Source organism: Formosa agariphila KMM 3901, assembly GCF_000723205.1.
Taxonomy (GTDB): Bacteria; Bacteroidota; Bacteroidia; order Flavobacteriales; family Flavobacteriaceae; genus Formosa; species Formosa agariphila.
Genome location: NZ_HG315671.1, coordinates 3,257,252 through 3,314,922, shown reverse-complemented (window position 1 = coordinate 3,314,922; position 57,671 = coordinate 3,257,252). Strand labels below are relative to the sequence as shown.

Annotated in this window: 60 protein-coding genes, 2 tRNA genes and 1 pseudogene (2 of these 63 running past the window's edge); 23 read left to right on the top strand and 40 right to left on the bottom strand. The window is 32.6% G+C overall.

What is annotated here, in order from left to right; genetic code table 11:
• Both argS and BN863_RS13875 read left to right on the top strand, forming a co-directional pair.
• Window positions 1–398 carry the end of an arginine--tRNA ligase gene (gene argS / locus BN863_RS13880; RefSeq protein WP_038531721.1) on the top strand. 1,381 nt of this gene lie to the left of the window's left edge, so the window shows 398 of its 1,779 coding nt (coding positions 1,382–1,779); its start codon lies off the left edge, out of view; its stop codon occupies window positions 396–398.
• A gap of 24 nt (window positions 399–422) precedes the next feature.
• Window positions 423–1,148, top strand: coding sequence for an ion transporter (locus BN863_RS13875; RefSeq protein ID WP_038531719.1), 726 nt, complete (start codon window positions 423–425; stop codon window positions 1,146–1,148).
• A 280-nt stretch (window positions 1,149–1,428) separates the two neighbouring features.
• Here the strand turns inward: BN863_RS13875 and BN863_RS13870 are convergent, their stop codons facing one another.
• From BN863_RS13870 to BN863_RS13815, 14 genes and pseudogenes are all read right to left on the bottom strand, one after another.
• A complete protein-coding gene (locus tag BN863_RS13870; RefSeq protein WP_051774834.1) occupies window positions 1,429–2,478 on the bottom strand; it encodes a DUF481 domain-containing protein in 1,050 nt (349 codons plus the stop codon).
• Between the two features lie 212 nt (window positions 2,479–2,690).
• Window positions 2,691–4,214 carry a carbon-nitrogen hydrolase family protein gene (locus tag BN863_RS13865; RefSeq protein WP_038531717.1) on the bottom strand — a complete coding sequence of 508 codons (1,524 nt, stop codon included), beginning with the start codon at window positions 4,212–4,214 and terminating at the stop codon, window positions 2,691–2,693.
• Window positions 4,215–4,289: 75 nt separating this feature from the next.
• On the bottom strand, window positions 4,290–4,742 hold the full coding sequence (locus BN863_RS13860; RefSeq protein WP_038531715.1) for a tRNA (cytidine(34)-2'-O)-methyltransferase: 453 nt from the start codon (window positions 4,740–4,742) through the stop codon (window positions 4,290–4,292).
• A gap of 61 nt (window positions 4,743–4,803) precedes the next feature.
• Window positions 4,804–4,947 carry a hypothetical protein gene (locus BN863_RS18620; protein WP_169740923.1) on the bottom strand — a complete coding sequence of 48 codons (144 nt, stop codon included), beginning with the start codon at window positions 4,945–4,947 and terminating at the stop codon, window positions 4,804–4,806.
• 95 nt (window positions 4,948–5,042) lie between these two features.
• Complete coding sequence (gene trpA / locus BN863_RS13855) at window positions 5,043–5,813, bottom strand: tryptophan synthase subunit alpha (RefSeq protein ID WP_038531713.1); 771 nt, start codon at window positions 5,811–5,813, stop codon at window positions 5,043–5,045.
• 53 nt (window positions 5,814–5,866) lie between these two features.
• Window positions 5,867–6,151 (bottom strand): GIY-YIG nuclease family protein, encoded by a 285-nt coding sequence (locus tag BN863_RS13850; RefSeq protein WP_038531711.1) that lies wholly within the window; start codon window positions 6,149–6,151, stop codon window positions 5,867–5,869.
• A 42-nt stretch (window positions 6,152–6,193) separates the two neighbouring features.
• The gene (gene trpB / locus BN863_RS18990) at window positions 6,194–7,375 is read right to left on the bottom strand and encodes a tryptophan synthase subunit beta (RefSeq protein WP_038533670.1); all 1,182 of its coding nucleotides are present in this window, start codon (window positions 7,373–7,375) and stop codon (window positions 6,194–6,196) included.
• Window positions 7,376–7,426: 51 nt separating this feature from the next.
• Window positions 7,427–8,002 (bottom strand): annotated as a pseudogene (locus BN863_RS18985) (phosphoribosylanthranilate isomerase); the annotation flags it as partial.
• A gap of 23 nt (window positions 8,003–8,025) precedes the next feature.
• A complete protein-coding gene (trpC, locus tag BN863_RS13840; RefSeq protein ID WP_038531709.1) occupies window positions 8,026–8,811 on the bottom strand; it encodes an indole-3-glycerol phosphate synthase TrpC in 786 nt (261 codons plus the stop codon).
• Window positions 8,812–8,815: 4 nt separating this feature from the next.
• A complete protein-coding gene (gene trpD, locus BN863_RS13835) occupies window positions 8,816–9,808 on the bottom strand; it encodes an anthranilate phosphoribosyltransferase (protein ID WP_038531707.1) in 993 nt (330 codons plus the stop codon).
• Between the two features lie 2 nt (window positions 9,809–9,810).
• On the bottom strand, window positions 9,811–10,377 hold the full coding sequence (locus BN863_RS13830) for an anthranilate synthase component II (protein ID WP_038531705.1): 567 nt from the start codon (window positions 10,375–10,377) through the stop codon (window positions 9,811–9,813).
• A gap of 11 nt (window positions 10,378–10,388) precedes the next feature.
• The gene (locus BN863_RS13825; RefSeq protein ID WP_038531703.1) at window positions 10,389–11,792 is read right to left on the bottom strand and encodes an anthranilate synthase component I family protein; all 1,404 of its coding nucleotides are present in this window, start codon (window positions 11,790–11,792) and stop codon (window positions 10,389–10,391) included.
• A 293-nt stretch (window positions 11,793–12,085) separates the two neighbouring features.
• On the bottom strand, window positions 12,086–12,652 hold the full coding sequence (locus tag BN863_RS13820; protein ID WP_038531702.1) for a YceI family protein: 567 nt from the start codon (window positions 12,650–12,652) through the stop codon (window positions 12,086–12,088).
• A gap of 110 nt (window positions 12,653–12,762) precedes the next feature.
• Window positions 12,763–13,218, bottom strand: coding sequence for a MarR family winged helix-turn-helix transcriptional regulator (locus BN863_RS13815; RefSeq protein WP_038531700.1), 456 nt, complete (start codon window positions 13,216–13,218; stop codon window positions 12,763–12,765).
• Between the two features lie 276 nt (window positions 13,219–13,494).
• Between BN863_RS13815 and BN863_RS13810 the strand changes: the two genes are divergently transcribed.
• Together BN863_RS13810 and BN863_RS13805 are read left to right on the top strand one after the other, a co-directional pair.
• Window positions 13,495–13,809 carry a rhodanese-like domain-containing protein gene (locus tag BN863_RS13810; protein WP_038531698.1) on the top strand — a complete coding sequence of 105 codons (315 nt, stop codon included), beginning with the start codon at window positions 13,495–13,497 and terminating at the stop codon, window positions 13,807–13,809.
• Window positions 13,810–13,818: 9 nt separating this feature from the next.
• On the top strand, window positions 13,819–14,208 hold the full coding sequence (locus BN863_RS13805) for a rhodanese-like domain-containing protein (RefSeq protein ID WP_038531696.1): 390 nt from the start codon (window positions 13,819–13,821) through the stop codon (window positions 14,206–14,208).
• A gap of 102 nt (window positions 14,209–14,310) precedes the next feature.
• Here BN863_RS13805 and BN863_RS13800 read toward each other — a convergent pair whose 3' ends face one another.
• From BN863_RS13800 to BN863_RS13775, 7 genes are all read right to left on the bottom strand, one after another.
• Window positions 14,311–14,802, bottom strand: coding sequence for a DUF192 domain-containing protein (locus BN863_RS13800; protein WP_038531694.1), 492 nt, complete (start codon window positions 14,800–14,802; stop codon window positions 14,311–14,313).
• A gap of 9 nt (window positions 14,803–14,811) precedes the next feature.
• Window positions 14,812–15,738: a prolipoprotein diacylglyceryl transferase gene (gene lgt, locus BN863_RS13795; RefSeq protein WP_038531692.1), complete on the bottom strand. Its 927-nt coding sequence runs from the start codon at window positions 15,736–15,738 to the stop codon at window positions 14,812–14,814.
• Between the two features lie 80 nt (window positions 15,739–15,818).
• The gene (yidD, locus tag BN863_RS18325; RefSeq protein WP_084817545.1) at window positions 15,819–16,040 is read right to left on the bottom strand and encodes a membrane protein insertion efficiency factor YidD; all 222 of its coding nucleotides are present in this window, start codon (window positions 16,038–16,040) and stop codon (window positions 15,819–15,821) included.
• A gap of 49 nt (window positions 16,041–16,089) precedes the next feature.
• Window positions 16,090–17,574, bottom strand: a complete 1,485-nt coding sequence (cysS, locus tag BN863_RS13790; RefSeq protein ID WP_038531691.1) for a cysteine--tRNA ligase — start codon at window positions 17,572–17,574, stop codon at window positions 16,090–16,092.
• 12 nt (window positions 17,575–17,586) lie between these two features.
• On the bottom strand, window positions 17,587–18,264 hold the full coding sequence (gene folE, locus BN863_RS13785) for a GTP cyclohydrolase I FolE (RefSeq protein ID WP_038531689.1): 678 nt from the start codon (window positions 18,262–18,264) through the stop codon (window positions 17,587–17,589).
• A gap of 158 nt (window positions 18,265–18,422) precedes the next feature.
• Window positions 18,423–19,946, bottom strand: coding sequence for an OmpP1/FadL family transporter (locus tag BN863_RS13780; protein WP_038531687.1), 1,524 nt, complete (start codon window positions 19,944–19,946; stop codon window positions 18,423–18,425).
• Between the two features lie 24 nt (window positions 19,947–19,970).
• Window positions 19,971–21,035, bottom strand: coding sequence for a hypothetical protein (locus tag BN863_RS13775; RefSeq protein ID WP_038531685.1), 1,065 nt, complete (start codon window positions 21,033–21,035; stop codon window positions 19,971–19,973).
• A gap of 29 nt (window positions 21,036–21,064) precedes the next feature.
• On the opposite strand from BN863_RS13775, the gene proS reads away from it, so the two are divergent.
• The 4 genes from proS to BN863_RS13755 all read left to right on the top strand — a co-directional run bounded on the left by proS (window position 21,065) and on the right by BN863_RS13755 (window position 23,804).
• The gene (gene proS / locus BN863_RS13770) at window positions 21,065–22,543 is read left to right on the top strand and encodes a proline--tRNA ligase (protein WP_038531683.1); all 1,479 of its coding nucleotides are present in this window, start codon (window positions 21,065–21,067) and stop codon (window positions 22,541–22,543) included.
• Between the two features lie 171 nt (window positions 22,544–22,714).
• Window positions 22,715–22,786 (top strand) — tRNA-Glu (locus BN863_RS13765).
• A 26-nt stretch (window positions 22,787–22,812) separates the two neighbouring features.
• Window positions 22,813–23,064: a 30S ribosomal protein S20 gene (gene rpsT, locus BN863_RS13760; RefSeq protein ID WP_038531682.1), complete on the top strand. Its 252-nt coding sequence runs from the start codon at window positions 22,813–22,815 to the stop codon at window positions 23,062–23,064.
• A gap of 176 nt (window positions 23,065–23,240) precedes the next feature.
• Window positions 23,241–23,804: a peroxiredoxin-like family protein gene (locus tag BN863_RS13755; RefSeq protein WP_051774832.1), complete on the top strand. Its 564-nt coding sequence runs from the start codon at window positions 23,241–23,243 to the stop codon at window positions 23,802–23,804.
• Between the two features lie 142 nt (window positions 23,805–23,946).
• On the opposite strand, the gene BN863_RS18495 is transcribed toward BN863_RS13755, so the two are convergent.
• Entirely contained in the window at window positions 23,947–24,084 is a 138-nt protein-coding gene (locus BN863_RS18495) for a hypothetical protein (RefSeq protein WP_158409021.1), read from the bottom strand.
• Window positions 24,085–24,678: 594 nt separating this feature from the next.
• Between BN863_RS18495 and BN863_RS13750 the strand changes: the two genes are divergently transcribed.
• Window positions 24,679–25,671, top strand: coding sequence for a T9SS type A sorting domain-containing protein (locus BN863_RS13750; protein ID WP_038531679.1), 993 nt, complete (start codon window positions 24,679–24,681; stop codon window positions 25,669–25,671).
• Between the two features lie 96 nt (window positions 25,672–25,767).
• On the opposite strand, the gene BN863_RS13745 is transcribed toward BN863_RS13750, so the two are convergent.
• Both BN863_RS13745 and BN863_RS13740 read right to left on the bottom strand, forming a co-directional pair.
• A complete protein-coding gene (locus BN863_RS13745; protein ID WP_038531677.1) occupies window positions 25,768–29,421 on the bottom strand; it encodes an AAA family ATPase in 3,654 nt (1,217 codons plus the stop codon).
• Between the two features lie 12 nt (window positions 29,422–29,433).
• Complete coding sequence (locus BN863_RS13740) at window positions 29,434–30,636, bottom strand: exonuclease SbcCD subunit D C-terminal domain-containing protein (protein WP_038531675.1); 1,203 nt, start codon at window positions 30,634–30,636, stop codon at window positions 29,434–29,436.
• 372 nt (window positions 30,637–31,008) lie between these two features.
• Here BN863_RS13740 and dcm point away from each other — a divergent pair, with 372 nt between their 5' ends.
• Entirely contained in the window at window positions 31,009–32,259 is a 1,251-nt protein-coding gene (gene dcm / locus BN863_RS13735; protein ID WP_038531673.1) for a DNA (cytosine-5-)-methyltransferase, read from the top strand.
• Here the strand turns inward: dcm and BN863_RS13730 are convergent.
• The 4 genes from BN863_RS13730 to BN863_RS13715 form a co-directional block, all read right to left on the bottom strand.
• Window positions 32,249–32,959: a hypothetical protein gene (locus BN863_RS13730; protein ID WP_051774830.1), complete on the bottom strand. Its 711-nt coding sequence runs from the start codon at window positions 32,957–32,959 to the stop codon at window positions 32,249–32,251. The genes dcm and BN863_RS13730 overlap by 11 nt on opposite strands.
• Window positions 32,960–33,242: 283 nt before the next feature.
• Window positions 33,243–33,899 (bottom strand): SCO family protein, encoded by a 657-nt coding sequence (locus BN863_RS13725; protein ID WP_242404036.1) that lies wholly within the window; start codon window positions 33,897–33,899, stop codon window positions 33,243–33,245.
• 4 nt (window positions 33,900–33,903) lie between these two features.
• Window positions 33,904–34,521 carry a toxin-antitoxin system YwqK family antitoxin gene (locus tag BN863_RS13720; RefSeq protein ID WP_038531670.1) on the bottom strand — a complete coding sequence of 206 codons (618 nt, stop codon included), beginning with the start codon at window positions 34,519–34,521 and terminating at the stop codon, window positions 33,904–33,906.
• A 7-nt stretch (window positions 34,522–34,528) separates the two neighbouring features.
• Window positions 34,529–35,284, bottom strand: a complete 756-nt coding sequence (locus tag BN863_RS13715) for a YHYH protein (protein ID WP_038531668.1) — start codon at window positions 35,282–35,284, stop codon at window positions 34,529–34,531.
• 512 nt (window positions 35,285–35,796) lie between these two features.
• Here BN863_RS13715 and BN863_RS13710 point away from each other — a divergent pair.
• Together BN863_RS13710 and BN863_RS13705 are read left to right on the top strand one after the other, a co-directional pair.
• Window positions 35,797–36,171, top strand: coding sequence for a cupin domain-containing protein (locus tag BN863_RS13710; RefSeq protein ID WP_038531666.1), 375 nt, complete (start codon window positions 35,797–35,799; stop codon window positions 36,169–36,171).
• Window positions 36,172–36,521: 350 nt separating this feature from the next.
• Window positions 36,522–37,124, top strand: a complete 603-nt coding sequence (locus BN863_RS13705) for an alpha-ketoglutarate-dependent dioxygenase AlkB family protein (protein WP_038531664.1) — start codon at window positions 36,522–36,524, stop codon at window positions 37,122–37,124.
• A gap of 87 nt (window positions 37,125–37,211) precedes the next feature.
• Here the strand turns inward: BN863_RS13705 and BN863_RS13700 are convergent, their stop codons facing one another.
• The 4 genes from BN863_RS13700 to BN863_RS18615 form a co-directional block, all read right to left on the bottom strand.
• Entirely contained in the window at window positions 37,212–37,835 is a 624-nt protein-coding gene (locus BN863_RS13700; RefSeq protein WP_038531662.1) for a hypothetical protein, read from the bottom strand.
• On the bottom strand, window positions 37,828–38,319 hold the full coding sequence (locus tag BN863_RS13695; RefSeq protein ID WP_038531660.1) for an RNA polymerase sigma factor: 492 nt from the start codon (window positions 38,317–38,319) through the stop codon (window positions 37,828–37,830). The genes BN863_RS13700 and BN863_RS13695 overlap by 8 nt, the downstream gene beginning before the upstream one ends.
• A 655-nt stretch (window positions 38,320–38,974) precedes the next feature.
• Window positions 38,975–39,412: a hypothetical protein gene (locus BN863_RS13690; protein WP_038531658.1), complete on the bottom strand. Its 438-nt coding sequence runs from the start codon at window positions 39,410–39,412 to the stop codon at window positions 38,975–38,977.
• A 369-nt stretch (window positions 39,413–39,781) separates the two neighbouring features.
• On the bottom strand, window positions 39,782–39,940 hold the full coding sequence (locus BN863_RS18615) for a hypothetical protein (protein WP_169740922.1): 159 nt from the start codon (window positions 39,938–39,940) through the stop codon (window positions 39,782–39,784).
• A gap of 823 nt (window positions 39,941–40,763) precedes the next feature.
• Here BN863_RS18615 and BN863_RS13680 point away from each other — a divergent pair.
• The 7 genes from BN863_RS13680 (at window position 40,764) to BN863_RS13650 (ending at window position 47,240) form a co-directional block, all read left to right on the top strand.
• Complete coding sequence (locus tag BN863_RS13680) at window positions 40,764–41,882, top strand: tyrosine-type recombinase/integrase (RefSeq protein WP_158409019.1); 1,119 nt, start codon at window positions 40,764–40,766, stop codon at window positions 41,880–41,882.
• A 90-nt stretch (window positions 41,883–41,972) separates the two neighbouring features.
• Entirely contained in the window at window positions 41,973–43,394 is a 1,422-nt protein-coding gene (locus BN863_RS13675) for a hypothetical protein (RefSeq protein WP_038531653.1), read from the top strand.
• 112 nt (window positions 43,395–43,506) lie between these two features.
• A complete protein-coding gene (locus BN863_RS13670; RefSeq protein ID WP_051774827.1) occupies window positions 43,507–43,851 on the top strand; it encodes a helix-turn-helix domain-containing protein in 345 nt (114 codons plus the stop codon).
• On the top strand, window positions 43,851–44,153 hold the full coding sequence (locus tag BN863_RS13665) for a hypothetical protein (RefSeq protein ID WP_038531651.1): 303 nt from the start codon (window positions 43,851–43,853) through the stop codon (window positions 44,151–44,153). Before BN863_RS13670 ends, BN863_RS13665 begins: the two co-directional genes overlap by 1 nt.
• Before the next feature lie 3 nt (window positions 44,154–44,156).
• Window positions 44,157–45,629 (top strand): DNA primase family protein, encoded by a 1,473-nt coding sequence (locus BN863_RS13660; RefSeq protein WP_038531649.1) that lies wholly within the window; start codon window positions 44,157–44,159, stop codon window positions 45,627–45,629.
• Between the two features lie 44 nt (window positions 45,630–45,673).
• The gene (locus BN863_RS13655; protein WP_038533663.1) at window positions 45,674–46,594 is read left to right on the top strand and encodes a DUF6371 domain-containing protein; all 921 of its coding nucleotides are present in this window, start codon (window positions 45,674–45,676) and stop codon (window positions 46,592–46,594) included.
• Between the two features lie 55 nt (window positions 46,595–46,649).
• On the top strand, window positions 46,650–47,240 hold the full coding sequence (locus BN863_RS13650; RefSeq protein ID WP_038531647.1) for a hypothetical protein: 591 nt from the start codon (window positions 46,650–46,652) through the stop codon (window positions 47,238–47,240).
• Window positions 47,241–47,664: 424 nt separating this feature from the next.
• Here the strand turns inward: BN863_RS13650 and BN863_RS13645 are convergent.
• From BN863_RS13645 to prmA, 3 genes are all read right to left on the bottom strand, one after another.
• Window positions 47,665–47,738: transfer RNA gene (locus BN863_RS13645), tRNA-Arg, on the bottom strand.
• 132 nt (window positions 47,739–47,870) lie between these two features.
• Window positions 47,871–48,146: an ATP-dependent Clp protease adaptor ClpS gene (locus BN863_RS13640; protein ID WP_038531646.1), complete on the bottom strand. Its 276-nt coding sequence runs from the start codon at window positions 48,144–48,146 to the stop codon at window positions 47,871–47,873.
• A gap of 15 nt (window positions 48,147–48,161) precedes the next feature.
• Complete coding sequence (prmA, locus tag BN863_RS13635; protein WP_038531644.1) at window positions 48,162–48,995, bottom strand: 50S ribosomal protein L11 methyltransferase; 834 nt, start codon at window positions 48,993–48,995, stop codon at window positions 48,162–48,164.
• Window positions 48,996–49,065: 70 nt separating this feature from the next.
• Between prmA and BN863_RS13630 the strand changes: the two genes are divergently transcribed.
• Window positions 49,066–50,268, top strand: coding sequence for a porin (locus tag BN863_RS13630; RefSeq protein WP_038531642.1), 1,203 nt, complete (start codon window positions 49,066–49,068; stop codon window positions 50,266–50,268).
• 77 nt (window positions 50,269–50,345) lie between these two features.
• Here the strand turns inward: BN863_RS13630 and tpiA are convergent, their stop codons facing one another.
• From tpiA to BN863_RS13610, 4 genes are read right to left on the bottom strand one after another with little or no spacing between them, the layout of a single operon-like run.
• Window positions 50,346–51,095 (bottom strand): triose-phosphate isomerase, encoded by a 750-nt coding sequence (gene tpiA, locus BN863_RS13625; RefSeq protein WP_038531638.1) that lies wholly within the window; start codon window positions 51,093–51,095, stop codon window positions 50,346–50,348.
• A 20-nt stretch (window positions 51,096–51,115) separates the two neighbouring features.
• Window positions 51,116–52,192, bottom strand: coding sequence for an ABC transporter permease (locus tag BN863_RS13620; protein WP_038531636.1), 1,077 nt, complete (start codon window positions 52,190–52,192; stop codon window positions 51,116–51,118).
• A gap of 10 nt (window positions 52,193–52,202) precedes the next feature.
• Window positions 52,203–53,309: a BT_3928 family protein gene (locus BN863_RS13615; protein ID WP_038531634.1), complete on the bottom strand. Its 1,107-nt coding sequence runs from the start codon at window positions 53,307–53,309 to the stop codon at window positions 52,203–52,205.
• Window positions 53,310–53,351: 42 nt separating this feature from the next.
• On the bottom strand, window positions 53,352–53,891 hold the full coding sequence (locus BN863_RS13610; protein WP_038531632.1) for a DUF1599 domain-containing protein: 540 nt from the start codon (window positions 53,889–53,891) through the stop codon (window positions 53,352–53,354).
• 131 nt (window positions 53,892–54,022) lie between these two features.
• Here BN863_RS13610 and folP point away from each other — a divergent pair, with 131 nt between their 5' ends.
• The 3 genes from folP to BN863_RS13595 are packed head-to-tail and all read left to right on the top strand — an operon-like array spanning window position 54,023 to window position 56,266.
• Window positions 54,023–54,796, top strand: coding sequence for a dihydropteroate synthase (gene folP / locus BN863_RS13605; RefSeq protein ID WP_051774970.1), 774 nt, complete (start codon window positions 54,023–54,025; stop codon window positions 54,794–54,796).
• Window positions 54,797–54,798: 2 nt separating this feature from the next.
• The gene (locus BN863_RS18105; protein WP_051774825.1) at window positions 54,799–55,449 is read left to right on the top strand and encodes a hypothetical protein; all 651 of its coding nucleotides are present in this window, start codon (window positions 54,799–54,801) and stop codon (window positions 55,447–55,449) included.
• Window positions 55,450–55,480: 31 nt separating this feature from the next.
• Window positions 55,481–56,266, top strand: coding sequence for a diadenylate cyclase (locus BN863_RS13595; RefSeq protein ID WP_038531629.1), 786 nt, complete (start codon window positions 55,481–55,483; stop codon window positions 56,264–56,266).
• Here BN863_RS13595 and BN863_RS13590 read toward each other — a convergent pair.
• On the bottom strand, window positions 56,263–57,671 hold the 3' portion of the coding sequence (locus BN863_RS13590) for an ABC transporter ATP-binding protein (RefSeq protein ID WP_038531627.1). The gene runs 358 nt beyond the window's last position; only the last 1,409 of its 1,767 coding nucleotides appear in the window; its start codon lies off the right edge, out of view; the stop codon is at window positions 56,263–56,265. The two genes, BN863_RS13595 and BN863_RS13590, sit on opposite strands and share 4 nt — an antisense overlap.

Here is a 57,671-nt window from a genome sequence, read left to right as displayed (position 1 = left end):
TTGATCCTAAAGAATCTATCGATTTTCAAGGAAATACAGGGCCGTTTATTCAGTACACTTATGCTAGAATTCAGTCTATCATTAGAAAAGCAGATTTCGATTATACCGTTGAAACGCCTAAAATAGAATTACACGAGAAAGAAAAATCGCTATTAAAACAATTGCAACTGTTCCCAGAAACCATTCAATTGGCGGCGGTTCAATACAGTCCAGCAATTATTGCGAATTATACTTACGATTTGGTTAAGGAATTTAATTCATTTTACCAAAATGTATCTATTCTAGGAGCAGACGATTTAAATGAAAAAATATTTAGAGTACAGTTAGCACAAGCAGTATCTACAACTATAAAAAATGCATTTAGTTTATTAGGAATTCAAGTTCCTGAGCGTATGTAATTTTAAAGAAAATAAAAGTAAAATATGAAAGAGGAATTAAGGCTACTAGTAGAAGATAACACCACTAAAAAAGGAAAGTTATTCGATTATATTATACAGGCCTTAATTTTACTTTCTTTAATAGCTTTTTCTATTGAAACATTGCCTAATATTTCAATAGAAACTATAAAGTATCTAGACTATTTTGAAACGTTTTGCGTAATTATATTTTCAATAGAATATCTAATACGTGTTTATGTTGCCAAAAAGCCATTCAAGTATATCTTCAGTTTTTATGGCATTATCGATTTACTAGCCATTTTACCATTCTACTTAAAAGGAACTTTAGATTTTAGAGCATTACGGGCATTCCGCGTGTTTAGAATATTTAGAGCTTTAAAATTGATTAGATACAATAAAGCATTGCACCGATTTCATTTAGCAGCAAAGATTGTAAGAGAAGAAATTGTACTGTTCTTAATAGTGACAGCTATATTTGTATTTCTTGCTTCTGCAGGTATATATTACTTTGAGAACGAAGCGCAACCCGAAGTTTTTGCGTCTATATTTCACAGTGCATGGTGGGCAGTAGTTACGCTAACAACGGTAGGTTATGGAGATGTTTATCCCATTACGGCAGGAGGGAAAATTTTCACCTTTTGTATTTTGATAATAGGTGTGGGGATTGTAACTATACCAGCAGGATTAGTCGCGACATCATTGTCTAAAGCTCGTGAAATTGAAGAGAAAGAAAAGGAATCTATGGAATAAGCCAGAATTATACGAAAAGATTTTTCTTTAATTCTAAAACTGTTTTTAGTTGATTTAAAGACCTTCAAGAAAGAAATTTAAGAGACTTTAAACTGACTTATAATCTTAATTAACCATATCATTAAAGCAGGAGAATCCGCTTTAAAATCAACTTATAATGATGGAGAAATTCGATTCTATACTAGTGCTTAAAAATTAAAAAATCACTAAATTAATATCATAAAAAACGTGTTAGATCATCTAACACGTTTTTTGTTTTATAAAGTTTTAGGAAAAGAGCTTAATCAAGTTCCCAACCTAAAGTTGTTTGAAATATATAATCTGTAGTAGATGCACCAGCAATAGGTTTACTGTCGTAGTTATGAGTTAAACCAAGTTGAACAAAAAAGTCTAAAGGTAAATCGTATTTTAAATTAAGGTTTAAATCTGTTCTTAAACGATCACTTTCTGTTAAACTAGGGTAAACTACAAAAGTAGAAAACAGGCTAATATCGTCGTAGTCAAACATGTTTAATTCTAAAGACACAAAGGCTTCTAAACTGTTTTTAGTATCAATAGCAGGGTCTGTATAATTTTCATTAGTCCAAGCTAAACCAGCACCTGTAGAGAAGTATACACGGTTAGAGTGAATAAGATATTTACCAATACCACCTTGTGTTGAAGATCTAAGTTTTAATAGTTGTTCGTCGTTAGAAAGGAATGTGGCATTTACTAAAGCATACCAATCACGCTTCATAAAGTATTTACCTCCAATATTAGCATCGGTACGTTTCGTTTCATCAACATCGTCCTGATTACTTCTTACCGAGTTGAAACCCGCTGTAACTCCCCATTTATCCGCTGTATATCCAATATTACTTAAAATAGAAAATTGGGTTAAGTTGTTGGTTTTAGTAATGTTAAATCCAACAGATAAACTCGCATCTAATCGTGAAAGAAAATTGTTTTCGATAGCTTTAATGTAAACAACATCTGAGATTGCTGTTTCAATAACTTCATCGCCTTGAATTAAGGTTACAATATTTTCTGAACCTGGTTTTGAATGTAATTTACTGTTGATACGACGACCATTAGAAAGTGACATTAAGTATGTTTGATTACTACTTACATAAATAACATCTTTCCATTTAATCTCAAAATCACTGTCACTATAATCTGTTTCAATAGTAACGACACCTTTGGTCATTTCTTTAATGTTTCCAATAAGTTTGTCTTGATTTGAGAGTACAAGCGTGTCGTTTTGGGCATTAATTTGAGAAAGTGATAAAACTGAGAAGGCTAAAAAAAAGAATAAAGTAGACGCCTTAGGTAACTTAATATGTGCTAACATAAGTTGATTGTTTAATTATTATTTAAGCTAGATATAATCGAATTAATTTTCGGGGACGAAGATAATAAACTTTATTAAAAACTAATATCATCACATATTTTAATCTTAAAATAATGTTAATAGAATTTAAAAATGAGCTTTCAATTCTATTAATAAAAAAGCATCATACTTTTTATATATGATGCTTTACTGTGTTTTGAAAATTTTTTATTCTATTTTTTTCTTAATTCGAAAATGTCTTTTCGTCTATCTCTAAGGTTTTTAACGCTTCCAAATTGGTTAAGATTTCTAAGTAAGTCAATATCGACATCTGCTATTAAAATCATTTCGGTGTTTGGTGTTGCTTCTGCCTTAATTCCGTTTGCAGGAAAGGCAAAATCACAAGGCGTAAATACCATAGATTGCGCAAATTGTATATCCATATTGTGTACTTTAGGTAAGTTACCAACGCTTCCTGCAATAGCTACATAACACTCGTTTTCAATGGCACGTGCTTGTGCGCAATGTCTAACTCGAGAATATCCGTTTTGTGTATCGGTTAAGAATGGTACGAATAAAATGTCCATACCCTGATCGGCTAACAACCTACTTAATTCAGGGAATTCAGAATCGTAACATATTAAAATACCAATTTTACCACAATCGGTGTCGAAAGCTTCTAGTTTGTAACCGCCTTCCATACCCCAAACTTTAGCTTCGTCTGGTGTAACGTGAAGCTTTTCGTAGCGTTCGGTAGTTCCATCTCGTCTACATAAATATCCCACATTATACAGTCGGTTATCCTCGGCGATTTCCGGCATACTTCCCGTAATAATATTGATGTTATAAGAAATAGCCAGCTTAGAGAACCGCAATACGATCTCGGCAGTATGTTCGGCTAAATTTCTAATCGCATCAGGTTCCGATAAATGGTTATCGTCTGCCATTAACGGTGCATTAAAGAATTCAGGAAACAAGGCGAAATCACTTCTGTATCCAGAAACGGCATCGACAAAATATTCTGCTTGTTGCATCAACTCATCCAAATCGTTGTAAGGACGCATTTGCCACTGAATTAACCCTAAACGCACAATCTTTTTTGTAGTAGCCGCTTTGGTTTCTTTCTTTTCGTAATAAATATTATCCCACTCTAAAAGCACAGCATAGTCTTCAGAATTGCTATCGCCTTCTAAGTAATTTTTAAGCACTCGAGTCGGGTGAAAATCGTTAGAGATTTGAAAGTTTAAAACAGGATCGTGAATTTCTTTACGTTTTACTTTGTCTATATATTCTTTAGGAGAAAGTGCGCTAGAATATTTATGGTAATTAGGGATGCGACCACCAAAGGCTAGACCTCTTAAATTAAGACGCTCGCATAATTCTTTACGGTAATCGTAAAGACGTCTCCCTAAACGTAAGCCTCTAAATTCGGGTTTTATAAACACATCTACACCATAAATAACGTCTCCATCTTTATTGTGCGTGCTAAAAGTATAATTTCCTGTAATATCTTTATAGGTATGTGCATTGTCAAACTGACTATAATCTACAATTATAGACAGTGCACAACCTGCAATTTGGTTGTTTATTTTAATAACAACTTGTCCTTCGGGAAATTGTGTGATTAAGGTTTCTATTTGATGTTCACGCCAATAAGAATCTGGCATGCTTGTGTACGACTCAATCATTGCGGCCTTAAGTTCCTGATAATCGTCAAGACTTAAATACGCTAATTCAATATTTTCAATATCTTCCATGAAAATCTGTTTACTAGTATTATAGGGGCGAAATGTACAAATTAATTAATCAGCTTTTTAAATTAAATTGAGGTGCTAACTTAATTTTTTTAGGCCTTCGTAAACCACTATTCCAACAGCATTTGCAAGGTTTAAGCTACGTACATGTTCACTAAAAAGCGGAATTTTAAAAAGATCGTTTTTATATGTTTTAATAAGATCTTTAGGAAGACCAACAGATTCTTTTCCGAAGATGAGAAACATATCATCTTCAAAATCGATGTCCCAATGATTCTTTTCTCCATGACTGGATAAAAATGCCATTTTTTTGTTTTCATTTATTTTGAAAAAATCAGCTATAGAGTCGTAATATGTCACATTTAAATGTTGCCAATAATCCAAACCAGCACGTTTTAATCGCTTGTCGTCTATCTCGAAACCAAAAGGTTTTACTAGGTGTAGGTGAGAGCCCGATGCCAAACTTAATCGACCAATATTTCCGGTGTTATTTGGTATTTCTGGCTCAAAAAGAACAATATTTAATGGCATAGTATAGTGGTGAAGTAATAGAAAAAAGACTTTCCGTTTTCTGAAAAGTCTTTTAATTTAATTATTTTTTTGATTGTTGATCCTTAATGGTTTTCTTATCAATATCGAACGTGTTAGTATCCTGATTGGTGTTTGCCGTAGGATTCGTTGGATTTGATTGTTCTGATTTCGGTGTAAACTTCTTTTTGTCTTTTATAATTCCCATAATATTTCTTTTTTTTTATTTAAGTTTAAGATAAATAAAATCAGCGTATTAGGGTGTCAAGGTTTTATTAAACCTTTGTTAAGAGGTGTTAACTCCTATTTATGTGGTTTAATTCTAGATGTAAACTCTCCGATGTTTTTAATACCATGTTCTGTGATATACTTAATAAAAGCACTTCCAATAATAGCCCCTTTGGTATAGGCTGTGGCTTGGTTAAACGTTTCTTCATTATTAATTCCGAATCCTATAATTTGTGGTGTTTTTAAATTCATATCAGAAATACGTTTAAAGTAAACGGTCTGCTCGTCACCAAATCCAGACTGACTTCCGGTTACACTCGCACTACTTACCATATATATGAATCCGTTAGAGATATCGTCTATAAACGCAATACGCTCATTTGAGGTTTGAGGAGTGATTAAAAAGACATTTACCAATCCGTATTTCTCGAAAGTGTCTTGATAGTGGTCTTTATATTCGTTTACAGGTAAATCAGGAATGATTAATCCGTCGATTCCAATCTCTTGACATTTTTTACAGAAGGCCTCTACACCATATTGTAGCATGGGATTGAAATATCCCATAATTACTAAAGGTATTGATACTGTTTTTCTGATGTCTTTTAATTGATCGAATAGCTTGGCAGTGGTCATTCCATTTTTTAAGGCTTGCGTAGAACTAGCTTGAATGGTTGGACCGTCGGCCAAAGGATCACTAAAAGGTAACCCGATTTCTATCATGTCTACACCGTTTTTTTCAAGGTCTTCAATGATGCTTACCGTATCGTTTAAGCTAGGATATCCAGCGGTAAAATATATAGACAATAACTTTTTGTCTTCTTGGAGCTTTTGATTTATTCTGTTCATTGTAAATGAATAGTTTATATTCCCTCGAAGGAGGGAATCTTTTAATGTTTTATTTAGATATATTCTGAAAGATCTTTCCAATCTGGATTCAATCCATTAATTAAATTTATTTTCCATTCCCGGTTCCACTTTTTTAATTGGCGTTCTCTTTTTATGGCGTTATTTATATATTTCGTAGTTTCAAAATAGACTAATTTATATACATTATATCTTCCTGTAAAGGTTTTTATACTGTTGTTTTTATGTTGAATTAATCTTACTTTTAATTGTTTTGTACGACCTATATATAGGACGGTATGGTTTTTATTGGTTAATATGTAAACGTAATAAACATGCATAAAAAGGTGATGAGATTTCCGCCTACGCGGAAATGAAAAAATCTAGATTTTAAAATAATCAATATAGTTCTGTAAATCCTTATCACCACGACCAGATAAACTTAATACAACGACCTCTTCTGGCTCGAATTTTCTGTTTTTAAATACGGCCAAAGCATGAGAACTTTCAATCGCAGGAATAATACCTTCTAACTGACAAAGTTCCATTCCAGCGTTCATAGCTTCATCATCTGTTATGGAGATAAATTCTGCACGACCAGTAGCAAATAAGTTAGCATGCATTGGGCCAACACCAGGGTAATCTAAACCAGCAGAAATAGAATACGGTTCAGTTATTTGTCCGTCGTCGGTTTGCATGAGTAAGGTTTTACTTCCGTGAATAATACCTTCTCTTCCTAAAGCTGAGGTTGCTGCACTTTCGCCAGAATCTACGCCTAAACCAGCCGCTTCTACAGCAATTAGATTGACATCGGTTTCATCTAAATACTGGTAAAAAGCACCTGCAGCATTACTACCACCACCAACACAAGCAATAACATGGTCTGGTTTAGTACGGCCTTCTTTTTCTTGTAATTGCCATTCCATTTCTTGAGACACTACAGATTGAAAACGTGCTACCATATCCGGATAGGGATGAGGTCCAACAACACTTCCAATAATATAATGCGTATCTACCGGATTGTTAATCCAATCACGAATCGCTTCATTAGTTGCATCTTTTAACGTACGACTACCAGATAATGCCGGAATAACAGATGCACCTAACATTTTCATACGTGCTACGTTTGGAGCTTGTCTAGCGATATCTATTTCCCCCATATACACAATACATTCTAAGCCCATAAGCGCACAAACCGTTGCCGTTGCCACACCATGTTGTCCAGCACCCGTTTCGGCAATAATACGTTTCTTACCTAAGCGATTGGCCATTAAAATCTGACCGATAGTATTATTAATTTTATGTGCACCTGTATGGTTTAAATCTTCACGTTTAAGATAGATTTTAGTATTGTATTTTTCGCTTAATCGTTTTGCGAAATATAGCGGAGATGGTCGCCCAACATAATCTTTTAGTAACTGGTCGAACTCTTCTTTAAATGAAGGTTCAGCCATAATTTTTAAATAGTTTTGGCGTAACTCTTCAACGTTAGGATATAGCATTTCCGGGATGTAAGCACCTCCAAATTCGCCATAATATCCTTTCTCATTTATATTGTAACTCATGGTATGTTGTTTTGCAGCTAGGTTGCTAAATAATTGCTTTTTAAATTGTTCTAAACGTTCAAAATCTTTGAGACCTGGCTCGATTTCAAATTTACTATTTACATCAATGGCATAACAATATTTTGATGCTTTACTTGTTGAAAATTCTAAAATAGGTTCTATTTCAGAATCTCCAATGCCTCCACTTAAAAAATATGGTTTTGTTGAAGGATACTTCTTTAGAATATTCCAATTGAAAGTATATCCATTCCCGCCAGGAAGTTTACCTTTTGTATCGAAAAGGAAATAATCGCATACGGTTTCAAATGGTTCTAAAACATCAAAATTAAATTCATCCTTGATGGAAAATACTTTAATGATTTCAATATTTGGGAGCTGTTCCTTTATCGTTTTGCAGTAGTCCACCGCTTCCTCTCCATGAAGTTGAACAGCTTGTAAATTGTTTTTTAGAACAGTTGTGACTACGGTGTCTGCCGAAGCATTAACAAAAACTCCAACTTTCTTAATCGCTTTTGGAACGTTTGGAATCTCTGTACTAATAAACCGTGCCGACTTATCGTAAAAAATAAACCCGAGATAATCTGGCTGTAGACTAGCTATTGCATTTATGTTATCGGGGAATTTCATGCCACAAACTTTTAGTTTCATTACTATTGGTTTAAGGCGTTTATAAATGCAGTTGCGCTTGCTCCTGCATTATCGGTCTTCATAAAATTTTCACCAATTAAGAACCCTTTATAACCATATGGTTGTAGTATTTTAATGGCTTCGATATTGCTAATACCGCTTTCAGACACTTTTACAAAATCGTTAGGAATTAATGTGCTTAACGCTTTACTAATCTCTAATGAGACTTCAAACGTTTTTAAATTTCTATTGTTTACACCAAGCATGTCTATACTTGGCATTATCGATTTATGAAGTTCCTCTTCGTTATGCACTTCTAAAAGCACATCTAGATTTAAGCTTTTCGCTAATTCTGAAAACGTTTTAATTTCCTCACGCGTTAAAATAGCAGCAATAAGTAAAATTACATCTGCACCGTAAGCTTTAGCTTCAATAATTTGATAGGTGTCTATGATGAATTCTTTGCGAAGTAATGGCAAATTGCAACTGGCACGCGCGGTAAGTAAATCGTCTAAACTTCCTCCAAAATATTTACCATCGGTTAAAACAGACATCCCGCAAACTCCAGCATCTTCGTAACCTTTTGCAACATCAAACACATTTAAATTGTGGTTGATGACCGATTTTGAAGGAGAACGACGTTTATGTTCTGCAATAATTCCACTTGTGCTAGTCTTCAAGGCCGTTGCTAAAGAATTTGTAGTTCGTGTAAATAATATAGATTGCTCTAATTGCTTTACAGGAATAAGCGATTTTCTTAAAGCAACTTCTTTGCGTTTATCGGCGACAATTTTATCTAAAATATTCATAGTATTATGCACTTAAATGGACTAATGTTTTGAATCGTTTTAAGGCTTCTCCAGATTGTAAAGATTCCTTAGCAGCGGCAAAACTATCGGTTATCGATGTGTCTTTTACCGTTTTTATGGCCATAGCGGCATTTGCGCAAACCGTATTGTTTTGAGCTTCTGTTCCGTTTCCTTGGAGAATATTCATAAAAATATCTGCTGCATCTTTAATGGTATCACCACCAAAAATATCTGATTGTTTTATTTTTTGTACTCCGAAATCTTCAGGAGATAACATGGTTTCAGAATGATTGGAAATGACTTTTGTTTCACTGGTTAACGAAATTTCATCGTATCCATCTAAAGCGTGTAGAATGGTAAAATTCTTGTCTGTTTTCTGATATAAATAACCGTATAGTCTGGCTAATTCTAAATTAAAGACACCAACCAATTGGTTTTTTGGAAACGCAGGGTTTACCATTGGCCCTAACATATTAAAGAACGTTTTTACGCCTAATTCTCTACGAATTGGAGCAACATTTTTCATAGCTGGATGAAATAGAGGCGCGTGCAACACACAAATCCCCGCTTTTTCTAAACTGTTTTCTAAGAAGCCAGCATCGTTAGTGAATTTAATTCCTAAATGTTCCATAACGTTACTAGAACCAGAAATGGAAGAGACTCCGTAATTTCCGTGTTTAGTAACATGTACGCCTGCTCCTGCTGTAACAAAAGAAGCTAATGTAGACACGTTAAATGTGTTTTTCCCGTCACCTCCAGTACCGCATAAATCTATAGTGTTATAACCGGATAAATCTACCGCCAAGCATAACTCTAAAAGCGCATCTCTAAAACCTTCTAACTCGTCTGTAGTAATGCTACGCATCATATACACCGTTAAAAATGAGGCAATCTGACTTTGGTTATATTCACCATGCGAGATGTTGACTAGCACACGTTTTGCTTCTTCTTTCGAGATGTGCTCATCGTTTATAAGTCTGTTAAGTATCTGTTTCATAATTAGCTATTTATCCAGTTTTTAAGCATTTGTTTTCCGTTAGGTGTCAACACCGACTCTGGGTGATATTGAACCCCACGAACATCGTAAGTTCTGTGACGTAGCGACATAATTTGTCCGTTTTCATCGAACGACGTCGCTTCTAGTACATCTGGTAATTTATTAGATACGACCCAGGAATGATAGCGCCCTACAGGGAAGGTCTTGTCGAAACCATCAAATAGTTTTTCGTCGTCTACACATAACGTAACATTTGTAGCTACACCGTGATACACATTATCTAGGTTTTCAATGCTTCCGCCAAAAACTTCGGCCATTGCTTGCTGACCTAAACACACGCCTAAAATACTTTTAGTTGGTGCGTAGGTTCTAATAATGTCTTTTAATAATCCGGCTTCATCAGGAATTCCTGGGCCGGGAGATAATACAATTTTATCGAAATTTGCAACCTCGTCTAAATCAATTTTATCATTTCGTTTTACAGTAACTTGGCATCCTAAATCTTCTAAATAATGTACCAAATTGTAAGTAAAACTGTCGTAATTATCTATAACTAATATATGTTTCATTTTGTACACTATTAAATATTTTTAGCTAAATCTATAGCCTTGGTTAAAGCACCTAGTTTATTGTAAACTTCTTGTAATTCGTCTTCTGGTTTCGATTTAGAAACGATTCCTGCTCCCGCTTGCCAATGTAGTTTATGGTCTTTACTTAAAAACGTTCTAATCATAATTGCATGATTAAAGTTTCCGTTAAAATCCATAAACCCGATTGCTCCTCCGTAAAATTCACGACTTGTTTTTTCGTATTTTTCAATCAGTTGCATCGCTTTATGCTTAGGTGCACCACTTAATGTTCCTGCAGGAAATGTGTCTGCAACTACTTGCATGGTAATTGTGTCGGCATGTTTTTTACCAATAACTTTACTTACTAAGTGAATGACGTGCGAAAAGAATTGCACTTCGCGATACGTATCTACAGTAACTTGGCTTCCGTGACGACTTAAATCGTTTCGTGCCAAATCGACAAGCATGACATGTTCGGCATTTTCTTTATCATCTTTTGCTAATTTTTTAGCAAGTTCGGCATCTTGTTCATCATTACCTGTACGCTTAAATGTTCCTGCAATAGGGTGAATTTCGGCATTACCATCTTGTACAACCAATTGTGCTTCTGGAGAACTTCCGAAGATTTTAAAGGTTCCGTAATCAAAATAGAATAGGTAAGGAGATGGGTTAATACTTCTTAAGGCGCGATAGACATTAAAGTCGTCTCCTTTAAACTCTTGAGAGAATTTTTTAGATAATACCAATTGAAAAACATCGCCTCTAGCACAATGTTGTTTGGCTAAAACCACATTCTTTTTATATTCTTCGTCTGTTAAGTTGGAAGCAATATCGTCTTCTGGAGTAAATTGGTAGGTGGCGAATTGATTTGACTTTATAAGCTGATTTAAATCATCGATATTATTCTCGCCATCGTAACAATGTGCAAAAATATAAGCTTCGTTATTAAAATGATTAATCGCAATTATGTTTTGGTACACGGCATAATATATATCTGGAATACCTAAAACCTTATCTTTTTTAGTAATATCGATATCTTCAAAATAGCGAACGGCATCATACCCTATATATCCAAAAATACCATTATTTATAAATTTAAACTCTTCATTCTCGTCTGTTTTAAAACGTTTGGTAAAGTTGTGAATTTCTTCTGTAACCCTACCGCGTTCTGTAATAGGTTGAGAAATGATTTCACCATTAGGAAACTCTTGAGTAATCTTTTCGTTTTGGACTTTTATTGAGGCAATCGGATTACAGCAGATGTACGAGAAACTGTTATCGTTAGCATGGTAATCGCTACTTTCAAGTAAAAGGCTATTAGGGAAACGATCTCTAATTTTTAAATAAATACTTACCGGTGTAATAGTATCGGCTAATATTTTTTTGTAATGTGTTGTGAGTTTAAATTGTTTCATTTTTTTGTAATAAAAAAAGGCTTGTCGTGAATGACAAGCCTTGTTATTTTGAGTTTAAAATATACAATAGGTTTAGTTCACGAAGATTGAGTTTCGAGCGTTCCACCACCAAGTAAAGTTTAAATTTGAATTCATTTTCTAATTATCTGATTCAAATATAGGAATGTAATTTTAGTTATCAAATTTTTTTTGAGAAAATTACAAAAGAGAAATCCTGTAGGTCAGTAAATTAATACAAACACTACAGGATGTTTCTCCATCACTCGCTGCTATTAGCAATTTGAATTAGGTACTTAAAATTTTAAAGCAACGTTTAAATCGAATTCGTTATAAATGGCTTTGTCTTGTAAGTCGTCGAAGAAGCTAGCCGACCCGTATTTAATACCGTATTTTGTTCTATCTATTTTAAAAGCTGCTTTTGCTGAACCTTCTGCAACAGTCATGTTAAATGTTATTGGCTTTGTAATGCCCTTTACGGTTAAGTCTCCTGTTACGGTATAATCTGTACCTTGGCCTTTAACTTCGGTAAATTTTAATGTAGCTGTTGGATATTTTTCTGTTCCAAAGAAATCATCGCTTTTTAAGTGACCATCTAGTTTTGCTTTAGACTTACCTTCAAGGTCGGTGGTGTTAATAGATGTCATATCCATTGTAAATTCACCTCCAATTAATTGCTTGTTGTTAAATTCTAGAGCTCCATCTTTAAGTGTAAGGGTACCATCATGTTGTCCTGTAACTTTATGTCCAGTCCAAGTAATCTGACTTTCTTTTATGTTAACGTTCTTAGTTTTTAAAGTTGAGAACGATGCAACTGTAATAGCTAAAACTAATAGCATTGTGATTTTTACTGTGTTTTTCATTTTTGATTTATTTGATTTTGATTACTATTTATATAATTGAAAACATTCGGTTTTCAGATTTCACTTGTGTGTACTTTAATTGTATATACAATTAAAAATTTATAAAAAAATTAAGATCTTAATTTTGTCAATAAAAAGTTTAAAGTTTCTAATTCGTCTTTAGAAAGATTAGCCGAAATTTCATTTTCAGCTTTATCTATATTAGGATCTATAGCTTTTAAAAGTTTAAGGCCTTCTTTTGTAATAAATATTTCTACTTTTCTTCTATTCTTTTCGCAAATATTTCGTTCTACATATCCTTTTAATATAAGTTTGTCTACTAACCGAGTGGTATTACTCATCTTGTTAATCATTCGGTCTTGAATATCTTGAAGATTTGCAGGACTTCCTTTTTTACCTCTTAATATGCGTAATACATTAAATTGTTCATTAGAAATGTCGAAAGATTTTAATACAGGATTAGTTTGGTCTTTTATCCATATTGCAGAATAAGCAATATTTAAAACGGTCTTTCTGTTTAACGGAATTGGAGTGTTTGTCTGTAATATATCTTCTAACTCTTTCATGTACAATAATTGTATATACAAATGTATTAGAAAATATTGAAGTACATATTCTATTTTAGTAAATATTTTGTTAAAATGTATCAGTTAATGAGTGTTTTTAATCGTAATATTTTGGAACACGGTATTATATAACGTCCTTAGAGATTATAGAGTACGAATTTGAGATTCTGGGTTTGGTTTAAAAAATAAAAGAATTGAAAATTGTAAGACTTCGGATTTTTTTTCGTTTATGTATTATAGAAATCCTAAATTTGTAATCAAATTATTAAAACAACTATGGCAGATTTAACACAAGAAGAATGGGTAGAGCAATTAGCTAACGATAGCAATGCTGTTATATTAGATGTACGTACAGACGATGAAGTCGATCAAGGATTTATTGCAAATGCTAAACATATCGATTTTTATTTAGGACAAGAATTTGTAAATCAATTAGACGAATTAGATAAAACTAAAAACTATTATGTGTATTGCCGATCAGGAGCGCGAAGTGGTAAAGCTTGCGAAATCATGGATCAATTAGGAATCGAAAACTCATATAATTTACTAGGTGGTTTTAACGAATGGGCCGGTGAGGTTGAAGAAAGGTAAAATAATTAAATGAAGAAATTAAGTTTAATTTATTGTTTTATAGTTGTATTGTTTACAGCTTGTAACAATCGAGATCATGGGGTTATTGAAGCTGTTACTCCTGAAGAAATGCAGACTTTAATAAGTGCAGACGACGTGCAATTGGTAGATTTAAGGTCTCAAGAAGAACGTCTTACTCGTGGTTATATAGCCAATTCACAACATATTGATTATAACTCGGATACTTTTGAAGAAGATATTTTAAAATTAGATAAAAGTAAGCCTGTGGCATTATATTGTCATAGCGGAAGACGAAGTGCTAAATGTGCTGAAAAACTTAAAGCCGCTGGTTTTGTTAAGGTTTTTGACTTGCAAGGTGGTATTTCAGAATGGAAACACGGTGGTCTTGATTTAGAATAAAGAATCGCTAAATAAGTTCTGAAAGGAAAAAAGCAGGATTAAATCTTTTAAAATTTAATCCTGCTTTTTTTATGTGTTTTATTTATAAGGTTAATATTGACTTTACTTAGTAAATGCGATGGAATCACCTGCTTTAAGCTGCCATGCATCAGCTAACCCAGCATTGACTTCTAAAACGTACATGGCGGGTTTGTAAGATAAAATTGAGGCATCGTCCATAGGTTTGGCATATTTTGCAATACTTACAATGTTTTGATTTTCTCCTATATAAATAATATCTAAGGCTATTTGAGTATTTTTCATGTAAAATGAACGCTGCTCTTCGTTTGGAAAGACAAACAACATGGCGTTGTTAGTTTTCATAGAAGACCTATACATTAAGCCTGTTTCTCTGTCGTATTCAGTATCTGCAATTTCAATGTTTAAACGTTTTATTACCGAGTCTGTTTTAGCCTTGTAAAGTGTTAATTCTCCTTCTTTCTTAAAAGATATTTCTGTTGGGGCAATGTTTACTTTTTTTTCGTCTTTGCAAGAAAAATGTAAGGTTGCTAATCCCATTAAAAGCGCAGGAACAATGAATTTATTTAGCTTCATATTTACAGATTATACGGTTTTAGAGTTGCCTTTATATACAAACATAAAATAGAATCCTACTAATATAAAAGGTATACTTAACCATTGTCCAGTGTTTAATGCCCACGTTGCACGTTCATCAACTTGTGCTTCTTTTACAAATTCCACAAAGAATCTAACCGTCCATAGTAACACTAAAAATAATCCGAATAAGAAACCAGGGTTGTCTTTTTTATTTGTTTTAGTATATATTACCCATAAGATTAAGAATACAAATACATAACAACCTGCTTCGTATAACTGGGCAGCGTGTCTGTAAGGTACAGCATCTAGTAAATTTTTAAATTCCGGATTATGTGCAATGGCATTATAAGCACCTTTAGGGTCTTTAATCCCTGTAAGTTGTACCGCTTCGCGCTTACTGTATTCGTCTTGAATAAAACGAACACCTAGGTTAGAATTTGTTACTTTTCCTATAATTTCCGAATTGATAAAGTTTCCAATTCTAATAAATATAGCACCCAATGAAACCGGGATTACAATGCGGTCTAAAATCCACATTATAGATTTATAGTTGTACTTTTTTCGATATAAATACATACCGATAATTATACCAATAGCTGCACCATGACTTGCTAAACCTTGGAATCCTGTGAATTCGAAAGTTGGATTTGTTCGTATAGGCAAGAATATGCTTAGAAAATCGTCTTTAAATAATTCAGGCTGATAAAAAATAACATGACCTAAACGCGCACCAAACATAGTGGCTAAAACGGTGTATATAAATAATGGATCTAAGTATTCGAGAGAAACTTTTTCTTTTACGTAAATACGTTTCATTACCTGAAACCCTAAAAGAAAAGCAGTAACCCACATAAGGCTATAAAAATGAAGTTGGAAGTTTCCAATGATTTCAATTCCTGATGTAGGATTCCAGTTGAATTTTAAAAAATGCATAGTGTTTCGTTTTCAATGAGTAAATATAGACATTTGCTCAGGTATTAAAAAAATATAGTGCGTTAACAACTATTTAAATTTTAGGGTACGGGATCGTAACCTGATCCGCCCCATGGATGGCAACTAAAAATGCGCTTTATACTTAACCAACCGCCTTTAAATAAACCGTGTTTGGTGAGTGCCTCTTTGGTGTATTGTGAGCATGTTGGGTGGTAACGACAAGACGCAGGTGTTAAAGGAGATATAAGGGTTTGGTATATCTTAATTAAGAATAAAAATGGAGCAATTAACAAACGTTTCATTGAAATATAAAAAAACGGACAAGTTAAAAAGCTTGTCCGTGTTATGTTTTTAATTGGTCGAGAATGTTGTACCATCCTTTCCGTCGTTAAGTTGTATGCCAACGGCAGCAAGTTCATCTCGAATTTTATCAGATAAAGCGAAATCTTTATTTGCTCGCGCTTCTTGACGTAATTTTATAAGTAAATCTACAGCTCCAGTTAATTTGTCTTCTCCTGGTTCTGTTTGAGATCCGTGAACCAACCCTAAAATATCGAATGTAAAGGTGCTCATGGTATCTTTTAATTCTTGTAAATCGGCTTCAGTTAGTGTTGCTTTTCCATCTTTTAATTGATTGATGAATTTTACAGCTTCAAACAAATTAGCTATAAGAATTGGTGAATTAAAATCATCGTTCATAGCGTCGTAGCATTTCTGTTTCCAATCGGCTATATTTATAGATGAGGTTCCGCTTGTTTTAAGCGTGTCTAAATCTGAAATGGCATCCATTAATCTATTAAATCCCTTTTCACTTGCTAACAATCCGTTATTCGTAAAATCTAGAATACTACGGTAATGGGCTTGTAACATGAAAAAACGAGCTACACTTGCGCTAAACGGTTGCGAGATGTTTTTGTTTTCTCCAGTGAAAATTTCTTCAGGCAGAATGTAATTTCCAGTAGATTTTGCCATCTTTTTACCATTCATGATTAACATGTTGGCATGCATCCAATAGTTAACTGGTGTTTGATGATTGCAAGCTTCTGCTTGAGCAATTTCGCATTCGTGGTGCGGGAATTTTAAATCCATTCCACCTCCATGAATATCAAAATGTTCACCTAGATACTTTGTGCTCATGGCTGTACATTCTAAATGCCATCCAGGAAAACCATCGCTCCAAGGCGAAGGCCAACGCATAATATGCTGAGGTTCTGCTTTTTTCCAAAGTGCAAAATCTTGAGGATTTTTCTTGTCGGTCTGACCATCTAATGCACGAGTGTTGTGAATTAAATCTTCAACATTCCGTTTGCTTAATTTACCGTAATTGTTGGTTTCATTAAATTTTAAAACATCAAAATATACAGAGCCGTTTATTTCGTATCCAAATCCATTATCGATAATCGTTTTTATTAATTCGATTTGTTCAATAATATGTCCAGTAGCCGTAGGCTCTATACTTGGCGGTAAAAAGTTGAATTTATGCAAAATGTTATGAAAATCTACAGTATAACGCTGTACAACTTCCATGGGTTCAATTTGTTCTAAACGTGCTTTTTTAGCAATACGGTCTTCACCTTCGTCGGCATCATTCTCTAAGTGTCCAGCATCTGTAATATTACGGACGTAGCGAACTTTGTATCCTAAGTGTTTTAAGTAGCGAAAAATAGTATCGAAAGACATAAATGTTCTTACGTTTCCTAAATGTACATTACTATAAACGGTAGGGCCACAAACATACATACCAACATTCCCTTCGGTTATTGGTGTAAAAGCTTCTTTTTGCCCTGAAAGTGAATTATAAATTTTAATGCTTTGTTGCTTGTATAGCTGAGGCATAAACGGGATGATTTAAAATTGCGTCTCTAATTTAATATAATCTAAAAGCTCTCTACGAGTTTCGTTGTCTTTGAATTTTCCTCCAAATTCGGCAGTTACAGTACTGCTTTCAATATCTCTAATTCCTCGAGAATTTACACATAAATGTTTTGCATCTATAATACACGCTACATCTTCTGTACCTAAAACACTTTGTAATTCTTTTACAATTTGAATGGTTAATCGCTCTTGAACTTGAGGACGTTTTGCGTAATAATCTACAATACGATTCATTTTAGAAAGACCAACAACATTCCCTTTAGAAATATATGCAACATGAGCACGACCTACTATAGGTAATAAGTGGTGCTCGCAAGTAGAGTATACGGTAATGTTTTTTTCAACTAACATTTCTCCGTATTTGTATTTATTTTCGAAAGTAGACGCGTTTGGTTTTTTGCTAGGATCTAATCCGCTAAAAATTTCTTTTACAAACATTTTAGCAACACGGTTAGGTGTCCCTTTTAAACTATCGTCGGTTAAATCTAAACCCAATGTTTCCATAATGTGGCGTACATCGTCTTTAATTAATTCTACTTTCTCTTCGTTTGAAAGTTTGAAAGCATCCGCTCGCATTGGCGTATCTGTAGCGCTCCCAATATGGTCGTCGCCATAAGCATCAAACTCTTCTAAATTATTATCAAATTTCATTTTTATAAAAAAATAATATTATTTTAATCAGCAAATATAAGTAATTCCGTTTTCTTTAAGTTTGAATTAGGAAACTATTAATAGTTGTTTACAAACCAAAAAGAAACAGGCCTGAATTCAAGTTGAAAACAGACCTGTTTTGATTTTTTAAGTCGAGTTTATAAAGCGAAACTTACAGAAAACGTAAAGCTTGAAATTTTAGAATCTAACGATGCAGAATCTGTTAAACCAACATTGTAAAGTTGATATTCAGAATCACGTTGCGATTGGTCGAAAGTTACATCAAGTTTAGTTGCGCCTAAACTATAACCTAGCCCTACCGAGTAACCGGTTAAGTCGCCTATAGTTTCTTCATTTTTATATGGGCTTTCTTCAAAACGATATCCACCTCTAAAACTAAGTTGTTTTAGTCTGTATTCTCCACCAACGGCATAAGACGAAGCACCTTTTAGCTCATTACTAATAAGTTGATTTTGTTCATTAAAATGCAAGTCATGTTCTGGTTTAAATTTCGAATTACTATAATCTTTATAAGCGTAATCGAAACTTATTAAGCCATGAGTTCCGAATATATATGCTAAACTTCCGGATAGTTTTCCTGGAGTTTTTAACTCATATTCTGGATGAATATTTACAATTTTAGGATTTACAATCTGATTGATGTTGCTACCATTTTCATTTCTAATAGTCGAAATGTATTGCGAAGTTTCTTCCTGAATATTATACCAAGTAGGTGAGTTGTATGTTAAACCAACTCTAAGATTATCTGTAGCTTTATATATTGTTCCTAATTGAAATGAAAAACCGCCACCTATAGTAGATAGTCTGTTTTCAAAATCGACATTATTAACTAACGACCCATTATTAGAATTAGATTCTTGTAAATAAGTGATGCGATCGTAATTAATAAAGTGTGTGTTTAGGTTAAGACCTAAGTATAAACGGTCTTTAACCTGAGTTGCCAGATTTACAGCAATCTTACCATTGTATCCAGTAGCCGAATATATGTAATTTTGATTGAATGTGCCTGGAGCAATGTTAGAAGTGTATTCTGTATTATCGTCATCAAAAGAATTAGGTTGTATAATATAAGATTCGTAACCTAAAAATGCTTGTTGATTTCCTGAACCGTAAGTTCTACCAATTTCTGAATATGCTTGTGAAAAAGATTCGTTAGGGAAAGCAGAAATTTGATCTAAACGTTGTCCGTCTGCATAAGATAGAAAATAACCATCAATAGAATTTGTATTTATACCATGTGCAGCCCAATCGTCTTTAAAATCTTGAGTTTTATCATAAGTAAAGGCTAAAGTGAATTTTTTAAAAGCACTATTCATATTCGGATTATGAAATACGAAAGCAGCACCAATTTGTGTAAATTCTGTATATGCATCCGAAAAAGAATCATGGTTATTAAAATACTCCGTGTCATTATCAATGTTTAAGTTTGTTAAGGTTACAGACATAAAAGCATCGTTAAAAACTGCCGATCCTGCAGGATTGAGACTGGATGCAGATAAATCTCCTCCTAATGCTCCAAAAGCACCGCTTAAAGCTCTAAATCTTGCCGAACCTACTATATTATCTTGGGAGTACCTTACAACATCTGTTAGGTCTTGAGCATAAAAAGCAGGCACTGTTAGAATGCCTGCTAGTATAAAAACTAATGTTTTAAAATTCATTATAAAAATAGTGTTTGTTGTTTGTTATCTTCCGCTTCTAGATGATCTACTAACACCTGTTCCTCTAGACGAACTTCCAGAAGTAGAGCGGCTAGGAGTAGAGTAGCTTCTGCTAGACGACGATGCTCTATTGCTGCTATTGTAAGAGCTGTTAGAGTTATTACTTCTACTTGTGTTATACGATGAATTTGTTCTGCTAGAAGTATTGTAGTTTCTTGTAGAACGTGTAGTTGTCTGGTACGATCTTCTGTTCGTACTATTAGAAGTATTAGTTCTTGACTGACTATTTCTAGTAAGGTTTTGGTATCTGCTACTATTACTATTTCTAGTAGATGTAGTATAACGGTTACTATTTAAATAGCGATTTTGACTATTATATGCTAAGCCTTTTCTGTAGCCCATATTGTTTCCTCTGTATCCGTTGTGGTAGTTTGGGTGATTCCAGTAACCAGGATATCCCCAGCCACCTCCGCCGTAACCCCAACCAAAGCCCCAGCCTCCGCCGTAATAAGGAGGGTAGTATCCGCCACCCCAGCCCCAACCGCCGTAGTAAGGTCTGTACCATCCAGCATAACCCCAACCGTATCCGTAATAAGGGTAGCCAAATCCGCCATACATAAATGGGGCATTATATATAGTAACTGTAATGCCTTCTGTTTGTTGTCCCCAACCTGCATTTCCGTTATAGTCGTTTTGCCCTGTATAGGTGTCTGTGTAGTTGTTGCTTTGGTATGTTTCTACATCTGTAAAAATAGAATCTTGTTCTGCCTGAGCGTTATAGTCTTCTATTTCTTGATTTTTTTCTCTGAAATAATTTTTATAATAAATATTGTCTGCAGAGTCATTAGATTGATATACTACAGTTCCATTATTGTAATTATTATTTGGTGTTCCATAAATCCCATCATTATTTTGCTGAGCATAATCTTGTGAACTTCCACAAGACGAAAGCACAAACATGCCGCAAAGCATTATAATAAATGAAGCTTTATATTTTAAAGTGTCTTTAAATCTCATATCGGTAGTAAATTTATTGTTGAACATAACAAAAATAGTTAGTTTTGCTAAACTATTTAATGTATTTAACATAGTGGCAATATTTATGCCAAATAAAGAATATGAGTAAAAAACTTACAAAAAGAGCCGAAGACTATTCCAAATGGTATAACGAATTGGTAGTAAAGGCTGATTTAGCTGAGAATTCTGCAGTTAGAGGGTGTATGGTTATTAAGCCATATGGTTATGCAATTTGGGAAAAAATGCAAGCCGAATTAGATCGCATGTTTAAAGAAACAGGCCATCAAAACGCATACTTTCCATTATTTGTGCCTAAAAGTTTATTTGAAGCCGAAGAGAAAAATGCAGAAGGTTTTGCTAAAGAATGCGCTGTAGTAACGCATTATAGATTACAAAATGATCCAGATAAGCCAGGAAAACTACGTGTGGATCCAGAAGCAAAACTAGAAGAGGAGTTGGTCGTGCGACCTACAAGTGAAGCTATTATCTGGAATACTTATAAAGGTTGGATTCAATCGTACAGAGATTTACCATTGTTAATAAACCAGTGGGCGAATGTGGTGCGATGGGAAATGCGTACGCGTTTATTTTTACGTACTGCAGAGTTTTTATGGCAAGAAGGACATACAGCTCATGAAACAGAAGCAGAAGCAATAGCTGAAGCTGAGTTAATGAATGGTGTGTATGCTAATTTTGCAGAAAACTTTATGGCTATACCTGTAGTTAAAGGATTGAAAACCGAGAGTGAACGTTTTGCAGGTGCTGTAGAAACTTATTGTATTGAGGCTTTAATGCAAGACGGAAAAGCCTTGCAAGCAGGAACGTCTCATTTCTTAGGTCAAAACTTTGCTAAAGCATTCGATGTAAAGTTTACATCTAAAGAAGGAAAGCAAGATTATGTATGGGCAACCTCTTGGGGGGTCTCTACACGACTTATGGGGGCTTTAATTATGACACATAGTGATGATCATGGTTTGGTATTACCGCCAAACTTGGCGCCTAACCAAGTTGTAATTGTTCCTATATATAAAACCGATGAACAGTTTGAAGAGGTTTCTAAAGTTGCTAATTCAATTATGAGCGATTTAAGAAGTAAAAATATCTCTGTTAAATACGATAACCGTACAACCTTTAGACCTGGGGCTAAATTTGCACAGCATGAATTGCAAGGTGTTCCTTTACGAATAGCTATAGGACCAAAAGATTTAGAAAACGGAACAGTAGAGCTTGCAAGACGAGATACTTTAACAAAAGAAGTCGTGGCTTTAGATGCCCTTACGGATACTGTTGAAGGTTTAATGAAAATAATTCAAGACGATCTCTATAAAAAAGCATTCGATTTTAGAGCAGAACACACAACTAAGGTGGATACTTTTGAAGAATTTAAAAATGTTTTAGAAAATACTGGAGGATTCATTTCTGCCCATTGGGACGGTACAACAGAGACGGAAAATCAGATAAAAGACATTACAAAAGCTACAATTCGCTGTATACCAGAAGGTTATGTAGAGGAAGCAGGAATGTGTGTGTTTAGTGGAAAGCCATCTAAGCGCCGTGTGTTATTTGCAAAAGCATATTAAATTTAATTTTTTTTCAAAAAAACTTTCAATTGTTGTTGCAACATTCAAAAAAGGTTGTATATTTGCACCCGCAATGCGATAAATGAAAACAAAATCACATTGAAAGTTTTTTGAAAAAATGTTTTGCAAATAAGAAATTAAGTTTTATATTTGCACACTCAAAAAAATAATGGCCCGTTCGTCTATCGGCTAGGACGCCAGGTTTTCATCCTGGTAAGAGGGGTTCGATTCCCCTACGGGCTACAATCATTTAATAAGAAAAGATCAAAATGGCAAATCATAAGTCATCGTTAAAAAGAATTAGAAGTAACGAAGCTAAACGTTTAAGAAATAAATATCAGCATAAAACGACTCGTAATGCTATTAAGAGATTACGTGATGCTGAAAGTAAAGAAGATGCACAAGCGTTATATTCTAACGTAGTGTCTATGATTGACAAGTTAGCAAAGAAGAATATCATTCACGCTAACAAAGCAGCAAACCTTAAATCAGGTTTATCAAAGCACATCGCTGCACTATAATTAAGATCTAAGTTATATAATAACAGAAAGCTTCTCAGAAATGAGAAGCTTTTTTGTATTTAACATATTTCAGAATATTTCACGACTAATATAAGGTCAAGATTTAAAAGCAGTGCTAAAAACCGAAGCGATATACTTGCAGTACGCATATCGCTTACAACATAAATACTACAGTAATGAGTGCATTAAAAGAATTTCAAAAACTAGTTATAGCGAACGCAACAGATGCAAAAGGGATTCCGGTTGGAGATAAAGCACCAGATTTTACATTACCAAATGCGCTTGGAGTAGATGTGTCGCTTTCAGAACTATTAAAAACGTATACTGTTATTGTTAAGTTTTACAGAGGGGAGTGGTGCCCTATTTGTAATTTAGATTTACGGGAGATTCAAAAATCTTTACCACAAATTAAGGCTTTAAATGCAACAGTCCTTGCTGTAAGCCCTCAAAGTGCTGATGATAGCTTAACTGCTAAAGAGAAGAATGCGCTTCAATTTGAAGTGCTAAGTGATGCTAAGCAGGAGGTAATTAAAGCCTATAATCTTCAGTTTGATCCAGGAGAAGATTATCATAGTAGAAGGGATTTAAACCTTTTAAATGCAGATGGGTCTAAAACTTTACCTGTGCCAGCCACCTTTATTATAAATAAGACAGGAGTTATTGTAGGATCTCATGTAGACTCTAATTATACCGAGCGTATGCATCCTCAAGATATTATAGCCGTTCTGGAAACCTTATAGTAGAAGAATGGTGAAATTCAAGCGGGGCTTTTAAAACATATTAAAATAGAACAAAAAAAATCTCAGATTAAAATAATCTGAGATTTTTAGTTTTTAAGCGTTATCTAAATAATATGTATGCTTTTAATAGTTGTGAATTTAATTATTCAATAAAAATATGTTTACTAATAGACACATAATCTACACCATTAACTTTTAAGATATAAATTCCAAAAGCGATTTGAGACATATCAATAGCATTGTTTATTAGGCTTGAAGAAGCGATGTAACATCTCTCCATAAAATTCTGTCAGTTCTTCTAAAGTACAAAGAGGTTTTCTGTTTTCCATCGTTTTACTAAACTTATGTACCATTAATCAAACAGGTTGATTAACACTTAATCTTAATGGGTTTGTATTTCTTTGAAGTAAATCTTATTTAATAGGTTTTAAAAGGAATATAGCTTCATGATAAATGAGATAGTAAAGGATGGATTTTTCCCTAATAGTTACACTCTTAACTTGATCCATTTTTTGTAATACTCTGTACGGTCACATTTGCATACAACTCCTTAATTTATCTCTTTCTATTTATATATATATATATATATATATATATATGAAGATTCTTGTCCAAAATTACTGTAAAACTTAAACTATTCCTTTCTTAATTTTTAATACTATTTATTTATGAATAATAAGTAATTAAGGATATTTAATTTTTTTGATATAATTTATTTATAGTCTGTGTTTTTGTGTTAAAATAATTGTATATTCGAAAAACCTTTTTGGTTAACCAGTTTGGTTATCCAGATAAAACTTAATAAATTACTTAACTATATGCTTAAGTAATGACATTCAACTTTAATTAATTTTAACATTTTAAACAATTATTTATGAAAACAAAACTACTTTTTACAAAACAAAAATCTAACGCACTATACTACCTATTGGTACTCTTTTTGTGTTTTAATTATGGATATAGTCAAGAACTTGTTAAAAATGGTTCTTGTGATGATTTTCAAGATGAAACAGGTGATAACGCAGATGCTTGGGATATGACTCCTAATAGTACTGTAAAACTCAATGGAGCTAATGGAGTAGAATCACCAAGTCCTTATAAATATGATGAAGACAATAATCCAGACGGATGGAGTAATGATGCTTTAGAAGACGCTTTGGAAATTAAATATCTTGGAGAAGCTGGTTCTTTAGATGAACAACCAGGATCTACAAGCAGTGGTAACAATGATACTAGAGGGGTTAAATTGTATGACGATGGTAATCCAAGTATAACAGGTAGCTCACGACGTTTATATCAAAGAGTTGTAGGACTTACAATTGACAATGTTTATAATTTTTCAATTGATTCACGTTCAGAAGCAGCTGGCACAACATCAGAAGTATATATATTAAATACTCAAATTGCTAATGAAGATGGTATTGACGCTAATGGTTATAATGATGCTTCGGTTGTTACTGGTATGGATATTACAAATGACAATCCAGACTGGGTAACAAATACTTTTTCTTTTACAGCAACAACTACCGAAGTTGTAATTTATGTTAGGTCGCTAGGGTCTGTAGATACAGATACAGAAGTGTTTTATGATAATATTTCACTTCAACAAGATAATACACAATCTGTTGACGATGTTTTAGCTTCAAATTTCAAAGTATATCCAAATCCAGCTAGCGATTATATTAACATTGAATCTAAAAATGTTAAAGTGTCTTCTGTAGATTTGTATAATATTCTAGGAGCAAAAGTATTATCTTCAGGATTAATACAAAACCGAGTAAATGTTTCTAATTTAAGTAAAGGTGTTTATTTAATGAAAATAAACTCTGTAGACGGTTCAGTAACAAAAAAGGTGGTAATTGAATAATTCCTTTTTTTAATACATAACAGAAACTCTATAACTCTTTAGTTATAGAGTTTTTTTGTTTTTTACTAAAGTCTTATTTTAAGTTTCTTAATGACTTTATACAATATTTACAAAACTTACACCATTACTCTTCTTTGTAATTTGAATTTGGGTAGGTATGCGCTCTTTTAAATTCTCGACGTGAGATATAATCCCAATTAATTTACCTTGAGATTTTAATGTTTCTAATGTTGAAATTACGGTTTCTAAGGTGTTATTATCGAGTGTTCCAAAACCTTCATCAATAAATAAGGAGTCAATCTTTACATTTTTACTGGCTAAATCCGATAAACCCAATGCCAAAGCTAGACTTATTATAAACTTTTCACCTCCACTAGACGTGTCTACTAATCTGGCTTGATCCGTTTGGAAATGATCAATTAAATTAAAATTAAGCTCTTCCTTAGGTTTATAGTCATCTTCCATCTTTAAAGAATACCGCTTATTTAAATTATATAAATGAACATTAGCAAGATCCAATAAGTGCTTTAAAGTTAAACGCTGTACATATACATTAAACGCATCTTTAGAATTTCCTATAAGTTTAAAAAGTTCCCTCCAGGTGCCACAAATTGTTTCTTGGTTAGCAATTTTTTTATAAATGTCTTGGTTTCGGTCTTTAATTTCTTGGTCTTTTCTGAAGGCTTCTTTAATCTGCCCTTTTGCTGTCGAAAAACCATCTCTTCTAACTTTTAATTCATTTAAAGCCGATTTGCTCTCCGCTTCAGACAGTTCAAAAGTTTTCGATGCTTTTAATGTTTCTGCCGCTTTTTTATGTTCTTCTTGTAAGGTTTTTAATTTGAGCTGATTATCTTTTAACCGCTGTCTAGATTGTGTATAGCTTTGTTTGTCTTCCGGATTAAGAAGTGCTTTTTCTATATCTTCCTTATTTAAGAAACTACTCGTTTTTAACTGTGATTGGAGTGTGCTATCTAAAACTAATTTTTCTTTCTCTAAAGTGTCTAAATCGGTTACATACGATTTTTGTAAAGTTTCTTTCTCTCTTTTGGTGTCTATAAGACTTTGTAATTCTTTTTTAGAAGCATCAAAGTTTTTGGTTAACTGCGTTATGGCATCCGATAATTGCATTCTTTTGCCTTCTACTGTGACTTCAATTGGTAAAATAGCAATGCGATCTACCTTTATTTTTTCGGCTTTTAATCTACTTTCATCTAAAGCTTTTATGTATTCTTTTTCAGCGTCATAATGCGCCACCAACTGCTTGTCAAGGTGTTCTAACTTTGTATTTACTACGGTAATTTTTCCTTTAAGCGCATCAAGGTCTTTTTGGGTTTTATTAAAGTTGCTTATCTCTTTTTCTAAGGTTTCAATAAACGCATTTATATGGTCTATTTCAGGTAATTTGTAGTCGAATTTAGATAACTTCGAAATTAAATCTTGCTCTAAAAGGTTCGTAGTTTGCGTTAATGCGATAATCGAATTTTGCCTTTGCTCAATTTCTTCATTAGCATTTTTAATAGTTTCACTTAGTGTAGCGTCTTTTGTTTTGAAGCTTTCAATATCTACTTTTAATTTATCGCGTGTTTTAGATAAATCGTCTTTTTTAGATTGTAATTTCTGAGTAGATTTTATGGTTTGGTCTAAAGCTTCTAAAGTATTTTTACATGAATTTAATGCTGTAGTTATCTTCTCTAAATCGGTTAATTCACAATTTAAGGCTAATGATTTTGCTTTTAATTGAAGTGAAGCAATATCTGTATTAATGGTTTTTATTTGAGTGCTATGGTTGTCAATTTGTGTTTGTAATACAACTTCTTTTTTCTCTAGACTAGATTTAGATTCTGTTAAGGAATTAAGGCGCTCGCGTCGCGTCTGTACTTCTAATTCCGATTTAGAAACACCAACAGATTTTAGATGTTCTGCAAACGGGTGTTCTGTAGAACCACATAATCCACAAGGTTGCCCTGGTTTTAGGTGCTTACGAGCAGCATCGAATTTGGCGATACTTTTTTCTAATTCTAATATTTTTTCGGCATCGCTAACTGCAGTGTTTTGCAGTGCGATTTGCTTAGTTAAGGTTTCTAGTTCCGTATTAAACTGCTTTAATTCTAAAAGCTGTTTTTCCTTGTTAATCGTGAATTTTTCTAAACTTGTGGTTTCTTTTAACGTCTCTTCCGCATAGTTTTTAAATTGTTTCCAATCGGATTCTGTTTTTAAGATTTTATCTTTTTCAGAAATTAAATCGGATAATTTATGTTTCTCTAACTCTAGAGAAATAGAATCAATGTTTTTGGTAATCGCTTCAATTTCGAATTCAGATGTTTTGAATAATGCTTTGTTTTTGTCTAATTCGGAAGTCGTTAATGCAATAGCTTTTTGCTTAGTCGCAATAAAATCAGCATGTTCGCTTAGGATGTGTTTATTGCTTTTTAAAGTGGATAAATTTGATGCCCAATTAGATAATTCTGCGTCGACATTTAGTAAATAGTTGTTTTTAGAAACAAAGCTTGCTTTAATTTTAAGTTCCGACTCCGTTAGTGCTAATGCTTTTGTGTGTTTAAGGTGTTCCGCCTTGGTAGTGTTAAGTTCTAGCTTTAACGCTGCTAATTTTTTTTCAGATTTTATCTGATTCTCCGTTTCTACTTTTAGTGCACTATCTAATTTTGTAACAACATCAAACTTTGGTTGCCAAGCGTTAAATTCTTTTTTAGCGACTTCTAATGCCTCGTTTTGTTCTGTACTTAATTTTTCTAAAACGTGAACTTTAGGGCCTAGTGCTGTTAATTCTGTTTGCAGTTTTTGTAAGTGATTAGCTTTTTCTGTACTGTGTTTTTTATTTGTATTAAAATTTTGAATTAATTCTTTAAACGGTTCAGCCTTTTCGTTTAAATCTAATAAGTCGAATATGGGCTTATGTTTTTCAAAATGCGTTGAAATAATTTTAGAATCTTCTTCTAGCTTCTTAGACTGACGCTCTAGTTCTTCAGACTTGATATACCAATTCACAATCTGTTGCATAGCTTCAAGCTCTTTTTCTGAATCTTTAATTTTGGTATCTAAGTCAAGATTTCTTTGGTGTAATTCATTTTTAGCCTCGTCAGTTAACACATCATCTGCATTAATTTTAGATTGAATATCTTTTAGTTTATTTTCTTCTAAAGATTTTCTGTCTAAGATACCTTGTCCGATTTTTTTATAAATTTCTTCGCCTGTAATTTGTTCTAAAAGTTTTCCTTTTTCTGGTCCTTTAGCCGATAAAAATGAAGCAAATTCTCCTTGGGCTAACATTACAGATCTTAAAAACTGACTATAATCTAATTGTGTAGCTTGTATTACACCTTCACTTACCGCTCTTTTTTGAGTCGATAATATTGTGTTGGTAGTTAGGTTTTTCAAACTGACCTCTTCCTGAGGATTTAATAGCGATTTTCCAGTTTTAGATGCTAAACGTATGCCCCAGAATGCCTCGTAAATTACATGTTCATTTTCGAATGTTACACGGCTAAATGCGTGATCTGCACCATGACTCACAACATCTTTTAGTGCCCCTTTAGAATTGTTGAAACGTGGAACACTATGGTATAAAGCAATGGTGATACAATCTAAAACCGTTGTTTTTCCAGCGCCAGTAGATCCTGTAATAGCAAATAATCCAGCATCTTTAAAGCGCTCGTCTTCAAAATCGATAACCGTATGCGTGTCAGATTTTAGAGAATTTATATTCTGTAATTCTATTTTTAAAATTTTCATAACGCCCTATACTTACTGATTTTTAACTGAATTTAGAATTTCATAAAACGCATCCATGACTTCTGGTCTTTCTTCTAAATTAAAATCCATTTCTTTACATTTTAGTTTGAAAACTTCTGTTGGTAATAATTCTTTTATAGATGTAGTGTCTTTTAATAACTCTTCGATACCTTTAATTTTCTGCTGTTTTTTTAAAGCAATCTTTAAAATTTCAAACGGATAATTTTCTGCAGCTTTTTTTAAGTCGTCTGTATTAACTGTATGCGATTCGTCTAAAATAATTTCTACCCAAGGCGTTAAATTATAACTGTTAGTAACAACTCTCGGAAACTGAGAAATGCATGATGCAATATCTCCTGTTAAGCGATGAAAAGGTCTAAAATCGGGAATAGTATCACTTTCAATGGTCTTAATTTTATTGTCTTCTACTGTTAATACAATTACTTTTTTGTCGTAATTAATTTCGCTAAAACTTAACACATTTGGCGATCCTGAGTATCTAATTTTGTTATTATCACCCACTATCTGTGGTCTGTGCAAGTGTCCTAGAGCAACATAATCAAAGTAAGAAGGGAAGTCGGAAGCTCCTATATGTCCTAAAGTACCCACATAAATATTTTGTTCGCTATCTGAAATAGACCCGCCCATGGCAAATAAATGTCCCATAGCAATTACTGGAGCAGTTGTTGTATTTATTCGTTTACATTGCTCGGCAGCTTGCTCGTAATGTTTTATTAAAGCAGTTTTATATTTATCGGTTAAATCTTCAAAAGATTCACCTGCTGTTGCACGTCGTATATCTCCATCTCTTAAATACGGCACGGCGGCGACAATTATTTTTTCAGTGTTAATTTCAATTTCAAACACTTCATCTTCAATAGCTTCAGAAGCTTTTCCGACGACATGAATAGAAAGGGCTTTTAATAAGTCTTTAGGAGCATTTAATGTGCCAGGAGAATCATGATTTCCGCCAGTTATTATTATAGATTCACAGCTTGTACTTTTTAGTTTTACTAAAAAGTTATAATACATATGTAGACTTTGGTTGGATGGTGAACCGCTATCAAAGACATCTCCAGAGATTAGTAGGACATCAATATTATTTTCGATGATGTAATCTAGTACCCAACTTAAAAAAAGAGTTTGTTCTTCGACCTGAGATTGTTCATGTAATCGGTGTCCTAAATGCCAATCGGCGGTATGAAGTATCTTCATAGTGTATTCGTTTTCTGTTTTAAAGATTTACACAATTTAAATGTATCTAAGCCTAAATGTCAGGGCAGTTCTCGAGATGGTGTAGCACATATTACATGTACAGGCTAGACGATATTGGGCATTCAAACTTAGTGAACGTAGTTATAAAATGAAATAAAATAGTCTAATAAATATACCTTTTTTATACGTTTAGCAGATAGAACTTAATAATTATGTTGTTGTTTTAAAGTATAACAATAATAAAGTGAAAGCTATTACATATAAACACGCGAAAATATTATAAAAGTATAAGATGTTTTTACTAATTTGATTGACATATAAATGTGGTTTCTTCATCTTGAAATCATATTTTTGTAAAACAAAATAGGAAAGTTGAAAATTAAAGTAATAGAATTATTTGCGGGTGTCGGAGGATTTCGAATCGGTTTAGAAGGATATCCTGAAAAACAAAATTCACCTTTTAAAGTGATTTGGAGTAATCAATGGGAGCCAAGTACTAAGCTGCAACATGCTAATATGGTGTACGAAGCAAAATTTGGGGCAAAAAATCATTGTGGACAAGACATTTCCTCGGTAGAAACTAAAGATATTCCTGATCACGATATGCTGGTTGGTGGATTCCCATGTCAAGATTATTCTGTCGCAACAACGCTAAAGCGCAGTGATGGTTTAATCGGGAAAAAAGGGGTGCTTTGGTGGCAAATTAATAGAATTATTGAAGATAAAAAAGATAGAAAACCTAAGTATTTATTATTAGAAAATGTAGATCGATTGCTTAAATCTCCTGCCTCGCAACGCGGACGGGATTTTGCGATTATGTTGTCTTCTTTAAATGCTCAAGGTTATGCTGTAGAGTGGCGCGTTATTAATGCTGCAGAATATGGTATGCCGCAACGCCGTAGACGGATTTTTATCATGGCTTATCACAACACTACAGAAACCTATAAACGTCTTGAAAATACAGAAGATAAGGAAGATTGGCTGTTAACAGCAGGTCTTGCTGTAAAAGCATTTCCGAGTGCTAAAAAAGATGATAAACTTACAGTAGGAACGATAGATGATGATTTAACTAAAGTGTCTGACGATTTCAATAAAGGACAAAAAACATCGCCATTTCAAAATGCTGGGGTTATGATTAATGGGACGTATTGGTCTCATAAATATTTATCAAGTTTTGAAGGCAAACGCAGTACTTTAAACGATGTTTTAATACCCGAAGAAGACGTGCCTGCAGAGTTTTATATTGCAGATTCAGATTTAGATAAATGGACGTATCTTAAAGGTGCGAAGAGTGAAGAACGTGTAAATAAAGCGCAAGGGTTTACATATAAATATAGCGAAGGCGCTATGGTGTTTCCCGATGCTTTAGATAATGCGTCGCGAACAATTATTACTGGAGAAGGCGGGAAGTCGGCTTCTCGATTTAAGCATGTTGTAAATCAAAATGGAAAACTTAGAAGACTTACACCTGTAGAGTTAGAACGTCTAAATATGTTTCCTGATAACCATACCAAACTAGATGGTATAACAGATACTAAACGTGCCTTTTTTATGGGCAATGCTTTGGTTGTTGGTGTGATTGAAAAGTTAGCCAAAGTATTGGCTGATGAAATTAAGAATTAAGAAGTATACTGCCTGTGTTTAATTTTGAAAGAAAACTAAGTTTTAAAACTAAGTTTATAGGTTTTTCGGCTTTGTTAGTCATAGAGTAATATAAAGCACCTTGATATTTGGGGTGTAATTCTGTGATAATATGTTTCCCGTGCTTGTTACTTGCTCTAATGCTTTTATCGAGTTTTAATAATCGTTGTTCGGTAAGTCCTAATTCAGCTAAAGATTCTATTAGTCTATCTCTATATATCGCTGTAATTTTAACGTTCTTAACGCCTCCAGATAAACACTTTCCCGTATTTGTATGTATACAGGTAATTAAAAAATAGATGTTCGTTATCTTAGAGCTGTCAAAAAGCCAGCCTTTATGATACTGATTGTTTTTAAGGTACGACAGTTCAAAGGCAAAAGTAGGGAGTGCGGTGTTTAAATAATCTAATTGCGCTTTCTCATCTACATAAAATGTTTTGTTTTTGTTAAAGAGAAGAAGATCGACACCTTGATATTGTAAACTAAGATCTGTAACGCGTTTAACGGCATATCCCGAGGTTCTAAATATATTGGGGTACACCATATCTAGATATTCACCTAAAATAGCCTCCTTATTTAAATCTTTATGGAAATTAGAATGACTCATTTTTACTTGTTCTAAGTAATTAAATTCACCTTTTTTCTCGGGGCATGTTGATGCGTCTAAACTTATATAAAGCATTGGTGTAATAAGCTTAGGTTGTTAGGGCTACAACATTTTATTAACTTCTCATGGATTCTAATAATTTTATTGAATCTGATTGAATTTGGGAATGAACGTTGCAAGTTTTAATTTGATTATCGTCTTGAGTATCATCAAAATCTTATTTTAGTGCAACAATCTTTCGGTTGCACTAAAATAATAATTTTTTTAGTTAATAATCTGATAATGATAGTTTTCTGAATAGTTTTTAAGACGGATTTGTAGAATAACGGATAATTAAAGCATTAACTTAAGATTTTTTTTATTCCGTTTTTAACGTTTTAATATCAGTAATAAGCTGCGCTACAGATGCTCTGTTTAATCCGTTGTAAATACCTCTGATGTGTTTGTTTTTATCAATAAGTAAAAAGTTTTCGGTGTGTAAAAAATCATCTAAACTTTTAGGGACGCCCAAATCATTTTCAACAAAATACTGGTTTCTACCCAAATCGTATATTTCTTTTTTATCGCCTGTTACTAAATGCCATTTGTTATTAATAACATCGTGAGATTTAGCATATGCATGTAATACAGAAACTGAGTCTTTAGAAGGCATTACAGAATGCGATAATAAAAGAATTTCAGAATCATCTTTAAATTCATCTTGAATTTTAAGCATACTTTCTGCTAGTTTCGGACAAATTCCAGGACAGATTGTAAAGAAAAAATCGGTAACATATATTTTATCTTCAAAAGTGCTTTGAGTAATGGTGTCTCCTAATTGATTAACTAATTTAAAATCTGGAATCTTATGAAACTTTTGTTCAGCTTCTGATCCAGGTGTAATCCAATTTGGTGTAAAAGACTCATCTTGGTAGTAGGGTAGATAGTCTACTCTACTAGTTTCAATAGTTTTAATATTTTCTTTTTTAGGTTCATTTTTACAACTTGTATTTAATACAATTATAAAGATGAACATTGGGCTATATTTTATTATCTCTTTTAATAACTTCATTTTCTAGTTTATAACATGAATTTGCTCTTTTCATACCAAAAATTCTTCCGTTTTTAGCTTCATAATTTACATACAAGGTGCCGTTTTTTAGCCATGCTTTTTGTAAACCGTTTTCTTTTCCGTTTACAAGTTGTCGCTGTTTTGCAAGTTGCCCATTAGGATACCATTCTTTTTCAATTCCTTGTTTTACACCATTTTCGTAATGGCTTTGAGATGATGACTCACTATTGTCCCACCAAGTTTTGTACTCGCCATCGAGACGATTGTGTTTATAAAAAGATTCTACGCGAAGCACACCCTTATCTGACCATGTTCTGGCTACGCCTTCTCTTTTCCCATTTACATACCCTAATTTTTCTGTTAAGGTACCGTTAGTATGATATGTCACTGAATATCCAAAATAAGGTTTGTCTTTATAATACCATCTGCCTTCAATCGGGTTTAAAATCAAATCAGATTTTAAAACTTCAAGATTTTTGATTGTTAATGGAGCTTGAGTCGCAATTGTATTCTTATCGGTTGTGGTTTTATTACATCCGATAAGGTAAATCGAGGCGAATATCAGTATAAAATAATGTACTTTCATAGGTGTATTAATATCCTTGATATGGTCCAGCAAATGCTAAATAAGATCCTGTTGTAGAATATACTTCGTTTATTATATGGTAATGGTATTCTTCTTCACTATCAGTATATTGTGTTGCAGAGGTATGTCCGCCAGATTCATCTAAATCTGTAGGATATGTCCCTGTAGAAAAACATTTTCTACCGTATAAAAACACACCATCTAATAAGATGCCGGCTAAACTGTCATCATCGTCTGTAAACGCTACGGGTTCTAAATGGTAATGGTATACGCCTGGTCCGATGTGCGCTCCTGTCCAATCTAGACTTGCTGCAGCCTGATCTAAATCTCCTCCACCTTCTTGGTCGTTAAAGATTGAAGCACCGCTTACCGCTATACCTATAGTGTTTAATTGTGTATCTACGGTTCTTCCGGTTAAGTCTGGTGTGGCGTCTACTGTAATTGTTACTGCATTATTGTTGCTAGACATAATTGAAGGTGTTGTTGCTACGTCAGGCTCTTCTATATACAAAGAGTTGCCTTCTCCCCAATATACGGTTTCGTGATCTGGTAAACCTGTAGTTTCTATAACCACATTAGATCCATCTAAATAAATAGTGGTTGCATCTGTATTAAAAGCCGCAAATGCAGGGTGTAGCTCAGTAACTGTATCTACATCTGTACTTGTTGTGTCATCTTCAGAATTAGAATCATCGCTTGAGCACGCTACAAAGAATGCAATCATTAATGTTACGGTTATAAAAGTTGTGATTGTTTTTTTCATAATGGTTCTGTTTTGTTATCGCTTGTTTTTTTATTTGTTATATGCATTTAAACGAATTCTAATATGTAGTATAAAAAAATCAATAATCGATTTAAAATGTTTTATTGATATGCTATGTCTTAGCGATTAAATGCTGATTTATTGAGTAAATCTAAAGGTTAAACAAACATAAAAAGGAAGCAATCAACAAAGACAACTAGCTTTTAAGTGAACCACCTATTCTGTTCGGTAAATAAAAAATAACTGACTGATAAAAGTCATATGTGTTTAATTGAAATTTTTGTAAGGCGTTCTATAAGTAGAATTATAGCAGTGATTTACTAAAAAATTAAGTGCTTTTTCCTTGTTTATTAACGGACTATTTTATGGGATATATTAAGACCAAAAGATTGATAAAATAAGGTCCTTAAAGTGTTAAATTTTCTAATACTTACTTCTTCAGGTATTAGAAATTAATTATCTTGCTTAGATAATTTTTATATTATAAAATATAAACCAAAAAACATAAACAAATGAAAAGATTTAGTGAAAAGTACATCGTAACAAAAGATATGGAATGGGAAGTTCTTGGAGGAGGAGTATCAAGAAAATTCTTAGGTTACGATAACCAAATCATGATGGTAAGCGTGAAATTTGATAAAGGCGCATTAGGAGCACCACATCAACATTTCCATACACAAGCTACCTATGTTGTTTCAGGTAAATTTGAATTTGAAATTGATGGAGTTAAGCAAATTGTAGAAGCTGGAGATGGCGTTTATATAGAGCCTAATTTATTGCATAGTGCAGTGTGTTTAGAAGAAGGACAATTAATTGATACATTTAGCCCAGTAAGAGAAGATTTCTTAACAGGTGAAGGTCCATCTTACTTTGCAGATAAAGACTAATAAAAATATGTGCTACGTCTCTACGAAGCCTGAAATAGTGTTTTACTAATGAATTTAGATTCTGTAGAAAATACTTATAGCATTTTAATACAGCGGCTAACAAATTTTTGTTAGCCGTTATTTTTTGTCATATAAAATCTAGATTTTTATTCATATTACTGTATTAATAGACTCAACTCTTGACTTTAAAAAATCTTGAAATTGGTATTAATTCATTTCCTGTTGATGAAGATTATATGAATATGATGTCTAATAGCGATGATGATTTATATTTTCAGAACGTTTAATATAGAAATAAGTTACAATCGACTTATGGATTGTTTGTTAGTAGATTATAAAATTTAAAAAAAATGGATTTATTTAATACAGACCCAGAATCGAACATCTTACCTTTTGATGGAGAAGTGAATTATTATGGTCCAGTCATTACTATTGATAAGGCTCAATATTACTTCGACCAATTACTACAGAATATTCAATGGGAAAATGATAAAGCTATTATTTTTGGTAAACTTATAATCACAAAACGAAAAGTAGCTTGGTATGGGAATCAGCCATTCAATTATACTTATTCGAAAACTACCAAGTCTGCATTACCTTGGACTAAAGAGCTTTTAGAACTGAAAGACGTAATTGAAAAAAAGACAGGAGAAACGTTTAACTCTTGTTTGCTCAATCTGTACCATAGCGGAAATGAAGGTATGGCTTGGCACAGTGATAGTGAAAAGGATTTAAAAACGAACGGAGCAATTGGTTCTTTAAGTTTTGGGGCAGAACGTAAATTTTCCTTTAAGCATAAAGCAACAAAACAAACCGTTTCCGTGCTGTTAGAAAAAGGCAGTTTGTTGGTCATGAAAGGCACCACTCAAACACATTGGTTACATCGTTTGCCGCCAACCAAAAAAGTAAATAGACCCAGAATAAATTTAACATTTAGAACAATAGAACCTTAATACCGCAAGTATCAAGGTTTATTGTCTTAGTAAATCATTATAATATAACACTTTAAAATAGGGTTTGTATGGTTTGGTGAATCCGGACTACAGTTCTTCCATTTTCTTAATATTCATCCCCAAATCGTCCATATAACTTCCATAACCTTTAGTGTTCATTTTTTTAGCAGCCCATTGTCCCAAAAAGGTTACTAAAGTAGTTAGAACTATTACGGTAATTAAAAAAACAGGGTCTGTTATCAATTCTTTAAACGGAGTTCCTTTCAACATTCTTGGCAGAATTAGAGCAGATACAAACATGACTGGAAAAGCAACCATTCCCCATTTTCTTTCATTTCTTAATGCGCTATTCATTATATCGCGATGCTTTTTCATTTCTGTTAAAGTGTCTTTAGAGGCATCTATATAATCATCCATTTTATTTACTTCTCTAAATAAACTATAACCTCCAATACAATATAATAGAGAGAATACGCCTAGAAAGGCAAGAACAACAGGCTTATCCCAATTCCATAGCATTATTGCCGTGAAAACTGCAATAAAAAATATAAGCCAATACAATTTATATTTTAATCTCTTTTTTAATTCTGAGATGGTCGATGATGATTCTTTTAAGATTGCCTCCATAATGTCTTCTTTTTTAAGTGTTGATGTAGAGAATTTTTCTTCGTTTATTTTTTTCCAAGCTTGATTAAAGTCTAAATTATCCATGAGTCGATTTTTTATAAGATTCAATAATTTGGTTTTTCAATCGATGAATTTTCACATTGATATGGTTTACATTTATTCCTAAAATTTCAGCGATTTCTTTATTTTTATAACTATCTAAATGCAGCGTCATAATGGTCCGATCTACTTTATCTAATTGTTTAATTAGGAGGTACAAAAGTTCATGAGGTTTTTCATTTAATTCGATAGATTTTATATCTGGTAATGATTCTACACTGGTCTCAACCTTCTTGTTTGTTGTCTTTCTGAATGTGAAAACAGTATTTAATGACACGCGATAGAGCCAAGTGGTAAAGCTTGAGCGTTCCTCAAATTTTGGAAAGCTCTTCCATGCTTGTAAGAGAATCTCCTGAAATAAATCTTTTTTATCCTCTGTATTGTCAATATGCAAATTGATTACCTTATAAATGATGCCCTCATTCTGCTGGATCAATTCCACATATTTATCTTTTAAGTCTTTACACATACTTTTTTAGATATTCGTTACATTACATTAGTGTCCAATCAACTATAAAAAATTACAACAATGGCATTTATTTTTTAGGTGAAGATAATTTCGATTATACTTTGAGACGCTTATAGTGAGGAGTTTATTAATAAATACAACTCAAACTAATAAATTATAAACGGTGTGTTTCTTTTGTGTGGGAGTAATTTAAAGGGGTAATACTTAATTTATCCAAATACGTATGAATCAAGAATATGTTATTTGTAGTATTGGTAATCGTTAATTTCTTATTTGCTATAATTCAGTTTCTAGTTCTAATTTTATTTGTTCAACTTTAGTGTTTAGCACTTATATTGGTAAATTGAAAAGGGGTAATACTTAGTTATATCCGTGGTATTTCAAGGTTTTTTGGATGTAAAAAACTGATTATGTTTGGTGTAGATAAGAACTAATAAGCTGGTTTTTCAACATTAGAGAAGAAGTTAGGGAAGGTTGTTTTTTCTTTTACGTAATCGTGTACTCTAATAATTTTAATGTCTAATTCTTTAATTTATTAAGTATGCAGAAGAAACATTTTTATTTATTACTGCTAATTTTAGGTACCGCTTTTTAAATTGCTGTATTTGGATTTATTTGTTTTTTACCACAGTACTTTGTTAGCAAATCGGTTTTTTTATCCGAACAATAATTTCGCTCGTTCATTACCAATTTTATTTAATTCAGATTCAGTTTGTTTATAATTCAATTCGTTAAACATCGTTTTTAATTCAGTCAGATTATTTTCAAACAATTCACTTTCTTGCTTTAAATTCAGTCGTTTTGATAAGTCAGATTTTCCAAACTTTGGTTTTTCCAATTCTGTTTTATTTCTCCTACTTAAAAATGCATTTATCAAGTCCAAGTCATAAAAATTTTCAGAGAAGAGAGAGGAAATCCGAGTTTCGATTATTCCTCTGTCATTTACAATGTCAAAATTCAGCCAACTATTTTTAAAGCGATAAATTCCACCCATTCCGCTAATATCAGATTCAGTCAATTCAAATCCGTTCTTATTCAGAATTCCGATATAATATTTGTTCAAATTATTATCTAAATATTCTTTAATTCCCATTTTCTCATTCTGGTTGCGTTTCCTCAACTGTTTGCCAACGGTTTGGTATAAGAATAGTTGCGTGTTTGCGCGCGAGGAATTTCCGAAGGAAATTCAGATGTAGCAAATACGCAACTACCTTTTTTTAAGCACAAAACAGCAATTATTTTTATACGTTGTTGCCATTTCGTTGTTTTTTCACTTCAAATTATTTCTCTAAATTCCGATTTTCAACGTTTGAGTAAATTCAGTCAGCGTTTTATTCCGGAATATTTTTCAATTCGTTTTGAGTAAGCAATTCCGCAACTTGCTAAATTCCGCACACAATTCGGTTTTTAGTTTTCAATTCAGATTTCAATTTCGCAAACTTGCTCTAATTCCGAAATTCAATTATTTTGGTGATTTACCTACTTTGCCAGTAATAAGTAATCCAATTCCACCACCAATTAAAATCCCAGAAATAAAATCGGTCGCATCATTTTCTAAAGCGAATTGAATTATAATTCCGACAACTAATATTACTAATCCAATAATTCTTATTTTATTCATGTTTTTTCGATTTTGAGTGCGTTCCGCAATGAATGGCAACGTTTGTATATAGTATATAAGTGTTATATACCTCAAATATAACACATATGTAAAGGATGTTCTATTTCGTATTAATGAAATTACTTTAAAAAATTATTAATGTACTTCCAATTTCTTAAACTGAAGTTTTATCTTTCTAAATGTTTAAAACAGATAGCGCCAAACAATGAGCCCTACATTTTGTTGTTGTCTTCAACAATTCTTGTTATATCAAAAGAGAATAAATATTAGTGCCCTATTATTTTAAATAATGTAGTAAGTGTAGCAAATGTAGCTAGAAATAGAAACTGTATTTTTGATTCTGTTGAGATTATGGGACTTTAATTTGAATAGATCTATTCAGTAGAATATGACTGGAGAAGAGATTTAATTGTCTGAAAAGTGTGAAAATAGTGTGAATATGGAAATAAAAAAAGGGCTTCAATTTCTTGAAACCCTTTTAAACACTAGTGACCTCGACTGGATTCAAACCAGTAACCTCTTGAGCCGTAATCAAGAATAAGCTTATTCGTTTGTTACTTAATTGTTCATTGAATACTATTAAAACCTAATGTTTAAGGCTAATATACAATATTTATTTAATATCCGTTATTTGTTTATTATTGATATTTTTCTGCAAATATTCTGCAAATGATTATATTTGCAGAAATAAAAGACAATGAGTTACAATATTTCAATTCGGTTAGATAACAGACGTAAAAAGGATAGTGGTAAATATCCTGTTAAATTAAGAGTTTATGGTAAAGCTACTCAAAAGGAAAAGTGGTACTCTTTAGATATTGACATGACCGAAAAGGAATTTGATACAATTTGGACAAATACTAATGATACAAAATTACGAGGTACAAATAAAGAAGCCCGTTTAAAACTTCAAGCCATAGAAACAAGGGCTAACGATGAAGCTAAACAGATGACTGTTTTTGACTTTGGAAAATTTGAAACCAAACTATTTCGTAGATCTTCAGATAAAAATAATGTTAAGTATCATTTTGATACAATCATCCAAAAAAACATTAAAAACAATAAAATAGGAACATCTGAAAGTTATAAATACACTTTAAACTCTTTAGCTAATTTTAGCGAAACTCAAAAGAAATGTAAAATTGAAAAGTTGACATTTGATACTATTACAGCTGATTGGCTTAATGAATATCAAAATTTTATGTTAGCCAAGGGTAAGAGTTATACTACTATTGCTATTTATACAAGAACGTTAAGAGTTGTTTTTAATGTTGCTATTGAAGAAAATGACATAAGTAACGATATTTATCCGTTTGGAAAAAACAAATACAAAATTCCAAGAACCAAAAAAGTAAAAAAGGCATTAAACTCAAAACAATTAAAAACCTTATTTGATGCTGATGCTACAAATGACAATGAACAACTAGCTAAAGATTTTTGGTTTTTTAGTTATGCTTGCAATGGAATGAATTTTAAAGATATTGCTTTATTAAAATATTCAGACATTCAAAATGATAGGTTTTCATATTACAGGGCTAAAACATTTGATAAAACAGCTGAGAAAACTGTAATTACAATTCATTTAACCGATTTTACAAAAGATATTATTTCTAAATACGGTAATAAGTCAAAAAGTGGTTTTGTCTTTAATATTTTAGAAATTCAAGATTCAAGCGAAACCCAATACAAAAAAATTAAAAACTTCACTCGATTAATTAACGACCACATTAAAAGAATAGCCAAAAATAATGATCTACCAAATGATATTTCAACGTACTGGGCAAGACATTCTTTTGCAACCAACTCACTCCGTAAAGGTGCAAGTATGGAGTTTATAAGTGAAGCATTAAACCATAGTGACCTGAACGTTACAAAAAACTATTTTGCAGGTTTTGAAGATGATGCAAAAAAAGACTTCGCAAATTCATTACTAGACTTTTAAACTTGTAAATGTCAGTAACTATTCATAATTATTTTATTTGTATCGACCTACATTTAGTACATTACCTACATTATTTTAAATAAAAGACAAATGAAACCAACTCAACTGATTATCGGAGGAAAAATAAAAGCAGTTAATTATTCTTTTTTAGATAAACCAATATTCACAGCTGAAGTTGATAGTTACTCATTACCCTATCCAGTTGAACCAACAAAAGGTAAACATATTTTAGAAAACTGTAATGATTGCAGAAATAATAGATTGATTTTAATAGATGAAATTAACTCTAAATTTAAAGACTTCCCTAATTGTTGTGAGCTTCATAAAAATTTGAATGACAAAAATTTCTTTAATAAAAACGATTATGTTGGAATAGCTGAAATGATAGCAGATAAAGTATTGTTTACTTACCAGCATATTATTAATAATATTGATAACGATGATTGGTATGATGAAATAATATCTTATTTCAATTATAATATAGATAGTTTTGGGAAACTACCAATTGATTGCGGAGAACCATTCCAACTGGGTAATTATCACTACTATTTATTAAACTTATTAAAGAATATAGAAAATGAAATAAAATCGGATAAGATTTCACCTGTTGAGGTTAGAACCCGTATAAACAAAGTAAGAGGGTTGATTGATATTGAAAATGAACCTTTGGAAGAAAGCAATAAAACAGATTTAAATCTTTTACTGTCGACCTATGATAATTGGTTTAAATCTTTCCCTTTTGATTTGCCTTACTTTAAACATTTAGAAATTAAGTTTAAACGTGTAATTCCAATATTTACAGGTAAAAAAAGGTTCAATAAATACTTGAAAAAAACTCAATTAGAGCCACATACTAAAGAAAGTTTAAGTGTTACTTTACTTCAAACTACACATAATATATTAAAGAGTGTAAACGGTGCGACATTATACGATAAGGGATTGCTTAATAATACCGAAAAAATAGCAGTTGATTTAATAGTTGAAAATAGAAAGTTAGAATTATTAGAATTTAGTTCTTTACCTAATAAGCAAAAAGCGGATTATGTTAAGGCATTAAAAAAATGGTTTAAACAGGAAAAGAAATTTATAAAAGAAATTACTCCTTTTGTTCAAAAATTGCCACGAACTGAAATGACCTCAAAAAATGAACTCACTAAAGAAGCTCTTTTTGAAATGCAAAATAAACTAACTACTAAGATATTAATTTCAGAAGTATTTAATCATTTCGATATTTTAACAAAAACCACTAATAAAAATAATGAATTCTATTTGACCAATGAACAATTATTAATTTTTATAAAATCAACTTTTGTCGATTTGGAACCTCATAAGCAAGATTTCAATTGTAAATATTTTATAAAGAAAAATATTAGAAAGGTCTTTTTTAACTTCTATGTTAACAATAAGAATAGAGAAACAAATTTGACTAATATTAAGCGAAAATATTTTAATATAATGAATAACGCTTTTAATGGATTTAATGAAAATGATTATACAGATTTCGCTAAGTAAAAACCTTAAAACGCACCTAACAGACCTAAAGTTAACCCTAATGACCTTTAACTGTTTTTAGATCTGTAACAAACAGATAACTATGCACTTATAATTATAAAATAAGTGTAAAATGGAAACATTAAAGTTTGAAAATCTACCGAATGCAGTCGCTGAACTTCAAAAAGTACAAAGCGAAATTTTAGCCTTACTACTTAATAAGGCTGAACAGCAACAACCCGAAATCGAAACACCTATACAACTCGAGGATGTTGTACCAATTACGGGATTAACTAAGCCAACTCTTTATGGTTATGTTCAACGTAACGAAATACCTTATCATAAAAAGGGAAACCGTTTATATTTTTTCAAGACCGAAATTGTAGACTGGATTAAAACAGGAAAGCAAAAGACTTTAAAAGAGTTGGAAGCTGAAACAGATCTGTATTTGTCTAACAAAAATAAAGGGTTGAAATAATGAAAAATCACCACAACAACCCGAATAAAAGACAAGGGCAAGATACTAAAAATGTTGATGCTATACAACTATTCAACATACTGTACAAGAAACCTATAAGCAGAAGAATGAGTGCGACTTTATTAGGTTATACTGATCAAACTTATATGGTTACGCAAATCATTTTTGATTGGATTCAAAATGGACACGCTCAAGTGGTTGGACAAATCAAATGCAAAAGGTCAAACCGTTTTGTTGAAGCGATTACAACTAATCCTGATTACTTTATTGTGGATAACAATAATCAATTAAGTCTGTTTTAAACTATGGAAACAAGAAAATCAAATATTGGTATTGATGACATACTAAACGAAACAGAAAGCATTTTAGAAGCCGTTAAAGTTGACAAAGAGTATCTTAAGCAGAATCAAGTACTAAATATTTTAAACGAAATGCTCAAATACATTGAACCAGTTAATTTTAGGAAATACTGTAAAATGGATAACGAAAAAGACAAGCTACAAAAGAAACATTTTTTAGTTGCTTGTATTGAGTTGCTTCTAAAGACCGTAAACGATAACGGGTTTAGTCTTTGCCGTAAAAGTGAATTTATCTATTTGTATAATTCCGAATACTGGGAAAATGTAAGCGATGAAGTTTTTAAGGATTTTTTAGGCGATGTTGCTCTTGAAATGGGAGTAGATAAATTTGATGCTAAACACCATCTTTTTAAAGATGAGTTGTATAAACAGTTTATTGCAGATGCAGGACTTAAAGAGATTAAGCCAACAAGCGGAACTACTTTAATAAACCTCGACAATGGCACTTTTGAAATAACACCAAAGAAGCAGTTTTTAAGACCATTTAAGAAGTCCGATTTTTTAACTTATCAATTACCTTTTTCCTATGACAAAGAAGCAACAGCACCACAGTTTAAAAGGTTTTTAGATGAGGTTTTACCCGAACCCGAACTACAAAACATACTTGCGGAATATTTAGGCTATATTTTTGTAAAGAACAGCGTATTAAAGCTCGAAAAGGTTTTATTGTTATTTGGTACTGGTGCAAATGGTAAGAGTGTTTTGTTTGAGGTGCTTATGGCTTTATTAGGCACTCAAAATGTTGCAAACTATTCTTTACAGTCCTTAACGGCTGAAAATGGAAATTCAAGAGCTATGTTAGTAAATAAGTTGCTCAACTACGCAAGTGAGATAAACGGCAAATTGGAAAGCAATATTTTTAAACTTCTTATTTCAGGCGAACCAGTAGAAGCAAGATTATTGTATAAGAACACGCAAACCATTTCAGACTATGCAAGATTTATGTTTAATTGTAATGAGTTGCCTAAAGAGGTTGAAAACACAAACGCCTTTTTTCGTAGGTTTATAATTCTACCTTTTAGAGTTACCATACCACCAAACAAACAAGATAAAGAACTTTCAAGCCGTATAATTGAAACGGAATTATCGGGCGTGTTTAACTGGGTTTTAAATGGCTTAACTCGACTACTTCAAAACAAAGACTTTTCGCAAAGTAATATTGTTCAAAATGAAGTATTACAGTATCAAAAAGAAAGCGATAGTGTAATGATGTTTTTAGAAGATGAAAACTACCAAAGTTCAGTTGACTATGATAGATCATTAAAAGATGTTTATTCAGAATATAAAACCTACTGTTTAGATAGCGGTTATCGTTTATGTTCAAACCGTACCTTTTCAAGTCGATTAAGAAAAAATGGTTTTAGGGTTGAACGCAAATCTTATGGTAATGCCGTTTATATTGAAAAACAATTAATGTAGATAGTGTATCAAATGTACCTCTAAAAAAAATAAAATTTAGCAGTATGAATGAATATAGATACATATTAGAGCCTTACAGCGGTATGAAAACACGTTATCGTTGTCCTAACTGCAATAAAAAAGGAGTCTTCACTAGATACATAGATTTAAATACCAACGAGCATTTAAATGATGCCGTTGGTTGTTGTAGTCGTATAATTAAGTGCGGTTATCATTATAAACCAAAGCAATATTTTCAAGACAATAATATTTCATTTGATAAAACAATAGCAAGTAATTACATAAAACCACAGTCCGAGCCAAAACCAAAAATGAGTTGTATTAATGTTGAGGTAATGCGTAAAAGTAAAACAAGTACAAATACTAATTATTTTATTGATTATTTAGCTAGCCTTTGGGATTACGACACAGCTTATTATTTAACAGACAAATATAATATTGGAACTTCTAAACTTTGGAAAGGCTCAACTGTATTTTGGCAAGTAGATAAAAACAACAACGTTAGAAGCGGTAAAATAATGTTATACAACGCTTCTAACGGTAAAAGAATAAAAGAGCCTTATAACCACATTAATTGGGCGCATAAGGCTTTAAAATTAGAGAATTTCAATTTAGAACAATGTTATTTCGGAGAACACTTGATTAATCAAGATAAATCAAAACCAATAGCTATAGTTGAAAGTGAAAAAACAGCAATTATTTCAAGTGTCTATTTGCCCGAATTTATTTGGTTAGCGTGTGGAAGTGCTAACAACCTCAATGAAGCAAAAACCAAAGTTTTAAAAGGGCGTAACGTAGTGTTATTTCCCGATCTTAAGTGTTATAATCTATGGAATGACAAAATACCACTACTTACCAGTCTAGCTACTTTTAGAACCTCAACCCTTTTAAGAGATAAAGCAACCGAAACAGAAAAAGAGCAAGGTTTAGACCTTGCAGATTATTTAATTAAAATAAAACCGTAAAACTTGATTAATCAATTTAATATTCCCTAAGGATTTAGGTTAAAAAATTTACACGATGCCAAAATTATCGACATTTCCATACATATTTGACGAAGAAAAATGTATTTCAATTTCAGATTTAAAGAAGTTGAAATACTTTAATAAAAATAACCTTGTAAGTGGTACAATAAACTGGACTAATAGAGGTGTTAAAACTGGTAGTATTGGAATATCTGTATTAATGACTAATAAAACAAACGTAGTAAGTTTTGATTATAAATGTAATAATAACGAATATAAATATGAAGTTCAGCTTATAGCCATACCGTCAAATTTAGGTAAGGGTAAAGTATGGTATTTTCTTTGTCCTTTTACTGCTAAGCGTTGCCGTAAACTTCATTTAATAGATGAAAGGTTTATGCACCGTTCAGCCTTGCCAAGTGGTATGTATTCAAAACAAACTCATAGCAAGAAATGGCGTCAAATGGAAGCTGTTTTTGGAACTTATTTCGATAGAGATGATATTTATGATGAGCTTTATAGTAAGCACTTTAAAAGATTCTACAAAGGCAAGCCAACTAAACGGTATTTTAAATTATTAAAAAAGATTAAACAGGCTGAAAAGATAACTCCCAATGATATTGAAAAATTAATGATTTTAGGGTAAGAGTACTTTTGAAGTATAGTATTCTTTTTTATAATAATTAATAACGTATGGCTTTAGTCAAAACATTATTAAAACACTGTTAGTCAATAGTGTTAAGGCTTCTGTTTGAAAATAAAAAAGTAAAGCCCCATACCCCCCTAAAGTTAACTTTTGTTACCTATTATACCCCTGTACACACTAATTTTTTGAGATTTTGAAAAAGTTGGTGTATCGCAGTGAGGTAATTTTATTTAAAAGAGTTAATAGGTTGTATTAGAATTGATACTACTATTTTAAATAAAGAGAAACAATTCATTAATGATTCTTTTTGATTAACTAAGAAATAGTAAGGTAATTAAGTGCTAAATATTGATTTTTCTGCAAATTTTCTGCAAATGGAAATAAAAAAAGGGCTTCAATTTCTTGAAACCCTTATAAACAGTAGTGACCTCGACTGGATTCAAACCAGTAACCTCTTGAGCCGTAATCAAGTGCGCTATTCAGTTGCGCCACGAGGCCGTTTTTGTGGGTGCAAATATATGAGCTTTATTGAATTCTACCAAATTATTTGCGTTTAATTTTTAATAAAAATGAATACAATTTTTTGTCTAAAAACGAATCGCAGTGTAATGTTTTGTGATTCAGTAGGTTTTAAACAATTTCTGCGCTTAACCCAGCTTCTAATAATTTAGAACAACGTGGTTCTAATTCTTTATACGGACCAGTTTTAACAGTACATTTTCCTTTATAATGCACAATTATTGAACATTGCTCGGCTTGTTCTGGAGTATGTTCGCATACGTAAACAAGTGTGTTTATAACATGGTCGAAGGTGTTTACTTCATCATTGTATAACACAATCTCATTTTCTTTCTTCTCTTTGGTTTCAACGAGAACCTCTTCTAATACCTCTTCCTTAGTGCTCATTTTAAATCTTTTTTGCTAATTTAAAAATTTTAAAGCTACCCAATTATTTCGTTCTATTTTTTCGCTAAGTTTTAACATATTTTTATGGCATTCCGCTTCAATAGTTGGGATGTCGTCGTTATAAAAGCCACTTAAAAACAAAGCTCCGTTTTTATTTAAACAAGATGCATATGTTTTAATATCATTTAATAAAATGTTTCTATTAATATTAGCGATTATAATATCGTAGCTTTTGCCTTCTAATAAGCTAGCGTCACCCTCGTAAACTGTAATGTTTTTACAAGCGTTACGTTCAACATTTTCTATACTATTTAAATAGCACCAGTTATCAATATCTATAGCATCTAAAGTTGTTGCACCTCTCATCTCGGCAAGAATTGCTAAAACTCCAGTTCCGCATCCCATGTCTAATACCGATTTGCCTTCGAAATCTGTTTTTAAGATATGCTGAATCATCATGTGGGTTGTTTCATGATGTCCAGTTCCAAAACTCATTTTTGGTTCAATTATAATATCGTATTTGGTGTCGAATTTGTCATGAAAAGGAGCACGTACGGCACACACATCATCTACAACTATCGGATTAAAGTTCTTTTCCCATTCTTCGTTCCAATTGGTTTGTTCAATATCTTCATACGTATAGGTAATTTCAAACTCATCTGAACCCAAAATTTGTATATCTTCAAGAATGTTTTCATTCCATTCTTCCTTCTGAATATAGGCCGTAACACCAGTTTCTGTTTCAACAAAACTTTCAAATCCGGCATAACCTAATTCTGCAATTAGTATTTCTACACCTGGTTGTAATGGTGCTACTTTAAAGTCGTAACCGATATATATTTCTGACATGTAATTTTTTTTTACAAATTTACTAAGTATTAAACAGATACTGTTAAATTTGTCCTAAAACTAAACAGTCATGAACAAAATTATTGTTGCCCTTGTATTGCTTGCTATAGGTTTTACTGCTAAAGCACAAAATGACAATGATATTAAACTGGCCGCCTTGCCTTATTATACCTTCGGGAAAGGGGTAGGTTTAACCTCGCCAGACAGTATTTTTAAGTTAAATATTCGCTTTAGAATGCAAAATCGTGCGACGTACCTCGAGTCTGAAACCGATAAAAACGGTGTAGAAGCCATGGTTAGACGTATGCGTTTAAAATTTGATGGCTATGTAGGAGATCCTAAATTTGTATATGTTGTGCAGTTGTCTTTTGCTCCCGGAGATGTGGGTGTGATTGAAGATGGCGATAATATTAATATTATTAGAGATGCGGTTGTGTTTTACCGCCCGAACGAACATTGGAATATTGGATTCGGACAAACAAAATTACCGGGTAACAGACAGCGTATAAACTCGTCTGGAGCGTTACAATTAACAGACCGTACTATTAATAATGCGAGTTTTAATATTGATCGTGATTTTGGTTTGCAAGTGTATTATTTAAATGAAAGACCAGACAATTTCTCATACAATATAAAAACAGCGATTTCTACTGGAGAAGGTCGAAATTGGACTAAATTACCAGAAACAGGATTGGCATACACAGCACGTTTAGAATTGTATCCGTTTGGAGCATTTACTGATAATGGAACTTTTTTTGAAGGTGATATAGCTCGCGAACCAACTCCAAAACTAATGCTTTCTGGAGTCTATCATTATAATGAAGGTGCGCGTAGAACACGAGGTACTTTAGGTTTAGATTTGTTCGAACAACGCGATTTAACTTCTCTGTTGTTTGACGCCATTGTAAAGTATAATGGTTGGGCGTTCCAAACTGCTTATATGAAACGAATGGCAGATAACCCTATTACTTATAACCCAGAAGATAGTAGTGAGTTTCGTTATGTAGTTGCAGGAGAAGGATTCGATGCGCAAGCCAGTTATATTTTTCCAAATAATTATGAAATTATAGGGCGCTACTCTAACCAAAAACCGAATAATGATGTGGCTTTAGTGATGCCAGAAACAAATCAATACAGTTTAGGAATTACCAAATACATTTGGGAGCACAGTTTAAAACTTCAAGCAGAATTAACTAAAACAGATTTTACTTTGAATAATACTATTGATACCGATAGTTGGTATTTACGTTTTCAAGTCGAAATAGGTATTTAAAACATTTTTTATTATCTATTAAAAGAGGCTGTCTTAATTTAAGACAGCCTCTTTTTTGTATATATGTTGTTGTAAATTTAAAAAGCATTTACAATGGCAAAGAAATCGTCTGCGTTTAATGCAGCTCCACCAATTAACCCTCCATCTACATCAGGCTTAGAGAAAATTTCTTGTGCATTTCCTGGCTTTACACTTCCTCCGTATAAAATAGAAACACTGTCGGCAACGTCTGCACCGTAAGTGTCTGCTAGAGTTTTTCTAATAAAAGCGTGCATGTCTTGTGCTTGCTCAGGACTAGCTGTTTCTCCAGTTCCAATAGCCCAAACAGGTTCGTAAGCCAAAACAATATTTTTAAAAGCATCTGCTTCTAAATGAAACAATGCATTCTTAATTTGGCTACCCACAACCGCTTCATGGTTTTCAGATTTTCTATCGGCTAGTTCTTCCCCAAAACAAAAAATTACACGCATGTCGCTAGCTAATGCAGCATCTACTTTTTTAGCTAATAATTCGTCAGTCTCATTAAAATAAGCACGACGCTCGCTATGACCCAGAATTACTGTTTTAACACCAACACTTTTTAACATGCTCGCGCTAACTTCACCAGTATATGCTCCATTTTCTGCAAAGTGCATGTTTTGTGCAATCACTTCAATAGCGTTATCTTTTAATGTATTATAAGCAGACCAAAGGTTCGTAAACGTTGGTGCTATCATAACTTCTGCATCAGATGTTATTGTTTTGTTTTTTAATGCTGTTAGCAACGTTTCTGTTTGTGCTAAATCATTGTTCATTTTCCAATTTCCTGCAACGATGTTCTTTCTCATAATTATTTTAGTCTTAAAATTTATTGAAGTTTTACTTTTGGATCTAACCAAGCATATACTATATCTACAAAAATATTGATTATTATGAATAAAAGTGCAATTACGAGCACAGATCCCATAATAACAGGTAAATCTAAAGTGTTTAAAGCGTTTACTATTTCTTTTCCTAAGCCATTCCAACCAAAAACGTATTCTACAAACACAGCTCCTGCTAGCATAGATGCAAACCAACCCGAAATTGCTGTTACAACAGGGTTTAAGGCATTCTTAATAGCATGTTTTTTTATGATTTGAAATTCGGTTAAGCCTTTGGCTCTTGCTGTTCTAATATAATCTTGATTGAATACTTCTAATAACGAGTTTCTCATCAGTTGTATAACTACAGCGAGTGGACGAATTCCTAAAACAATAGCAGGCAAGATTAAATTTTTCCATTTAATATGCATGGCTTCACCAAAATCGTCTAATTCGTATAGGCTTCCCGTCATTTCTAAATGGGTATAGTTGTGCAACAGATATCCAAAAAACCAAGCAAATAAAATAGCGCTAAAAAAAGAAGGGACGCTCATACCTATTGTGCTTAAAAACTGAATGCTTTTGTCGATAAAAGTGTCTTTGTATAATGCCGAGACAATCCCTAATATAACTCCAATTAGTATAGCAATTATTATAGCTGTTACAGCTAATATAAAGGTGTTTGGTAAGGTTTCTGCTAAAACACTACTTACCTTTTTACCTTGTTTAGTAAAAGATTCTCGTAAATATGGTGTTTTAAGAACTACGCGGGTATGTCCTAATTGGAATAGAGGAAGGGCATTATATTTTCCGTCGCGTAAAAAGGTGTAATCTTCTGGGCTAGACGAATGAAAAGATATTGGCGATAAATCATTTAAATAGTAACCAAACTGTACATTTAAAGGTTTATCGAAACCGTATTTGTGCTTAATTATTGCTAATTGTTCACTGTCTTCATTTTGCCCAAGCATCATTTGTGCTGGGTCTCCAGGTAATACATTAAATAAAAAGAAGATAACTGTAACTACACCAAACAATGTTAGTAATGCGTAAAATAATTTATTTAGGATATAGTATAACACAAGCTATCTTTTAATTCACTTTAATAAGATTTAAATCGTCTACATCGTTCCAATGTACTTTTTGTGTTACTGTACCCTGATTTAAAATTAAAACACCAGGATTAGAACGAACTATGGTTTTTAAAGCTGTTTCGTCTGAGAAGTAAAAGTCGAATTTAAAATGGTATTCTTCTTTTAATATATTTTGAATATCTTCACCAGAAGCTGTTAATCCAATAACTCTATAACCGTTTTCGGTTGCTTTATCGGCTACATTTTTAATAGCTTGTAAGCCTAATTTTTCAGATTTCTCTAAATTATATGCTATTAATAACACTACATGGTCGTCGTGTAAAATATCTTCTGTATAATCTTGTCCATCACGCTCTATCGAGAAATCGTGAATTGGCGCTTCGTAACCAGGGTCGATAACTTCGGTATCTACACTTATAAAGTCGCCTTCTACAGTAGGATAGGAACCTTTAGTGGTAATAACCTCTTCTTTACCGTTTACGTTAAATTTCCACATGTAATCAATATCGGCTTTTGGTGCGTCGTCGGGAACAATCATGTTCTCCCATAAATTTGCTCCCACTTTATAAGGTCTAAAATCTACAGTAGGTAAGTGCATTAATACATGATACCCAAAACCTAGACAACCAATAAAACCTAGTAATGCTAATACGGTGGTCTGAAATGTGCTAAACACAGGTTTTATATAACGAACTCCAGCAAATAAAATTAAGATGAAAAACAAGAGGACAATATCCTTAGAAAAAGATTCCCACGGCGTTAATTTAATGGCGTCTCCAAAACAACCACAGTCGGTAACTTTATTAAAATAAGCAGAGTAGAAGGTAAGGAACGTGAAAAAGATAATCATGAGCAATAAACTCCATACCGTAAATTTGGGTTTGTAGCCTATAAGTAGAAAGATTCCTAGTAATACTTCGAAAACCACAACTAAAATTGAAATAATTAAAGCATAAGGCTCTAAAAATGTTAAGTTAAGGACAGCGGCGCTAAAGTATTCTTCTAATTTAAAAGAAAAACCAATTGGGTCATTCAGTTTAATTAATCCTGAAATGATGAATAATACACCAACGAAAATGCGACTAAAACTTACTAATGCTTTCATATATTTTGGGGAGATTCTTTACGGTCTACTTATTAAATTTAGTTATTTAGCGTCTAAATGAATTAAAGCAAATACCGAATAGTTTATCATGTCTTGGTAGTTGGCATCAATACCTTCGCTCACTAAGGTTTTTCCTTTATTATCTTCAATTTGTTTTACACGCAGTAATTTCTGAAGAATTAAATCGGTAAGCGAGCTTACACGCATATCGCGCCAAGCTTCACCATAATCATGATTTTTATCTAACATTAACTGCTTGGTTTGTGCAATTTTTGCATCGTATAAATCGGTTGCTTCAATAGTGCTTAAATCGGGTTGATTGGCTACACCTTTTTCTAATTGAATTAACGCCATAATGCAATAGTTAATTACACCAATAAATTCAGACACTTCATCTTCATCAACTTTATGAACGTCATTTTCTTGTAATCCTCGTATACGTTGCGCTTTTATAAAAATCTGATCGGTTAATGATGGCAGTCTTAAAATACGCCAAGCGCAGCCATAATCTTTCATCTTATTGATAAACAAACTTCTACATATTGTTATTGCAGCGTCGTATTGTTTTGAGGTATCTTGCATAAATTGAATTGAATTTTCCGTAAATTTCGCATAATTTAATGGAATAACAAACTTTAAGCATTTCTATATCTGTTTTGAATAAAACTATCAACTGTAAAGGTCAACTTATCGATATTTCTACGCCCAAAGTTATGGGGATTTTAAATCTTACTCCAGATTCTTTTTACGATGGCGGAAGCTATAAAAATGAAACCGATATTATAAATCAGGTAGAACACATGCTAAATGCAGGTGCTACGTTTATAGATGTTGGTGCGTATAGTTCGCGACCAGATGCCGAACACGTTTCTGAAGCCGAAGAACTATCTAGAATTTTACCTGTAGTAGAATTATTAATAGATGCTTTTCCTGAACTTATTTTATCTATAGATACCTTTAGAAGCACCATCGCTAAAGCTTGTATTGAAGCTGGAGCAGCTATGATTAACGATATTTCTGCAGGTTTGTTAGATGAAGACATGTTGGAAACAGTTGGCGCATTAAAGGTGCCTTACATTATGATGCATATGCGAGGCACGCCACAAACCATGCAACAACACACAGATTATAATGATCTGCCAAAAGAGATGCTTTTTTATTTTTCTGAACGTATTGCTTTAGCACGACAACATGGAATAATGGATATTGTTGTAGATCCTGGATTTGGATTTTCGAAAACACTTCAGCAGAATTTTGAATTGCTAAACACACTCGAACTTTTAAAGATTACCGATTTACCAATGCTTGTTGGGGCGTCTAGAAAATCTATGATTTATAAAACGTTAAACACATCGGCTAAACATGCTTTAAATGGCACTACAGTTATAAATACCATAAGTTTGCAAAAAGGCACTTCAATTTTAAGAGTACACGATGTAAAAGAGGCTATGGAATGTATTACACTTGTAAATGCCTTAAAACACTAATTATGAAACAGATTTTTTTATTAATATTATTGGTTTGTTGTTTATCCTGTTCCTTCGATAAGGAATTAAAACTTCCAGAAATACAGCATTCTAAAATTGTGGATATTTTAGATGTATCTCCAGCTTATGTGTTTTATAATACTAACGAAAAAGATAGTGTCGAGTTAAATAAGCAAAATTTAATTAGTACAACAAATTGGTTGGTAAATGTAGATAAGCGTTTGTCTTTAAGGCAGGCCATTCCAGTGTTGATTGAGCTGCAAAATAAAAAGCGAGATGCATCTCATAAAAAAGAAGGAGTTAAAAATTATTTTACAGCTTTTAATCCAGAACATAAAAGTTTATGTTTTATCGAGTTTACGAATGTAAATTATCATTTAAAAACTAATGCTGAAGACTATATCAAGGATTTAGAAGAACAGCCAGAAGTATTAAATATAGATAAAAATGGAGTCCAATTCAAAAGTAAAAATTACACGATAGATGCTTTTGTAAAGCATTTAAAATCTACATCAGACGAACGTCATAAATTTGTTCTGAATTTAGATAATCAATTGACCGTTCAGGACTATATGCATATTAAAGATTTGCTTTTAACTATTTCAGATGGTTCGGTATTAATCAATACCAACGAATTTATATTTCAGTCTTAAAATTGTTACATTTACACAAAACAACTACCCTTTGGAAATCTTTAGTGACCTTTTAAAATTTACATTAATCGATATTATCGATGTCTTTTTAGTTGCCTTATTGCTGTACTATGTATACAAATTAGTAAAAGGCACCGTTGCCATTAATATTTTTATTGGTATTGTAATTATTTACATTATCTGGAAAGTTACAGAAGCGTTACACATGCAATTGCTAAGTAATATTCTTGGCGGATTTATAAGCGTTGGTATGTTTGCTTTAATTGTGGTGTTTCAGCAAGAATTACGTAAGTTTTTATTAATGATAGGATCTACTAATTTCAGTAAAAGTAGACACCTATTTAAACAGCTTAAATTTTTGCAAACCGAAACTAGCGATGGAACAAATGTGGACGCTATAATTTCTGCATGTATAAAAATGGCATCTACCAACACCGGAGCTTTAATTGTTTTTGAACGTAATAATAATCTTGATTTTTTAGCTCAAACAGGAGACGAGATGAATATTACTGTTACGCAGCCTATTATTGAAAGTATCTTCTTTAAGAATAGTCCGTTGCACGATGGTGCTATTATTATTGCCGATAATATTGTAAAAGCAACTCGTGTAATTTTACCTGTAAATAACGAAAAAAACTTACCCCAACGTTTTGGGTTACGACACAGAGCAGCGTATGGTGTTTGCGAGAAAACCGATGCTTTAGCTCTTGTGGTTAGTGAAGAAACCGGACAAATCTCTTACTTTAAAAACGGAGAGTTTATTATTTTTGAAACCACTTCTGAACTGTCTTCTTTAATTAAAAAAGATTTAGTTTAAGCCGTAAGTGCTTTCATAAACTGGACTTCGTATAAGTTTTTGTAATACCCATTTTCGTTTTTAAGAAGCTCGTCGTGTGTACCTAGTTCTACAATTTCTCCAGCATCCATCACAATAATTTTATCCGCTTTAATAATAGTTGCCAAACGGTGTGCAATTACTATAGAGGTTCTGCCTTTTGTAATTTTATCTGTAGCATTTTGTATGAGTTGTTCAGAATAAGAATCTACAGAAGATGTTGCTTCATCTAATACTAAAATACTTGGGTTTGTAACATACGCACGTAAAAATGAAATTAACTGACGTTGTCCCGAAGATAACATAACACCGCGTTCTTTTACGTTGTAATGATATCCGTTAGGCAAACTCGAAATAAAATCGTGAACACCAATATCTTTTGCAGCTTGAATAACCTGATTCTCGGTAATATCTGGATTATTTAAAGTAATGTTGTTTAAAATAGTGTCGGCAAACAAAAATACATCTTGAAGCACGACAGCTATTTGAGCGCGTAAAGACGCTAATGTAAAGGCTTTAATGTTTGTAGAATCTACAGAAATTACACCTTTGTCTATTTCGTAAAAACGATTTAATAAGTTGATGATTGTCGATTTTCCAGCTCCAGTAGCACCAACAATAGCAACAGTTTGTCCCGCTTTTACTTCAAAAGAAATATCTTTTAAAACCACTTCGTCTTGAATGTAGCTAAAGCGCACATTTTTAAATGAAATATCGCCATTAAACTGACTTGCAATTTTCGTCCCAGAATTATCGATTTGCGATTGCGTATCAATCACTTTAAAAACTCTAGTAGCCGCAACCATTCCCATTTGAAAGGTGTTGAACTTATCGGCAATCTGTCTTAATGGTCTAAACAACATAGGAATCATCATAACAAAAGCTGTTAAATCTCCAAGCGATGATGTGTTGCGCATTACAGCATCTAGTCCGCCATACCAAGCAACCAATCCAATAGTTATAGAACCAGATAGTTCTGCGATAGGGAAGAAGATGGAGTTGTACCACACCGTTTTTAACCAGCCTTTTTTATGACGTTCGTTTATGGCTTTAAAGTGTTTGTATTCGGTATCTTCTCGTGTAAATAATTGAAGAATTTTCATTCCTGTTACACGTTCTTGTACAAAAGAATTTAAGTTAGAAATTTCGGTACGCACTTCTTCAAAAGCCTTTTTCATATACTTCTGAAACACACGAGTTGCATATAATACAAGCGGTAGCATTAAAAATACGATGATACTTAATTTCCAGTTTATAAACACCATAACTCCTGCTACGACAACCATAGTAAGAGAATCTCTAAAAATCATAAATAAACCTTCTCCAAAAATATCGGCAATACGTTCCATGTCTGTAACCGAACGTGTAATAAGCACTCCAACAGAAG

Excerpts from the sequence above, each read along its gene's own strand:
- BN863_RS13875 (WP_038531719.1), top strand. The coding sequence starts at position 423 with ATGAAAGAGGAATTAAGGCTACTAGTAGAAGATAACACCACTAAAAAA.
- BN863_RS13870 (WP_051774834.1), bottom strand. The coding sequence starts at position 2,478 with ATGTTAGCACATATTAAGTTACCTAAGGCGTCTACTTTATTCTTTTTT.
- BN863_RS13865 (WP_038531717.1), bottom strand. The coding sequence starts at position 4,214 with ATGGAAGATATTGAAAATATTGAATTAGCGTATTTAAGTCTTGACGAT.
- BN863_RS13860 (WP_038531715.1), bottom strand. The coding sequence starts at position 4,742 with ATGCCATTAAATATTGTTCTTTTTGAGCCAGAAATACCAAATAACACC.
- BN863_RS18620 (WP_169740923.1), bottom strand. The coding sequence starts at position 4,947 with ATGGGAATTATAAAAGACAAAAAGAAGTTTACACCGAAATCAGAACAA.
- trpA (WP_038531713.1), bottom strand. The coding sequence starts at position 5,813 with ATGAACAGAATAAATCAAAAGCTCCAAGAAGACAAAAAGTTATTGTCT.
- BN863_RS13850 (WP_038531711.1), bottom strand. The coding sequence starts at position 6,151 with ATGCATGTTTATTACGTTTACATATTAACCAATAAAAACCATACCGTC.
- trpB (WP_038533670.1), bottom strand. The coding sequence starts at position 7,375 with ATGAGTTACAATATAAATGAGAAAGGATATTATGGCGAATTTGGAGGT.
- trpC (WP_038531709.1), bottom strand. The coding sequence starts at position 8,811 with ATGAATATTTTAGATAAAATTGTCGCCGATAAACGCAAAGAAGTTGCT.
- trpD (WP_038531707.1), bottom strand. The coding sequence starts at position 9,808 with ATGAAACAGATACTTAACAGACTTATAAACGATGAGCACATCTCGAAA.
- BN863_RS13830 (WP_038531705.1), bottom strand. The coding sequence starts at position 10,377 with ATGAAACATATATTAGTTATAGATAATTACGACAGTTTTACTTACAAT.
- BN863_RS13825 (WP_038531703.1), bottom strand. The coding sequence starts at position 11,792 with ATGAAACAATTTAAACTCACAACACATTACAAAAAAATATTAGCCGAT.
- BN863_RS13820 (WP_038531702.1), bottom strand. The coding sequence starts at position 12,652 with ATGAAAAACACAGTAAAAATCACAATGCTATTAGTTTTAGCTATTACA.
- BN863_RS13815 (WP_038531700.1), bottom strand. The coding sequence starts at position 13,218 with ATGAAAGAGTTAGAAGATATATTACAGACAAACACTCCAATTCCGTTA.
- BN863_RS13810 (WP_038531698.1), top strand. The coding sequence starts at position 13,495 with ATGGCAGATTTAACACAAGAAGAATGGGTAGAGCAATTAGCTAACGAT.
- BN863_RS13805 (WP_038531696.1), top strand. The coding sequence starts at position 13,819 with ATGAAGAAATTAAGTTTAATTTATTGTTTTATAGTTGTATTGTTTACA.
- BN863_RS13800 (WP_038531694.1), bottom strand. The coding sequence starts at position 14,802 with ATGAAGCTAAATAAATTCATTGTTCCTGCGCTTTTAATGGGATTAGCA.
- lgt (WP_038531692.1), bottom strand. The coding sequence starts at position 15,738 with ATGCATTTTTTAAAATTCAACTGGAATCCTACATCAGGAATTGAAATC.
- yidD (WP_084817545.1), bottom strand. The coding sequence starts at position 16,040 with ATGAAACGTTTGTTAATTGCTCCATTTTTATTCTTAATTAAGATATAC.
- cysS (WP_038531691.1), bottom strand. The coding sequence starts at position 17,574 with ATGCCTCAGCTATACAAGCAACAAAGCATTAAAATTTATAATTCACTT.
- folE (WP_038531689.1), bottom strand. The coding sequence starts at position 18,264 with ATGAAATTTGATAATAATTTAGAAGAGTTTGATGCTTATGGCGACGAC.
- BN863_RS13780 (WP_038531687.1), bottom strand. The coding sequence starts at position 19,946 with ATGAATTTTAAAACATTAGTTTTTATACTAGCAGGCATTCTAACAGTG.
- BN863_RS13775 (WP_038531685.1), bottom strand. The coding sequence starts at position 21,035 with ATGTTAAATACATTAAATAGTTTAGCAAAACTAACTATTTTTGTTATG.
- proS (WP_038531683.1), top strand. The coding sequence starts at position 21,065 with ATGAGTAAAAAACTTACAAAAAGAGCCGAAGACTATTCCAAATGGTAT.
- rpsT (WP_038531682.1), top strand. The coding sequence starts at position 22,813 with ATGGCAAATCATAAGTCATCGTTAAAAAGAATTAGAAGTAACGAAGCT.
- BN863_RS13755 (WP_051774832.1), top strand. The coding sequence starts at position 23,241 with ATGAGTGCATTAAAAGAATTTCAAAAACTAGTTATAGCGAACGCAACA.
- BN863_RS18495 (WP_158409021.1), bottom strand. The coding sequence starts at position 24,084 with ATGGAGAGATGTTACATCGCTTCTTCAAGCCTAATAAACAATGCTATT.
- BN863_RS13750 (WP_038531679.1), top strand. The coding sequence starts at position 24,679 with ATGAAAACAAAACTACTTTTTACAAAACAAAAATCTAACGCACTATAC.
- BN863_RS13745 (WP_038531677.1), bottom strand. The coding sequence starts at position 29,421 with ATGAAAATTTTAAAAATAGAATTACAGAATATAAATTCTCTAAAATCT.
- BN863_RS13740 (WP_038531675.1), bottom strand. The coding sequence starts at position 30,636 with ATGAAGATACTTCATACCGCCGATTGGCATTTAGGACACCGATTACAT.
- BN863_RS13730 (WP_051774830.1), bottom strand. The coding sequence starts at position 32,959 with ATGCTTTATATAAGTTTAGACGCATCAACATGCCCCGAGAAAAAAGGT.
- BN863_RS13725 (WP_242404036.1), bottom strand. The coding sequence starts at position 33,899 with ATGTTCATCTTTATAATTGTATTAAATACAAGTTGTAAAAATGAACCT.
- BN863_RS13720 (WP_038531670.1), bottom strand. The coding sequence starts at position 34,521 with ATGAAAGTACATTATTTTATACTGATATTCGCCTCGATTTACCTTATC.
- BN863_RS13715 (WP_038531668.1), bottom strand. The coding sequence starts at position 35,284 with ATGAAAAAAACAATCACAACTTTTATAACCGTAACATTAATGATTGCA.
- BN863_RS13710 (WP_038531666.1), top strand. The coding sequence starts at position 35,797 with ATGAAAAGATTTAGTGAAAAGTACATCGTAACAAAAGATATGGAATGG.
- BN863_RS13705 (WP_038531664.1), top strand. The coding sequence starts at position 36,522 with ATGGATTTATTTAATACAGACCCAGAATCGAACATCTTACCTTTTGAT.
- BN863_RS13700 (WP_038531662.1), bottom strand. The coding sequence starts at position 37,835 with ATGGATAATTTAGACTTTAATCAAGCTTGGAAAAAAATAAACGAAGAA.
- BN863_RS13695 (WP_038531660.1), bottom strand. The coding sequence starts at position 38,319 with ATGTGTAAAGACTTAAAAGATAAATATGTGGAATTGATCCAGCAGAAT.
- BN863_RS13690 (WP_038531658.1), bottom strand. The coding sequence starts at position 39,412 with ATGGGAATTAAAGAATATTTAGATAATAATTTGAACAAATATTATATC.
- BN863_RS18615 (WP_169740922.1), bottom strand. The coding sequence starts at position 39,940 with ATGAATAAAATAAGAATTATTGGATTAGTAATATTAGTTGTCGGAATT.
- BN863_RS13680 (WP_158409019.1), top strand. The coding sequence starts at position 40,764 with ATGACCGAAAAGGAATTTGATACAATTTGGACAAATACTAATGATACA.
- BN863_RS13675 (WP_038531653.1), top strand. The coding sequence starts at position 41,973 with ATGAAACCAACTCAACTGATTATCGGAGGAAAAATAAAAGCAGTTAAT.
- BN863_RS13670 (WP_051774827.1), top strand. The coding sequence starts at position 43,507 with ATGGAAACATTAAAGTTTGAAAATCTACCGAATGCAGTCGCTGAACTT.
- BN863_RS13665 (WP_038531651.1), top strand. The coding sequence starts at position 43,851 with ATGAAAAATCACCACAACAACCCGAATAAAAGACAAGGGCAAGATACT.
- BN863_RS13660 (WP_038531649.1), top strand. The coding sequence starts at position 44,157 with ATGGAAACAAGAAAATCAAATATTGGTATTGATGACATACTAAACGAA.
- BN863_RS13655 (WP_038533663.1), top strand. The coding sequence starts at position 45,674 with ATGAATGAATATAGATACATATTAGAGCCTTACAGCGGTATGAAAACA.
- BN863_RS13650 (WP_038531647.1), top strand. The coding sequence starts at position 46,650 with ATGCCAAAATTATCGACATTTCCATACATATTTGACGAAGAAAAATGT.
- BN863_RS13640 (WP_038531646.1), bottom strand. The coding sequence starts at position 48,146 with ATGAGCACTAAGGAAGAGGTATTAGAAGAGGTTCTCGTTGAAACCAAA.
- prmA (WP_038531644.1), bottom strand. The coding sequence starts at position 48,995 with ATGTCAGAAATATATATCGGTTACGACTTTAAAGTAGCACCATTACAA.
- BN863_RS13630 (WP_038531642.1), top strand. The coding sequence starts at position 49,066 with ATGAACAAAATTATTGTTGCCCTTGTATTGCTTGCTATAGGTTTTACT.
- tpiA (WP_038531638.1), bottom strand. The coding sequence starts at position 51,095 with ATGAGAAAGAACATCGTTGCAGGAAATTGGAAAATGAACAATGATTTA.
- BN863_RS13615 (WP_038531634.1), bottom strand. The coding sequence starts at position 53,309 with ATGAAAGCATTAGTAAGTTTTAGTCGCATTTTCGTTGGTGTATTATTC.
- BN863_RS13610 (WP_038531632.1), bottom strand. The coding sequence starts at position 53,891 with ATGCAAGATACCTCAAAACAATACGACGCTGCAATAACAATATGTAGA.
- folP (WP_051774970.1), top strand. The coding sequence starts at position 54,023 with ATGGGGATTTTAAATCTTACTCCAGATTCTTTTTACGATGGCGGAAGC.
- BN863_RS18105 (WP_051774825.1), top strand. The coding sequence starts at position 54,799 with ATGAAACAGATTTTTTTATTAATATTATTGGTTTGTTGTTTATCCTGT.